Source organism: Microlunatus sp. YIM B11417, assembly GCF_059617205.1.
The window spans coordinates 1330672-1387519 of the sequence record NZ_JCAMPJ010000001.1; the positions used below are offsets into that span (position 1 = coordinate 1330672).

Below are 56848 nucleotides of genomic sequence, written 5' to 3' on the forward strand. Positions count from 1 at the left end.
TCATGGGCGGCCGCGGCGATCAGGTCCGGGCGCTGCGCACCGGCGCCGCCGACGTGGCGCTCCTGCCGACCCCGTTCGACGAGGACGGCCTGGACTGGGAGCCGCTGCTGACCGAGTCCCGGCTGCTCGCGGTGGCGGCCACGGACCCGCTGGCCGGCCGGGGCGACCTCCGGCTGACCGACCTCGCCGGACGCGTGCTGCCGGACGGCTGGCCCGCCGATCGGGGTGACCAGCCGGTGACCGGCACCCCACCGCCGAGTCCGTCGGTGCCGGGGCTCACCGGCCCACTGGACCTGGCCCAGATCTACAACCTGGTCGCGCTCGGCCGGGTCGTCTGGTTCGTGCCGCGGTCGATCATCCAGCGCAACCCGCGGCCGGACATCGCCTACCGGGAGTTGGTCGATCTGCCGTCGACGACGCTCACGGTGGCGTGGCCCCGGACCGCCCGGGACCGCGCCGTCGCCGCCTTCGTCCGTACCGCCGCCGATGTGGTCAGGAGCGTTGGCGTTCACGCCGGAACGTGACGCCGCCGTGCCGGATCTTGATCTTGGTCGAGGCTCAGTCGCCGATGGCCAGCTTGATCACTTCCGCGCCCGGCAGCCGGGCGGCGTCGGGACCGGACAGGGCGAGCTTGCTGCCGCGGATGCCGCTGCCGACGACGATCCACGGCTGCTCGGTGACCGCCGCGTCGACCAGCACCGGCCAGTCGGCCGGCAGTCCGATCGGGGTGATCCCCCCGTACTCCATGCCGGTCCGGCTGACCGCGTCGTCCATCGGGGCGAAGGAGATCTTGCGGACGTCGAGGTGCTTGCGGACCACCCGGTTGACGTCGGCGCGGTCCGTGGCGAGCACCAGGCAGGCCGCGGTCCGTTCGGTCTCGGCGCGGCGGCCGGACACCACGACACAGTTGGCGGAGGCTTCGAGCGGCACCTCGTACGCCTCGCAGAAGGCGGCCGTGTCGGCGAGGGCGGCGTCGATCGGGGCGACCCAGGCCGGCAGGCCGAGCCCGGCCAACGCGGCGACCACGGGCGGAGCGAGCAGGTCCGGGTGATCGGCGGCCGGCGCCCAGTCCAAGGTGCCGACAGCGGGCATGTTGGAGTTCTCGGTCATCGGGGTCAGGGTAGCCGTACGTAGCGGCCGGGCGTGACGCCGAGTACCCGCCGGAAGTGCCGGGTCAGATGGGATTGATCATGAAACCCGACCTCGGCCGCGACGTCGGCGGGCCGGTGACCGGCGAGCAGCAGGTGCCGGGCCAGGTCGATCCGCCGGCCGGTCAGGTACTGGTGCGGCGGCAGCCCGTACTCGGCGGCGAAGCTGCGGACCAGGTGTTCCGGACTGGCCTGCAGCAGCCCGGCCGCCTCGGTGAGTCCCAGCCCGGTGCGGACCCGGTCGTCGAGCAGAGTGCGCAACCTGGCCGCCAGCGGGCGGTCCCGGACGGGTCTCGGCGCCGCGTCCGCGCGGTCCAGATGAGCCTGCACGCGTTCCCGGATCAGCGCCCACCGGCTCTCCGACTCGAGCCGCTCCGGCGCGGCCAGCACACCGTGCAACCGATGGATCCGGTCCCGCAACGCCGGATCCCGCAGCGTCGGCCGGTCCACCCCGGCGCCGACCCCGCGCAGTTGGTCCGGCTCCAGGTAGAGCACCCGTTTGACGAAACCGGTCCGGGTCGCCGGGTGCCCGTCGTGCGGCACGCCGGGCGGCAGCAACGTCACCAGCTCGGTCGTGCTGCCGTGATCCTGCCCCTCCAGCCGGTACCCGATCGCGCCCTCGTCGACGATCAACAGGGTCCAGTCGGCATGCGTGTGCCGCGGGTACGCGTGGTCGGTGAACCGCGCGTGGAACACCTCGGCGATGCCCGTGGCCTGCGGGCGCCAGGCCGCGATCTCGGTATCGGGCGCCATATCAAGAACGTACAAGATCGGACCTGAGCGGCCGGGGCACGCTGGCCGGGTGCGCTTCGACACCAAGATTGCCGTCCTGCTCGCCGACGACCTCGCGGCCTGGCAGCGGCTGAACGTGACCGCCTTCCTGGCCAGCGGGATCGCCGCGGCCGACCCGGCCCTGATCGGCGAGCCGTACGCGGACGCCGACGGCACCGGCTATCTGCCCCTGTTCCGGCAACCGGTGATGATCTTCGCCGCCGACCGCGAGACCGTCCGGGCCGCGCACGGCCGCGCCCTGACCCGTGACGTCGCCCTGGCGATCTACACCCAGGAGATGTTCTCGACCGGCCACGACGCCGACAACCGCGCCGCCGTCGCTGCCGTACCCACGGAGAAGCTCGACCTGGTCGGCATCGCCGTCCACGGCGGCCGCTCCGCGGTCGACAAGATCATGAAGGGCGCCCGCATGCATCCGTGACGGAAGGCTCGACATCGGACTGCATACTCGGTATGGTCTGCTGAAACATACCGAGTATGTAGGGAGTCCCGAATGTCGATCAGGCACAGTCTGCTGGCCCTGCTCAGTGAGGGTCCGCAGTACGGCGCTCAACTGCGGAGCGAGTTCGAGACACGTACCGGCGGCACCTGGCCGTTGAACATCGGTCAGGTCTACACGACCCTGGCCCGCCTCGAGCGGGACGGACTCGTCGGCAGCAGCGGTGACGGAGACGACCGTACGATCCAGTACCGGCTCACCGACGCGGGCGAGCAGGAGATCCAAGCCTGGTGGCGGACGCCGGTGGGCCGGGATGCCGCGCCGCGCAACGAGTTGGTGATCAAGCTTGCGCTGGCCGTGACCGTCGACGGGGTCGACGTCGCGAAGGTCGTGAACACCCAGCGCGCTGCGTCGATGCGCGGGCTCCAGGAACTGACCCGACTGAAGCGCGCCTCCGCCGAAGATCGTCATTCGGGCATTCGTGATCTTGCCTGGGATCTCGTGATCGAGAACCTGATCTTCGCTGCCGAGGCGGAGTTGCGGTGGCTCGATCACGTCGAGTCGCGGCTCGCCGCGCAGCCGCGGGTCCGGCGGAAGAAACCATCGGAGGCGACGCGCGAGACCGAGCGGGCATCATGATCAGCCCCGAACTGCCGGCCGTGGCGCTGGACCGCGCCAGCAAGGTGTACGGCAGTGGTGAGCTGGCCGTGCCGGCGCTCCGCCAGGTCAGCCTGACGGTCCACCCGACCGAACTGGTCGCGGTCATGGGCCCGTCGGGCTCGGGCAAGTCGACGTTGTTGAACCTGGCCGGTGGACTGGATCAGGCGAGCTCCGGCAGCGTGGTGATCAACGGGACCGACACCGCACGACTGTCCCGGCGCGGGCTGGCCGAGTTGCGCCGGCGCAGCGTGGGCCTGGTGTTCCAGGACTTCAATCTCGTGCCGGCCCTGACCGCCGCCGAGAACGTCGCGTTACCGGTGGAGCTGGACGGGACATCGGCCCGGCAGGCCCGGAAGCAGGCCATCGAGGCGCTGCAGAGCGTCGGAGTGGCTGCCGACGACGCGGACCGGTTCCCGGACCAGTTGTCCGGCGGGCAGCGACAGCGAGTGGCGATCGCCCGGGCCCTGATCGGCGACCGGCAAGTGATCTTGGCCGACGAACCGGCCGGGGCGTTGGACACCAAGGGCGGCGACGCCGTGCTGGGCGTGATCCGGGACCGGTGTGACGCCGGGGCTGCCGGCATCCTGGTCACCCACGACGCGCGGCACGCGGCCTGGGCCGATCGGGTGATCTTCCTCAGGGACGGCTCGATCGTCGATCCGGTGGCCGAATCCGACAGTGTGGAAAGGCTGCTCAGTGATGTCCGCTGAATCCCCCAAGCGAAGCAGCCGGCTGGTGCGCTGGTGGCACGGCTGGCGGATGGCCCTGAAGATCGGGCTGCGGGACAGCCGGCGGCACCGCGGCCGCAGCATCCTGGTGATGATCTTGATCGGCGTTCCGGTTCTGATCATCACGGCAGGGCTGACCACTTACGGCACCTGGGAGAATCGGGAGGGCGACTGGGCACGGGCTGATTTCGGCTCGGCTCAGGCCATCGTCCGGACCAGTACGTACGCGCTGGAGCCCCAGGCGGTCAACCAGGATCCGTACGGCGGCTATCTGGGCAGCGACGGACCGGTCCGGCCACGGCCCGGCAAGGATCCGACAGACCCGTGGACCGCGGCCGAACTCGCCGGGCTGCTCGATGGGTCCGAGATCGCCACCCTCTCCGACGGCCGGCTCGTGTCGTTCAGCGGGCCTAGTCCGGTCCAGCTCCGGAGCCTGATGGTCGACTCGCTGGCGATCGCCGACTTCGGGATCGCCGAACTCGTCGAGGGACGCTGGCCCACCAAGCCGGGCGAGATGGTGGTGACGGACCGGGCCGTCCGACCTGGAGTGCCGCGGTCCGGTGCCATGGCGATCACGGTCGATGGCGTCGAGCAGCAGGTGTCGGTGGTCGGGGTGGTCCGGGCGCAGGTGAGTGCCGGCTGGGAGGTGCTGCTGTCCGCGCCGGTCTCCGACGAGGGCGACTCCCGGTTCCTGGTGCAGCGACCCGGGCCGGTGACCTGGGCCGACGTGCGCGAGTTGAACGGTTACGGCCTGACCGTGCAGAGCCGGGCGGTGATGGACGCTGCACCGCCTTACGCAGAACAGTCGTCGGGGGATCCGCTCGATCTGGAACAACGGACGGCGGCGACGATCCAGACGGCCGCGGCCTCGGTCGGCATCCTGATCGAGGTTGCACTGCTGGCCGGCCCGGCCTTCGCCCTGGGGGCGGCCCGGCAGCGCCGGATCTGGGCGTTGATCGCGGCCTGCGGAGCCGACCGGCGCCAGCTGCGGCGGATCGTCCTCGGTCAGGCCGCGGTCCTCGGCGGAGTGGCGGCGGTGATCGGCGCCGTACTCGGTCTCGCGGTGAGCCCGGCTGTGACGCACCTGCTGTGGTGGTCGGGAGCGATCCCGTACTACGGCTCCTGGCGGCCGCCGCTGCCCGTGATCGGCGCCGTGATCATCGCCGCGGTCGTGGCCGCCGTCATCGCGGCCCTCGGCCCGGCGCGGGCGGCCAGCCGCCGAGACGTGGCCAGCACGTTGACCGAACGCTGGGAACCACCGCGCGCTCGGAGCGCGACCGCGTGGGTCGGTGCCGGGCTGGTCGTGCTGGCGACGGTGGCCATGATCATCGCCGGGACCCTCGGGCACGGTCTTGTCTGGGCCTGGCCCACGGTGATCGCGGGCTGCGTCGTGCTGACCGTCGGCGGCCTGATGATCATCCCCGCGCTGGTCCGGGCCTGGGGGCGGGTCGGGCATCGGTCGCCGGTGTCACTCCGGCTCGCCGCCCGGGATCTGGGCCGGCACCACCAACGCTCGGTGCCGGCCATCGCGGCGATCGCTGCGGCGACGGCTGTCCTGGCCGGCCTAGGAATCCTGTTCGCGAGCCAGACCGCGCTGGCGGAACGGGTGCACACCCCGGTGACGACGCCGGGGCAGGCGGTGCTGCGGACGTACGGGGGCGCCGCGGAGCTGCAGCATTCGCTGAACCGGGTCAAGGCGGAGTTCCCGGACTGGAACTACCTGGAACGGAACCAGGTCTCCGGCTACATCGGCCTTGATCAGGAGTCCTTGACCACCTTGGTTCCGGTCCCCGCCGGCTGCCAGGAGGCCGAGGTCGTACGGGCCATGGATCGTGAGGACTGGTCGACTCAGGAACCCTGCCTGACCCACGACGCCCCGAACTCCGCGCCGCTCGTCCAGGACATCCCGCCGGGAGAACGTGCGCTGGCGCCGGCGTCGGCGGCGGCATTGCAGGCAGGAAAGGTCCTGATCACCGATCCGGACCTGGTGGTCGACGGGAAGGTCCGGTTGATCACGGTCAAGCGCAGCCTGGCGGACTCAGGATCGACAGTGGTGATCCGGCGCGTCGAGCTCCCGGCTGTGGCCGTCGACCCGGCGAGCCTGGTCGGCACGCTGCATCACACGGCGAACAAGCTCCAGGAACCGTACGGCTGGATGCTCCCCCGGACCGCCGACGCGTACCAACTGGCCCACGAGCTCGACCGGGCGCTGTTCGGTCCGGCGGGTCGTGACATCACCCCGGCCGAAGAGGACCGGATCAAACAGGTGATCGATCCCGAGTTGAGGCTGACCGTCGAACGCGGCCATGTGAACGAGTTCCAGCCGCCGTTCCTGCTCTTCCTGGTGCCGGCCGGACTGCTGGTGCTGCTCGCGGCGGTGGTGGCCACCGCGCTGGCTCAAGTGGACGGCCGGGCAGAGCAGACGACGCTGGCCGCGGTCGGTGCCGGACCGGCCGTACGACGGGGTCAGGCGGCGGCCCAGGCACTGCTCCTGTCGGCGACCGGGATGATCTTCGGCGCGCTGGCCGGTGTCGTGCCGGGGATCGCGATCGCGCTGCTGGACCAGCCGCCCGGGGCTGTCGCCCCGGGCCCGCAGCTCGCCGGGCCGTGGCTGGAACTCTCGCTGTTGATCATCGCTGCGTCGGCGGCCGCCGCCGGGATCGCCGCCCTGACTGTGACCGGCCAGCCCTTGACCCGGCGGCCCACCTGAACCGGACCTGGCAGGATCACGGCGCGAGGCGGGTGAGCAGGCGTCGTACGGCGTGCGAGTCGCTGCTCTGCCTGGTGATCATGAAGGCTCCGACCTGACGCTGCCTTCCATGGCGGGTGATCATGACCGTTGCGGCTCGGCCGCCGGCGGCCGGCGGAACGAGGTGAACAGGCGGCGGACGGCGGACCGGTCGCCGACGATCGCGATCTCCTCGAGCTCCAGGGTCAGGTCCAGCGCCCGCCCGGCGTAGACCAGGTCGCGCAGCACGTCGGGAGTCGTGGCGATCACCGCATCCGGGTCGGTCGCCGGGCCGCGGGCCACCTCGATGCCTGTACCGGTGATCACCCGGAACTGGTCCAGCTCGAACTGGATCTCGTACGTGCGGCGACGCTTCGAGCGGGCCGGCGGCAGGTAGGTCGCGCGCAGGGCGAACATCAGGGCGTCGGTGCTCAACTCGTTGACGGTCAAGATCGGCAGATCACTTCCCCAACGAGCAAGACTGAGCAGCACCGGCTCAAGTTCACGGCCGAGCCGGGTCAGCTGGTAGGCCATCACCTTCGCCGGCGGCCCGAGCCGCACCCGCTCCACCACCTCGTGCCGCTCCAGCTCCCGCAGCCGCTGCGCGATCACGTTCTGGCTCGCATCGGGCAGTCCATGGCGCAGGTCGGTGAACCGCTTCGGCCCGAAGATCAGCTCCCGGACCAGCAGCAACGCCCACCGTTCGCCGACGATGTCCAACGCCCGAGCGATCCCGCACGGATCGTCGTAAGTCCGCTCCCCGCGTCCCGGCAACCGTGGCCCCCTTCCATCTGCTGGTCTATAGTCAGCACTAATTAGTCCTAAGTTAGCACCAAGGATGGGAGCGGGCATGTTCACGGGGCAGGAGTTGGAGTATCTGGGGTCGCAGCCGTTGGCGCGGCTGGCGACGCTGGGGGAGGGTGAGCAGCCTGATGTCATGCCGGTGGCGTTCGAGGTCGACGGGGATCGGATCTGGGTCGGCGGGGGTGGGGCGAGTGTGTTGGCGACCCGGAAGATGCGCAACGTGACGGCCGGCCGGCTCCGGGTGGCGTTGGTGGTCGACGATCTGGTCTCGTTCGACCCGTTCGTGGCGCGTGGGATCCGGATCTACGGTCTTGCCGAGCCGCCGGTGGAACGGATCGGGATGGTCGGGCCCGGGCATTATCTCAAGATCACGCCGACCGTCTCGTGGAGCTGGAATCTCGAGGGGGAGCCGGTCGGCGAGACCTGGTACGAGGCGCGCCGCACCGTTCACGCGGAGGGGGATTCATGATCAAGGTCACAGGCACGGTCCGGTCGGCGGACGGGACATCGATCGCCTATCAGCAGCAGGGCGACGGGCCGGTGCTGATCATGGTCGGCGGCGGGTTGGACGACGGTTCGGAGAACGCGCCGTTGGCGGCCGAACTGGCGGACGCGTTCACGGTGATCAACTACAGCCGGCGAGGTCGCGGGGACAGTACGGACACGGCGCCCTACGCGCTCGAGCGGGAGCTGGAGGACCTGGCCGCGCTCGCCGCCGCAGCCGGCCCGAACCCGGTCCGGCTGTTCGGTGCGTCCTCCGGCGGAGCGCTCGCACTGGAGGCGGCGGCCGGCCTTGCCGTGGAGCGGGTCGCGGTGTACGAGGTGCCGTACCTGATCGGCGACGAAGCGGTCCGCAGCTGGCGCGACTACGTGGCCGACGTGACCGCGATCGTCGCGGACGGGCGCTCGGACGACGCCCTGGCCCGGTTCATGAAGCTGGCCGGGATGGACGAGGCGGACATCGAGGCCGCGCGGGGTTCGAGCGAGTGGGTCGCGTCGAGCGCGCTGGCGCACACTCTGCCGTATGACGCCGCCTGTCTCGGTGACGGTTCTCCGCCGGAGCGCTTCGCGGACCTGGCGGTGCCCGTGCTGGTGATCATCGGCGACCAGGGCCGGCCGCTCTTCGAGCCGGCAGCCGTCGCGCTGGCCGAGCTGCTGCCGAACGCGACCCGGCAGGACCTCGATGGCCAGGGGCATGTCGCGGATCCGGCGGTGCTGGCGAAGACGGTGCGCGGATTCCTCGCCGGCTGAGGGATCCGGTCAGCGACCGACCGACTCCCGGTGCCGGTTCGCCGGCGGCAACAGCCCCCGTCGGGTGGCGACATCGATGGCATGGCGGCGCGAGGTCGCGCGCAGTTTGCGGTAGATCCGCTGGGTCTGGTTGCGCACCGTGTGGACGGAGACGAACAGGCTCTCGGCGATCTCTGCGGCGGTGCCGCCGTCGGCGAGGAGCCCGAGAACGACCTTCTCCCGCGGTGTCAGGGTGACCCGGTCCGCGTCGCCGTCCACGGTCGGTTCGACGAAGAGCACGACCTGCAAAGCCGCGATCACCGCGTTGACCGCCGGTTCATGATCACTCGCCGAGATCAGGGTGCGTCGGTCCATGGTCACCAGGCTGTGCCGGATCGTGCCCGGATCGCCCGACTGGGTGAGGGCTCGACGGACCAGTTGGGCGGAGCGTCGTTGATCACCGATCCGGTCCAGGGCGGTGGCCAGCGCGAGGCTGAGCTCGATCGCTCCGCGGCGTGGCGCCTGCTCGAGCCACGGTCCGTCGGAGATCAACTCGGCGGCCTCGCTGGGACGCCCGGTCGCGAGCAGCCAGTGGGCGGCCTGCAGCGCTTGGTGGTGGCTGCGCGGCCCGTTCGGCACCAGCGGTTTGGCGCGGGCGAAGTCGCCGACGCTCAGAGCGAGTTGGAGTTCGATGCCGCCGAGCAGCGTCTGCGGCAGCGAATCGGTCGGCAACTGTCTCGGCCAGGTCCGGCGCAGGTGCGCGATCTGATCAAGGAGCAGCCGCTGCTGGCCGCGCACCAGGCCGGCCCGGGCCTGGGCGTACTGGGCGAGATAGAGATGTTCGTCGTGGACGAACCGTCCGGTGTGCAGCCGGCCCAGAACCTCTTCGTACGTCACCCAGTCCAGCCGGTCCGTGGCCAAGATCAACTGCGCGCACAGCTGGCCGACGTGCGGGCCGGGGTTCAGCCAGTCGGCCACCCAGCCGTCCGGTACGGAATCGGCCTGGTCCGCCCAGCGCTGTGCGGTGGCGTGTTCTCCGTACACGGCGTGCAGCAGGGCCAGCTCGCCGGCCGCACCGGCAAGATCGTCGGGATGGGCGTTCGGCAGGTAGGTGACCGCGTGAAGATCACCGCCGGCCTCCATCAGGTTGCCGGCCAGAAGGTTGAGAATCCCGTTGTGCAGGGAGAGCGTCGCCAGCTTGCGGTGGTCGGCGTCCCGGGCCAGGATCAGCCGCTCGCCGATCGCGCGGATCGTGGCCGCATGCCGTACGGCGTCGTCGTAGTGCCCATGATCACGAAGGACGCGCAGGACGGCGTGTTCGACGCCGGCTCGCAGTTCGTCGTCGGTGTACCGGCCCGCCTCGAGCATCCGTTGCACGGTGCGGACCCGCTCCGGAACCGGTTCCGGGCCGCGGGGGAGGGCGGCCCCGGTTCGGTCCGAGATCAGGTCCAGGGCCGGGTGTCGTACCAGCTGATCATGGTCGAGCCGGCCGAGCAGGTCGGCGAGCAGTCCGGGGACCCGGATCAGATGGATCCACTCGGCCTCGATCAGCACCGCCAGTGCTTCATGATCATCGTCGTGCGCCGAGCGCCGGGCTGCCCGTACCGCGGCGGTGAAGTCCATGGCTCAACCCGTCCACGGAGCAGCAGGGCGTGCCGAAGCCGAGCCCGAGACGCGCACAGCGCGCACCAGTGGTGCCATCTTGGTATACCAATCCCGCTAGGACCCGGCCGGAGACCCGGGAGGTCGTAGACCCACAGCTGAGGTGGGAATCGTACCGCCCAGTTCCCTTCGGTAACAGCCCGAAGCCGACCCGATGAATCGGTTTCCGGCGGATTGATCACGGACGCGACCGGAGTTGACTATTTCGTTGATCATGTCGCGGCGGCGCGGCCCGGCCGGCTGGCCAGTTTCGGTGGTTCCCCGATAGCAATGGCGTGCGTCCGGGCGGGGGACCGACGTTTCCTCATTCGTTCTTGCCGGCAGGTGGCCTTCTCCACATCGTGTCGGCCTGCGCACCGTTGTGGAGGATCGAGACTTGTCCAACAAGCCCCCTCGCTTCCGGCTCGTGGCCGCGATCGCCTCGCTGGCCATGCTGACCGGACTGATCGCGTTCGGCAGCCCGCCGACGCCGGCTGCGGCCGAACCGGGCAATCCCGGTACGCCCGGCGAACCAACCGTCCTCTACGAGGAGGACTTCGAAAACTCCGGTGACGGTACGAACACGCTGCTCAGCGACTACGAATCGACCACCGGGATCGCCTACTCCGGCGACGATTTCTGGGTGAACCGGAGCTTCTGCAACGGGTTCATCATCGATCCGACCAGCCCGCGGGTCGCCGGCGACTGCGCCGCGATCGCCGGCGAGCAGCAGGGCGCCGGGTTCTACAACGCGTTGACCGCCGTGGTCGACGCGCTCGGCCAGCACCAGGGCGCGACCGATCCCAACAGCGCGGTCGCCTCCTACACGGCGGGCACCGGCGCGAACAACGCGATCCAGTTCCGGACCGACGATCCGATCGAGTTGGACAGCGAAGGTCGCTTCATCACGTTCTCGGTCGACGCCGGCGCGATGAACTGCCAGGCGACGCACCCCAAGCTCCGGTTCTACCTGGCCGACGACGGCGGCGAGGAGCCGATGTCCGGCGCCGCGATCGATCCGTGCACCGACCCGCGGGCGGCGCAGGTCACCGGCACCACGCAGAACGGCGGCACGGCCGCGACTCGGGTCGGCACCTTCCCGGGCGATCGCGCGGTGCTGCTCACCGGCGGCGAGTTCGACATCGTGCTTCGCAACGAGAACGGCAACGGTGGCGGCAACGACGGCGCGTACGACAACATCCGCGTGCTCGACGTGACGCCGCAGCTGGACAAGTCCTTCGGCCCGCAGACCGCGCTGGTCAACGGCACGTCGACGCTGACCTTCACGGTCACCAACACCAGCGAACTGGGCGCCAAGAACGGCTGGTCCTTCACGGACAACCTGCCCGAGGGTCTGGTCGCGGTTCAGCCGGCCCAGGTCGGCGGCAGCTGCACGGCCCAGACGACCGTCGGCGACGACGGCACCTCGATCTCGGTGGCGAACGGCCAGTTGGCCGCCGGGGCCGCGTCCTGCACGATCACCGTGCAGGTCACCTCCGACACGGCGGGGACGTACGAGAACTGCGCCGAGAACGTGTCCGACCCGGTCGGCATCGACCTGCCGGGCTGCGCGTCGGTGACCTTCGAGCCGCAGGAGGACTTCGCCTGCTCACCGCAGGGCATCCTGTTCCAGTACCCGAACGGCGCCCCGACCCGTGCGATCGGGATCGACATCGTCACCGGTGCCGCGACGACGCTCGGCTCGCTGGAGAACCGTGAGGTCAACGCGATCGCGTACAACGGGCTGGACGATTACGTCTACGGTCTCGACCTCAAGAACCATGTCATCGTCCGGGTGGGCGGTGATCTCAGCGTCACGGAGGTCCCCTGGCCGGACGGGCTTCCCGAGACCGTCGTCGGAGACATCGACGAAGCGGGCCGCTACTGGATCGCGAGCGGCGACGATTGGTTCGTCGTCGACCTGGCCCCCGGATCGGACGACTACGGCACCATCGTCGATCAGGGCACCTCGGCTCCGGTGACCACCTACACAGGCGCGGACTGGGCCTACGTCCCCGGCACCAACGCGTTGTGGAGCATCGGCTACGAGGGTGCTGAAGCCCTTCTGATCAAGTTCGACCGGACGACCGGTCAGCGCACGTTGGCCGCCCGACTCGGCACGCTGGGCGGCAACATCTTCGGAGCCGTCTACGCGGACCCGAACGGCTTCCTGTACGGCTCCGACAACCAGACCGGCCAGATCTTCCGGGTCGATGTCGCTGCCGGAAAGGCGCAGAAGTTCTCCGAGGGGCCGTCCTCCGGGACCAACGACGGTGCTCGTTGCGCCGAGGCACCGATCCCGATCGACTTCGGTGACGCCCCGGAGAGCTACGGCACCACGCTTGCCGGCAACGGACCGCGGCACTCGATCCCCGGGATCGACGTCGAGGCCGGTACGGCTCGCCTGATGCTCGGCAGCAAGATCGACGTCGATGCCGACGGAGTCCCCGGCGACGAGGCGAACGGTGACGACACCGCGGACCTCGCCGACGAGGACGGCGTCACCCAGCCGCTGCAGCTGGCCCAGACCGGGCCGACCACGGTGTCGGTGACCGCCACCAACGGCACCGGCCAGCCGGCCACCCTGGCGGGCTGGATCGACCTGGACGGCAACGGCACCTTCGACGACGGAGAACGGGTCACGGTGGCCGTGCCGGCCAACAGCGGCACCGCCGCCTACGCGCTGCAGTTCCCGGAGGCGACCGGGTCGGGCACCACCTACGCCCGGTTCCGGATCTTCCCGGGGGCGAGCGTGGAGCGGTCTCCGCTCGGCGCGGCCGCGGCCGGCGAGGTCGAGGACTACGTCGTGTACGACCGCGAGCTGGGGATCGAGAAGACCTCGGACGCGACCGCAGCGACCCGGATCGGCGACACCGTGACGTACACGGTGACGGTGACCAACACGGGCACCTCGCCGTTCACCGACGACGCTCCGGCGATCGTCACCGACGATCTGTCCGGCGTGCTCGACGACGCCACCTACAACGGCGACGTGACCGCGTCGTCCGGCGAGGCGACCGTCGACGGGAACCTGCTCACCTGGCGCGGCGCGATCGAGTCGGGCGGCAAGATCACGATCAGCTACTCGGTGAAGCTCACCGGGGCCGGCGACGCCGAGTTGATCAACGTCGCGTTCCAGCCGGAGTGCGACCCGGCGGCGGACGACTGCGAGCCGGTTACCCCGCCGGTGGACGAATGCGCCGAGGGCGGCAAGGACCCGAAGACCGGGCTGCCCTGTGACAGCACCACGCTGGAGCTGCCGAAGCTGGCCGTCGAGAAGACCGCCGACACCACCGCGATCCCCGAGGTCGGTCAGACCGTGACCTACACGGTCAAGGCGACCAACAACGGGAAGGGCGCGTTCACCGCGGAGGACCCGGCGGTCGTCGTCGACGATCTGTCCGGTGTGCTGGACGACGCGACCGTCGATCCGGCGTCGATCAAGGCCGACCGCGATCCGGCGGCCGAGTACGCCGAGCCGCGGATCACCTGGACCGGTGCCCTGGCGCCGGGCGAGACGGTGACGATCACCTACCAGGTGACCTACACCGCTGCCGGTGATCACCAGTTGATCAACGTCGCGTTCCAGCCGAAGGATCCGGACGACCCGACGCCGACCTGTGATCCGGCGGACGAGAACGGGCTGGACCCGGAGACCGGTCAGCCCTGCGGCAGGAACCAGATTCCGGCTGCCGGCCTCAACGTCACCAAGTCGGTCGACCCGGCCGACGGTTCGGTGGTGAACGAGGGCCAAGAGGTCAGCTACACGATCACCTTCAGCAACGACGGCGAGTCCGACGCTGCGGTGAACGAGTGGATCGACGACCTGTCCGACGTGCTGGACGACGCCGAGTTGATCACCGGTCCGACCGCCTCCGGCGACGCGCTGAGCGTCTCGGAGATCAAGGACGGCCGGTTCACGGTGAACGGGTCGATCCCGGTCGGCGAGACCGTGACCGTGACGTACACGGTCAAGGTGCTGCCGGACGGCAAGCGGGGCAACAACGCCCTCGGCAACGTGGTCGGCAAGGACCCGAAGCCAGGCCCGTGCCAGGAGAACGATCCGCTCTGCACCAGCAACTCGATTCCGGAGGTGGTCGACAGCAAGAGCGTCGCTCCGGAGACGGGCAGCGCGGTCGATCCGGGTCAGCAGCTGACCTACACGCTGACCTTCGGCAACGACGGTACGGGAGCCGGGCAGGTCGACCGGGTCGACGACCTGAACCACCTGATCGACGACGCCGACGTGACCGGCCAGCCGACCTCGTCGGACCCGGCGCTGACCGTTTCCAAGATCGAGAACGGGCGGTTCACGATCACGGGTGAGCTGAAGCCGGGCCAGACGGTCACCGTGACCTACACGATCACGGTGCGCGGACTGGATGATCTTGGTGACGGCGTGCTCGCCAACTTCCTGCTCGATCCGGATCAGGACACCCCGGAGGAGCCGGTCTGCGAGGGCGAGGACTGCACGGCCAACCCGATCACCCGGCTCCGGGTGTCCAAGTCGGCTGATCCGGCCTCCGGCACCACGGTCGAGGAGGGTCAGCAGCTCACGTACACGCTGACCTTCGAGAACGAGGGCAGCGGCGACGCCGAGGTCGATCACACCGACCATCTGGCCGGTGTGCTCGACGACGCGGATGTGATCACGTCGGCGAAGGCGTCCGATCCGGCCCTGACCGTACTCGACGCCGATGATCAGTACACGGTCCAGGGCACCCTGGCGGCCGGGCAGACGGTCACCGTCTCCTATGTCGTCGAGGTTCGGGCCGCCGATGATCAAGGTGACGGCCAGCTGGCCAACTTCCTGACCAAGACCGGCCAGGAGCCGCCCGCCGAGTGCACCGACGGCGATCCGTCCTGCACGACGCACGAGGTCGACGAGCCGCCCGCCGGCCCGGAACTGCCGGACACCGGTGCCCCGAGCACCCTGTTCGCGCTGCTCTCCGGTCTGGTCCTGCTCGCCGTCGGCGGCGTGACCGTGGCCCGCTCGAGGAGGAACAAGCGCTGATCCTGATCAGCTGAGTTGATCAACCCGGCCCGGTGCTGTTTCCCCAGCACCGGGCCGGGTTCTTCGCTGCCTGGGTCAGGAGTCGAGCAGCCGACGGGCGTGATCATGGACGGCGGTCCGGAGCTCGGGCGGGTCGAGGATCTCGAACGGCCAGGGGATCCGGACGACGACGTCGACCAGCGGGGCGAGGTCGTTGGCGGCGAAGCGGACCTCGCAGGTCGTGCCGTCGAGGTCCTCGACCACGCCCTGGCTGGGCGGGATGATCTTGACCACGGTGGCGGCCGGGGCGTGCACCCGGACCCGGGCGACCAGGTCCCACGGCGCGATGCCGGTGCCCTCGGCGACCAGCGCGACCGGGTCCGGCGGGTCGACGAACCGGTAGCGGGTGCCGGTCAGCTCGGGCCGCGTGATCCGGTCCACCCGGTAGGTCCGCCAGGCCTGCCGGTCCCGGTCGCGGGCGACGAGGTACCAGCGGCGGCCGGTGTGCACGATCTGCAGCGGCTCGACGCTGCGCTCGGCCTCGGTGCCGTCGTGGGTGCGGTAACGGAACCGGAGCCCTTCGGTGTGCCGGCAGCCGGCGGCGAGGGTGACCAGGACGCCGCCGTCGACGACCGGCAGTTCGCCCTGGGGAAGCTGGGTCGTGTGGGCGCTGATCGCGTCGACCTGCCCGCGCAGCCGTACCGGAAGGACCTGGTGGAGCTTCGCCAGGGCGGAGATCGCTGCCTCCTCGACCCCGGACACGGTCGTCGTGGTGGCCACCCGGAGTCCGACCGCGATCGCCACCGCCTCGGCGTCCTCGAGCAGCAGCGGCGGCAGCCGCCCGCCCGGACCGAGCCGGTAGCCACCACCGATTCCGGCCTCGGCGTCGATCGGATAGCCGAGTGAGCGCAGCCGGGTGACATCCCGCCGGACGGTCCGTGGCGTGATCTCGAGCCGTGCCGCCAACTCGGCGCCGTCCCACTGCGGGCGCGCGTGGAGCAGGGACAGCAGGCGGAGCAGCCGGGTCGCGGTATCCATCTCTCGTCCAGTTTCCCAGAACTCGAGGACCGATCCTGTCCGCAGGTCGTCCTACGGTGAAGCCATGACGACGCTCTCGCAGAACCTGCTCGATCTGTCCGACTTCGCCTGGCAACGGCTGCGGCAACGGGTCGCGGACCTGACCGACGAGGAGTACTTCTGGGAACCGTTCGACGGCTGCTGGACCATCCACCGGACCGACCACGGCTACGTCGCCGACGCGAGCCGGATCCCACCGGCGCCGGCGCCGTTCACCACGCTGGCCTGGCGGATCACGCATCTCGTCGACATCCTGCAGGCCGAGCGCACCGCGACCTGGTTCGGCCACCCGGCGACCGACGATCCGCCGTCCGTGCCCGGGTCCGCGGCGGAGGCGCTCGAGGCCCTGGACCACGCGTACGCAGTCTGGCGGGGACGGCTCGCCGCCCTCAGCCAGGAGGACCTGGACCGGCCGATGGGCGAGATCGCCGGGCCGTACGCCGGGAGCGACGGCACGTCCTTCGCGCTGCACATCCTCGACGAACTGATCCACCACGGCGCCGAGGTCGGTACGGTCCGCGACTTCCATCGCGGGCTGCGCGCCGAGGACCCGTTCCCGGACGCGCTGGCGGGCCGGATCACCCCGGCCGAACGGCCGGCGCTGCTGGCCGAAGCCGCGGCTGCGCAACGGTGGGAGCTCGTTCCCCAGCTGGCCGACCGCGGCTTCGACGTGAACGGACGGACGGCGGGCGGCATGACGGCGGCCCATCTCGCGGCCGGTACGGGTTCGCTGGACACGTTGCGATTCCTGGTCGAGCGCGGCGCGGACCTGGCGATCACCGACACCCAGTTCGACGCCGACGTCCGCGGCTGGGCCGAGTGGTTCCGGCAGCCGGAGATCACCCGGTATCTCGATGCGCTCAGCTGAAGATCAACCAGCAGATGCCGGCGCAGCCGGCGGCCCAGCCGAAGCTGACCAGAGTGCCGATGATGAAGCGTTCGGCGGCGCCGGAGGTGGCGCCCGCCTTCAGTTCGGGGTAGCGGGCCAGGCCCTTGATCGCCAGGATCAACGCGACGCCCTCCGGCCAGGTGAGCAGCGAGGCCATGATCCCGATCCGTTCCAGGACACCGATCCAGGCGCCGCCGCGGAGCAGTTCCCGCTGGATCCGCGCACCCGAGGGGCCCGTCTGCAGGGCCGGCGTGGTGGCCTCGGCGAGGCTGAGCACGATCGTCGTGACGGTCCCGCCGGTGATCACGACCGAGACGGTGGCGGCGCCGACGCCGAGCCAGTTGATCACCGGGCCGGCCGGCGGGGCGGCCGAGGCGGCGATCGCGATCCCGAGCTGGGTCAGGCTGATCAGGATCAGGATGATCACGGCGCGCGGTGGTCCGGTGAGCAGGTGCGGCGGCCGGGGTTGCGCGCGCAGTCGCCAGACCAGGCCGGCGATGATCGACACGGCGGTCCAGCCGAGCAGGCCGAGCAGCAGCGGCGTCATGATCAACTCCCCTTCGCGGTGGACCGCTCGGCGCGGTCCAGCATCCTGGCCAGCACCGGCACCGTATCCCGTTCGACCGCCCAGCCGGCGGCGCGCAGCCGCTGCCCGACGGCCTGCCGGGTGATGGCCAGGCGTTCCGCGGCCTCCTGCATGGTCGCCTCGCCGGTCATCGCATCGATCGCCTCCCAGCCCTGGTCCGAGCGGCGGCCGCGGACGGCGGCGAGCAGGTGCAGCACGACCTCGGCGTCCGCGGCGTCCTGTTCACCCGGCGCGGTCGCCATGATCCGGACCCGGTCCGGGTCCTGTTTGGCCGCCTCCACCGCCGCGCGCGCGACCGGGAAGGCGGGGCCGCGGGCCTCGCGCGAGTTCTCCGGCAGCGGCGTCTCGACCGGCCCGATGCCGAGCCCGATGTACCAGTCGCCTTCCCGCATGAGATCAAGGATCACCTGGACCACCGACAGCGGCCGGCCGAGGACGCCCTGGAACTCGTCGCCGACCGTCCGGGTGAACGCGAGCACCGTGTCTACACTCAGACGCCTCAGGGTCGGCTCCACCCGGTCCGGGCCGGTCCTGGACGAGACCTGATCCACGGTGAGAACGTACGGCATAAGGAAAGGCTAGTTCCTTTCTTAGAACTTGAGCAAGCTTAGAGCCTTTCGAGGATGGTGGCGGTGGCGGTCCTGGCGGTGACCCGTCGGCAGGCGCTGGCGTACCGGTTCGCGGCCCAGCGGCTCACCGTACGGCTGCCGAAGCAGGAGTACGTGACCGCCGCGCGCTTCGGGCTGCAGGACTCGGCGCCGCGGGACGCCCTGGTCGCGCTGCATGCGCGGGTCGAGGCCTGCGAGCCGGAGGCCTGGCAGGCGCCCGGACTGGTCCAGACCTACAGCCCGCGGACCGCCGTGTTCGTCCTGCCCGAGCAGGATTTCGGGGTCTTCACGCTCGGCCGGCTGCCGTTCGATCAAGATCAGCGGGCGGCTCTCGAGGCCGACGCCGAACAGATCTGCCGCGAACTCGCCGGGGCCGAGCGGCGAGGTGGGCTGCACGGTCTTCGGGGAGCCTGCTGGACCGGGCGGATCGCGCTCCGCTGGACCACCAGCGCCCTGTACGCCCGGGAGGTCGACCGCCCGGAGATCGACGAGAACGAGGCCCGGGCCGAGTTGTGCCGCCGGCATCTCACCGGCTTCGGCCCGACCACGCCGGCCGCCTACGCCTGGTGGTCCGGGATGTCGCCGGCCGACGCCCGCCGGGTCTGGCGGGCCCTGGAACCGGAGCTGGTCGAAGTGGACCTGGATGGGCACCGGGCCTGGATCCTGGCCGCGGATGAGCCGGCCCTGCGGGAACCGCCCGACCCGCCGTCGGCTCGGTTCCTGGCCGCGCCCGACCTGCGGCTGCTCGGACTCGACCGGACGGGCCTGTTCTGCGGACCCGGGCAGCGGCGCTGGACCGCCCTGCACGACACGTTCCATCCGAACGGGCTGCTGGTCGGTGACGAACTGGTCGGCGCCTGGGGCCGGCGCGGCGGCCGGATCGTGGTCCGGGTCGCGGGCCCGCTGCCGGAGCCGGTCCGTGCCGAGGTCGAGGCCGAGGCGCTGGCGATGCCGATCCCCGGCACGGCCATGTCGATCAGCTACACCGAGGTGCCATGATCAACTCGATTCCGGTCACCGAGGCCGACGACCCGCGGCTGGCCGACTACGTCGCGCTGCGCGAGGTCAGCCTGCGCAAGTCCCTGGAGTCCGCGGAAGGGCTGTTCATCGCCGAAGGGGAGAAGGTGATCCGGCGCGCGGTCGAGGCCGGCTTCCGGCCGCGCTCCTTCCTGCTCGCCGAGCGCTGGCTCGTCTCGCTGCAAGACGTCCTGGACCGCTGTCCCGACACCCCGGTGTACCTGGTCACCGAGGAGCTCGCCGAACAGGTCACCGGCTTCCACGTCCACCGCGGTGCCCTGGCCTCGCTGCACCGGCGGCCGCCGCGGCCGGTCGAGGACCTGCTCGGCTTCCGCCGGTTGGTGATCATGGAGGACATCGTCGATCACACCAACGTCGGCGCGATCCTGCGCAACGCGGCCGGTCTGGGCTGGGACGGCGCACTGCTGGCGCCGCGGGCGGCCGATCCGCTCTACCGCCGTTCGATCAAGGTCAGCATGGGGGCGGTGTTCTCCTTGCCCTGGGCTCGGCTGGCCGACTGGGCCGGTGCTCCGGCGCTGCTGACTGAGGCAGGGTTCATCACGATCGCTCTGACGCTGGCCGACGACGCCGTACCGCTCGACGTCGTTCATGATCAACTCGCGCCGGACGCCCGGGTCGCGATCATGCTCGGCACCGAAGGGGGCGGGCTTTCCGATCACTGGACCAGGTCCGCGGCGATCCGCGCGATCATTCCGATGCAGGCCGGGATCGACTCCCTCAACGTCGCGGCCGCGGCGGCGATCACGTGTTACGCGCTGCGGGACTGAACAGGCCGGCCAGGTAGCCGTCCAGCATCGCCTGCGCGTCCTCGGGGGTGTGGACGTCGAGCAGGACGTAGTTGGTCAGACCCTCGGCCAGGCAGATCAACAGGCCCGCCTCGGTCTGCGGATCGCGGCCCTCGGCCAGGTCGCCCTCGGCGGCGGCTCGGCGCAGCTGGTCGGTGAACAGGGCCGCCAGCGGGGCGGTGGCGTCCTTGGTCACGGCCCGCAGTTGATCATCGTGGACGGCGCGGGACAGGTACGCGAGGTGGACCAGCAGGCCGGCCCGGCTCTCCCGGTCCAGCGGCAGCATCTCCTGCAGCGAGGTACGGATGATGCGGTAGGGCGTGGCCCGGCCGCCGAGGTCCTGCAGCCGCTGCCGCACCCGGGCGCCGGCCCGTTCGCCGTTCCGGGTCAGCGCCACCAGCAGCAGTTCCTCCTTGCTGCCGAAGTAGTGCTGCAGCTGGCCGAGCGAGACCCCCGCCTCCTTGGCGATCTCGCGCAGGCCGACGCCGTCCAGGCCGCGCGTCTCGGCGAGCCGCCACAGTGCGTCGACCAGCGTGCGCCGGCGCTGCTCATGGTCGACCCGGTGCTGCATCGTGACCTCCTGGTCTCAAGTCGAGTGTATTGCTAGAGTAGTCATCCAATACAGTTGACTTGACAGGGTGGTCGCGATGACCGGCAACCTGACCGCCGCCGAGGCACGCGGACCGCAGTCTCAGCTGCCGGGGGACCGGGCACCGGCTCCCGATCTGGCGCGCGGCCTGATGCTGTTGGTGATCGCGCTGGCCCACGCGCCGCTGTTCACCGTCGTCGCTCGCGATCCGCGCGGGATCGACGCGGTCACCGAGATCCTGCACCTGCTCATCGTCAACAACCACGCGCGGTCGATGTTCGCGTTCCTGTTCGGGTACGCGCTGGTCCAGCTCGCCGACCGGCAGCCCCAAACCGGGAGCGGGGCCGAGGTTCGCGGCCTGATCCGGCGCCGCGGCGGCTGGCTGATCATGATCGGTTTCCTGCACGTCGCGCTGCTCACCTCCGTCGACATCCTGGCCGCCTACGGACTCGTCGCGGTGCTGTTCGCCGGGCTGCTCCGGGCCAGGGACGTCACGTTGCTCCGGCTGGCGGTCGTGACCGCGGTCCCGGCGGTCGGGCTGGCCGGCGTGATCATGTGGTACCCCCTGTCCCAGGGCATTTCCTCCTACGCACTGAGCGCGGCGGTGGCCGGTGACCGAGACCCGTGGATCCTGGCCGTCGACCGCGTGCTGGGCTGGCCGGCCGGTCTGCTGATCGGGATCGTCCTGGTGCTCCCCGCGGTGATCTTGGGCCTTTGGGCCGCGCGCCGCCGGCTGTTGGAAGAACCGGAACGGCACCGCCGGGCGTTGCTCGGCGGTGCGATCGGCACCACCCTGGCGGCGGTGGCCGGAGCGGTGCCGGCGATCGTCGTCCAGACCGGAGTGTGGCCGGAACCGCCGGCGGCCTTCGTGGTGCTGGCGGCGTTCACGCAGCCTCTGACGGGCTTCCTCGGTGGGATCGGCGTGATCGGTTTCATCGCCGTGGCGGCGCCGGCGGTCCAGCGGCGTGCGGGGTTTCTGTCCACCGCGCTGCAGGCGCTGGGCCGGCGTTCGCTGACCTTCTACCTGGTCCAGTCCGTGATCTTCGTCGCGGTCTGCTACCCGTACGGCCTCGGGCTGGGGCCCCGGCTCGGCATCACCGGAGCGTCGGTCCTGGCCGTGATCACCTGGGTCGTCTCCTTGCTGGCGGCGGAACTGATGCGCCGCCGCGGGCACCGCGAACCGGCCGAGATCCTGCTGCGGCGGCTGATCCGGTCGGGCGGGCGCCCACAGCGTGGGCACCGATTCACAGGTCCGTGAACGTTGCCGCGGGCGTCGAGGTCCCGCTGTTACGATCGCCGGGAACGACGTACGGGCGCGGGAAGGTGACGTCATGAGCAACGGTGCAGGCGGAGGAAGATCGGACTCGGCGCTGGTTCAGGATCCAGGCCTGCCGCCGGTCGCCGTCGATGATCAGGTACGGGAGGCGGAGGAGCGCCGCTGGACCCCGCGACGGATCATCGTCTGGACCTTGATCGCCCTGCTGGGCGGTCTGGGCTGGACCATGATCGCGATCGTTCGCGGCGAGACGGTGAACGCGATCTGGTTCGTCTTCGCGGCCGTGTGCACGTACTTCATCGCGCACCGGTTCTATGCCAAGTTCATCGAACGCAAGCTGCTCAAGCCGGACGACCGGCGGGCCACACCGGCCGAGTACAACGCCAACGGCCGCGACTTCATGCCGATGGACCGCCGGGTGCTGTACGGCCACCACTTCGCCGCGATCGCCGGCGCCGGACCGTTGGTCGGACCGGTCCTGGCCGCGCAGATGGGCTATCTGCCGGGCACCCTGTGGATCGTCGTCGGCGTGATCCTGGCCGGTGCCGTCCAGGACTATCTGGTGCTGTTCTTCTCGATGCGGCGCGGCGGCCGCTCGCTCGGCCAGATGGCCCGGGACGAGCTGGGCGTGATCGGTGGGATCGCCGCCCTGATCGGCACGCTGGTGATCATGGTGATCATCCTGGCCGTGCTGGCCCTGGTCGTGGTGAACGCGCTGGGGGAGAGCTCGTGGGGCGTCTTCAGCATCCTGATGACCATCCCGATCGCCCTGTTCATGGGCGTCTACCTGCGCTGGATCCGGCCGGGCAAGATCACCGAGATCTCGATCATCGGGTTCGTGCTGCTGCTGTTCGCGATCATCGCCGGCGGCTGGGTGTCCAACTCCGACTGGGGCCAGGCGATCTTCCACCTGGACCGGCCGACGATCGCCTGGGGCATCATCGTCTACGGCTTCGTCGCCGCCGTGCTCCCGGTCTGGCTGTTGCTGGCGCCGCGGGACTACCTCTCCACGTTCATGAAGATCGGCACGATCGTCATGCTGGCGGTCGCGATCATCCTGGTCCGGCCCGAGATCAGCGTGCCGGCGTTCAGCGAGTTCGCCGGCCGGGACAACGGGCCGGTCTGGACCGGTGCCCTGTTCCCGTTCCTGTTCATCACCATCGCCTGCGGAGCCCTGTCCGGCTTCCACGCCCTGATCTCGTCGGGGACCACGCCGAAGTTGATCGAGAAGGAACGGCAGACCCGGTTCATCGGCTACGGCGGCATGCTGATGGAGTCGTTCGTCGCGATCATGGCCCTGGTCGCCGCGATCTCGATCGACCGCGGCATCTACTTTGCGATGAACTCCTCGGCCGCCGTCACCCAGGGCACGGTCGAGGGTGCCGCCGCCTTCGTCAACTCGCTCGGCCTGACCGGCGTCAACGTCACGCCGGAGGTGTTGGCCGAGACGGCGCGGAACGTGGGCGAGGAGTCGATCGTCTCCCGCACCGGCGGCGCGCCGACCCTGGCCCTCGGCCTGTCCCACATCATGCAGCAGTTCATCGGAGGCACCACGCTGATGGGCTTCTGGTACCACTTCGCGATCATGTTCGAGGCGCTGTTCATCCTGACCGCGGTCGACGCGGGCACCCGGGTGTCCCGGTTCATGCTGCAGGACGCGCTGGGCAACGTCTGGGGCAGGTTCAAGGACACCAACTGGCGGATCGGCGCCTGGGTCTGTACGGCGATCATGGTCGCCGGCTGGGGCTCCATCCTGCTGATGGGCGTGACCGATCCCCTGGGCGGCATCAACACCCTGTTCCCGCTGTTCGGCATCGCCAATCAGCTGCTGGCCGCGATCGCGCTGGCGGTCTGCCTGTCCATCGTGGCCCGGCAGGCCGGCGCCGGCCGGTTCCTCTGGATCGTCGCCGTACCGCTGGCATTCACTGCGGTGGTGACGATCACCGCCTCGCTGCAGAAGATCTTCTCCCCGGTGCCGGCCGTCGGCTACTGGGCCCAGCACAACGCGTTCCGAGCGGCGCTGGAGCGGGGCGAGACCAGCTTCAACACGGCCAAGACCCGCGAGGCGATGGAGGCCGTGGTCCGCAACACCTTCGTCCAGGGCACCCTGTCGATCATCTTCGTCACGCTCGCGATCATCGTGATCGCCATCGCGATCGCCCGGACGATCGTCCTGCTCCGCGCCGGTGGCGGCCCGAGCACCGAACTCCCGGCCCAACCGGCCGGCCGCTACGCCCCGTCCAGCCTGATCGCCAGCAAGCCGGAGCGCGACCTGATGAAGGAGTGGGCGGCCCTGCCGCCGGAGAAGCAGCCCAGCGGGGTCGGGCACTGATGGCACCGAAGGTCATGGTGGGACGTGCTTGGCGGGCGGTCCGCTGGTACGTCACCTCGGTGATGGGCGACAACGCCTACCAGGTCTACCTTGATCATCAACGGCGGCACCACCCGGACCAGCCCGCCCTCTCCGAACGGGCGTTCTGGCGAGCCCGTACCGATGATCAGGAACGGAACCCGCAGGGTCGCTGCTGCTGACGGCCGGCGGCGCGACTGTTCTGATTTTCCGCCGGTCAGTCGTGGCGAGAATTCACCGCAGGTCCGGTCGCGGAAATCCGTTTGGCCGATGGTGCCGAGGCTGCTGGTATGGCGTCATGCGCATCGGTTCCTTCGCCGAATGGCAGCTCGCGCGGGCGAGCACTCCACGCCCGGTCCTGGCCGACGTCGTGCGCCGGGCGGTAGGAGCTGAGATCGTCCGTGTCGACCGGATCCTGGAGGGCTACTCGAACGAGGTCTACCGGGTTCGGGCAACCGACGACCAGGATCTGGTGGTCCGGATCCTCAGGTACGACGACGACATCAGTCCCTCGGCCTCGGGCGGCGAGGCCCGGGCGATCGACCTGGCCAGGGCGGCCGGTGTTCCCGCGCCGGAGATTCTCCTGCTCGACACGATCGAGATCGACGGCCGCGAGTTCCCCGTCATGGTGCAGCGGACGGTGCCCGGGCTTCCGCTGAGTGAGGTGATCGATCGGCTCTCCGAGCTGCAGCTGCAGCAGGTGCTGACTCGCCTCGGCGAACTGATCGCCCGGCTGAACGGGATTCGCGTCCAGAGCGAGCTCGACTGGCCGACCACGATGGCTGCTGTGCTGGCCGACCGGTGCGCAGACCGGGCCCGGGTGCTCGCCGGCGGGTTCTCGACGACTGAGTTCGATCGGATCATGGAGTTGCTGGCGGGCTACGTCCGCGACTTCCCGGTCAGCGACTGGGTGTTGTGCCACGGCGATCTCAGTGGCAAGCACATCTTTGTGACCGGCGACGGTGAGGGCTCGATCATCCAGGTCAGCGGGATGATCGACTTCGGTGACTGGAAGCCGGGTGCTCCGGTGCACGACCTCGCCGTGCTGCGATCCCGCGAGCCACGGCTGGACCTGTCACCGCTTCTGATCGGGTACGGCGCTCCGACGGACCAGGCGTACCGACGTCGTTTGGACCTGCACACCCTGCTCATCACGCTGGGCTCCCTGACCTTCGGAGTGGATCAGAACGACCGCGTCGGCATCGCGCGGTCTGGCCGCCAGGTGCGCTCCCTCCTCCGTGATCTCGATCGCGCCGCGTAGCCACCAACGGATCGCGCCGATCATCACCGAGGTCTGGGGGAGCTGGGAAGCCGCGGCCGGTCGACTTCGCTCAGCAGTTCAGCCACCGGCCGGAGGACTTCGTGCGGGACGTCCATCCGGTAGGTCGGGGTGTGGGCGACGACGCTGGACACGCGAAGATCACCGATCGCGCCGAGCCAGGCGTTGGCCTCCTCGAACGAGACATCCTGGGCGTAGGCCACGTGCATCGCCGCGTCCGAAATGCACTGACGGTAGGACTCGCTCTCGACGAAGCGGCTGCACAGATGCGACAGGCCGGCAGCATGGCTCACCATCGGTCGGTGCGGGCGAGTGTTCTTGATGACGTGAACGCTGAGGGTGACATCGGCTGCGATCTCGACGCCTGATCCGCTGATCTCGCCGTCGCCCATGGCGGCGTGGACGTCACCGATCAGGAACCGACCAGATCCGGTCTGGTCGTGCAAGTAGAGGGTCGTACCGACCCCGAGGGTCCGGGTGTCGAGGTTGCCGCCGTGATCCCAGGGGTCGGCTTCGTACGAAGGCAGGATGAGCCCGATCCATCCGACCATCAGGCGCGAGGGCAGGGTCACGGAAGGCGACAAGTGGATCGACTGATTGTCGGCTTCGATCGGCCGCGCGACACTGACCTCAGCCCGGTCCCGGAGCACTCCGCCCCAGGGTTCCCAGTCCAGCCGCGTCCCGGCGAATCCGATCCAGCCCGGGCCCCTGACGTCGATGTCGTCGATCGTGATGGCGAGGCTGTCTCCCGCGCCTAGGTCTTCGACGTCGATGGGACCCGTGAGGAAGGGCGAAACGGTGGCTGCCATCGTCTCGGCGACGAGCTGGTCGCCCGACCGCACGGTGACGGCTGCCGGGAGCTCAGCGCTGTCCAGACCGATCAGCCGGTCCCGCGTGACGCGCAGCATCCAAGGATCGTAGATGATCATGAGACGAGGCGCGATCCAATAATGGCCGCTGCAGGTTCGTCTCCGCGGCCACCCGGCTCAGCCCGGGCGTGATCAGGTCGGTTGTGAGGGCGCGAGGCGGGCGCCGTCGACCGGGCCGGCCTCATTGCGGTAGGCGGGCGGGCGAGGGTCGAGCCAGTCGATCAAGGCAGGCTTGGCGACATTCATCGCGAAGAAGTGGTTGCCGGCCGGGGTGTAGTGGCCGTGGTAGTAGCGATCGACGTAGTCGGCCGGGGTGAGGGAGAACGCTTCGAAGTCACGGCGGTGCGCGGCGAGGCCGTCGACGTAGCCGATCCCGAGGTCGTCGAGTTGTCGGACGAAGGTCTCGTCGGCGCGCGGTCGACCGGCGCAGGCGTCGGCGACCGTACCGGCCGGATAGCTGAGCAGGACGAGCAGCTGTTGATCATGGTTCGCGAGCTCGGCGTGCAAGGCCTGGACGATCTCGAGCGAGGAACGGAAGGCGCAGGCGGTGTAGAGGCGGTGGGCGGACGCGGCGGCCGTCTTCTCGGTGCTGATGTCGAACTCGACGCCGAGGGCGTGCGCCAGGTCGGCCTGGTCCCGGAGGTAGCCGAAGTCGCCGGTCTGCTCCGCGACGAGCAGCTGGACGACCGGGTCGGTACCGAGATTCTCGATCAGGAAGTCGGTGTCGCAGAGGTTGTAGAGCGACTCCGGGGTCGGGCAGAGATTGGGTCGTTCGACGAGCCGGCCCGAAGGGTCGAACCGGACATGGCGCCACGGGTTGGCGTGGAACATGCCGACGGGCATCCGGCGCTGCTCGCGCCACCACGACGCTCCGACCCGGAGCAGCCGGTAGGCGTCCAGGTTCCGGTAATGATCATCGAGGAAGATGTTCAAGATCACGTACGCGGTGCTGCTGGAGGTCGCCTGGACCCGGCGCAGCCGGAGTGCGGCTTGGTGGACGCCGTAGCCGCCGACGCCGAAGTTGCGGATCGGCTCGCCCAGGTTCGCGGCGAGGTACTCCTGCCAGGTCTCGCCGTCGCTGACCTGGTGGCACTGGGTGAAGCTGTTGCCGAAGGTGTTGATCCGGCACGGGCGATCGCCGTAGTTGATCACGAGACGCTCGCCCGTCCCGCCGTAGCGGTACGTGCTGGTGGCCCCGCCATGCCCGTCGACGACCCTGGAGTCGTTGGGCACATAGCCGAGCTCGGCGTCGAACCGGGCCCAGTTGGCTTCGCCGGCGTCGAGGAACCGGTCGATGTCGCGCCGCTCCAGCGTCGCCGCGGTCAGGAAGGCCCGGACGTGCTCGCCAGGATCGGTCATCTCACGCCGCCAAGCCGCTCTGGGTCCGCCGGCTCAGGAGCCCCGGCGCGGATTCACCGGCCAGTCGGCCGGGTACTCGTCGGCCAGTTCCTCGTGCCGGCGGTAGAGCTTCTTGCGGAGCCGGCCGGAGAGGCGGTCGCCGAAGACGGTGCCGAAGAGGTGGTCGGTCTCGTGCTGCAGGCACCGCGACAGCAGCCCGGTGCCGACCAGCTCCTGATCATGACCGAAGGCGTCCTGGCCGTGGCAGGTGGCCTGGTCGGGGCGGGCCAGCTCGACGTAGGCGCCGGGCAGCGAGAGGCAGCCCTCCTCCTCGGTCTCCAGCACCCGGTCCTTGCCCTCGGGCAGGGTCACCTCCGGGTTGCAGAAGACGCCGACCTGCCGCTGATGATCGTCGTCCGGGCAGTCGTAGACGAAGACGCTGAGGTCGATGCCGACCTGGGTCGCGGCCAGACCGACGCCGTCGGCGGCCCGCATGGTGGCGAACATGTCCCGGATCAGCCGGTGCAGTTCGTCGCCGTACTCGGTCACCGGGCGGGTCTTGGCATGCATGACCGGAGTACCCCAACGGGTGATCGGCAGGATCGTGCCACCGCTGGTCAGGTCGGTCAGGGTCGTCACCGAACGAGGTCCTTCCTAGGAGAGTCGGTACGGGTCCTCGGTGAACCCGGTGCCGGCCTCCGCATCGTAGTGGTAGACCTCGCGGCCCTCGATGATCACCCGGCGGGCCCGGCTCATGATCTCCAGCGGGTCGCCGTCCCAGAGCACCAGGTCGGCGTCCTTGCCGGGCTCCAGGGAGCCGACCCGGTCGGCCAGCCCGAGGATCTCGGCCGGGTTGATCGTGATCGATTCCAAGGCGGTACGGGGATCCAGGCCCTCCTTCACCGAGAGGATCGCCTGGTAGACGAGGAAGTTGATCGGCACCACCGGGTGATCGGTCGTGATCGCGATCTTGACCCCGGCCGCGGCCAGCAGGCCCGGGTTGCGCAGGTGACGCTGGTTCACCTCGACCTTGCTGCGCGAGGTGAACAGCGGCCCGATGATCACCGGCACGCCGCGCTCGGCCAGGACGTCGGCCAGCAGGTGTCCCTCGGTGCCGTGGTTGATCACCAGCCGGTAGCCGAACTCGTCGGCCAGTCGCAGTGCGGTGGCGATGTCGTCGGCGCGATGGGTGTGCTGACACCAGGGCACCTCGCCGGTCAGCACCGAGACCAGGACCTCGGAATTGGCGTCCCGGTCGAACGGCTTGCCGTCCTGCTCGGCCTGATCACGCTTGGCCTGGTAGTCCTGCGCCTTGCGCAGCGCCTCCCTGATCACCGCGGCGACGCCGAGCCGGGTGGCCGGGGTCTGCTTCTTCTCGCCGTACACCCGCTTCGGGTTCTCACCCAGGGCGGACTTGATGCTGCACGGCTGCGCGAACACCATCTCGTCGACCATCCGGCCCCAGGACTTGATCGCCACGGTCTGGCCGCCGATCGGGTTGCCCGAACCCGGCTTGACGACGACCGAGGTGATGCCGCCGGCCAGCGCGTCCCGGAAGCCCTCGTCGGCCGGATTGATCGCGTCCAGAGCACGGAACCGGGCCCCGACCGGGTCGGTCATCTCGTTCGTGTCCTGGCCGGCCCAGCCGTTGCCCTCCTCGTGCACGCCGACATGGCCGTGCGCCTCGACGAAGCCGGGCAGCACCCACTGACCGGTCGCGTCGATCACCTCGGTCTTCTTGCCGATCCTGACCTTGCTGCCGACCTCGGCGATCACGCCGTCCTTGATCAACACGGCGCCGTTCTCGATCGTTTCCCCGACGACCGGCACCACCCGGCCGCCGACAACCGCGAGCTCGCCAGGGCGGCGCGGGAAGGTCGACGGTGACGTCTGCTTCGGCATCAGGCCTCGGCTCCTTCGGCGAGCGGGATCAGGCAGGACGGACTCGGTGTCTCGATCGTGCCGTCGATCCGCCCGGCGGCAAGATCATCGCGACCGATCGCGACCACGGTGCCGTCGTTCTGGTTGGCCACCCACAGGTGGGAGTCGGTGGCGACCAGGTCGCGCGGCCAGGCGCCGCCACAGGAGACCTCGACGGCCGGCCGGAGGGTGCCGTCGGCGAGCTGGAACGCGGCGATGGTGTCCGAACCGCGGTTCGCGACGAAGATCGAGGCGCCGTCGGCCACGATCGCGGACGGGTAGATCCGTTCCTGGGTTGAGCTTCCGGACGCCGGTACGCGCTGGCCGCCCTCACCGCCGTTGCCGGTACGGGGAGCCCACCACACCTCGGCCGACAGCTCGCAGGCGACCACGAGTTGATCATCGACCAGGGCCAGGTGCCGCGGCCCGGTGCCCGGCGGCAGCAGGACGGGGTCGCCGGCCCGGCCGAGCTTCCCGGCGCCGTCGATGCCGATCCGGTGCACCCGGTCGGTGCCGAGGTCGGGCACCAGGATCAGGTCGCCGTCGACCACCACCTGGTGCGGGTGCGGTTCCGACTGCCGGCCGGCGTCCGGACCGGTGCCGGTGAACTCGAGCAGGTCGGTCTGGCCGGTCAGGCTGCCGTCCTCCGCGAGGCCGAAGGCGGACACCGAGCTGGACCCGTAGTTCGCGGTGATCACGAACCGCCGGTCCGGGCTGAGGCACAGGTGGCAGGCGCCCGGTCCGGAGTTCGGCACGGTGTTGATCAACTCCGGGCCGCGTTCGGTCAGCCGGAACGCCGCCACCGACGAGTTCGTACCCTCCGACACCCCGTACAGCAACGGCAGGTCGGGGTGCTTGATCAGATAGCTCGGCGAGTCGATCTCGACCGTGCCGAGCGGGGCGGCGCCGTCCGGCTCGACGCGGAAGGTGACGATGCCGGATCCGTCCCCCAGGGTCGGGGTGTAGCCGCCGACGATGAGCTGGCTCAGGTGAGGTAGAGGCACGATGTCTTGCATATCACGGTTGCGGCGTGGCGACTTGTCCTCGGTGCCGAGCCGACGGATCGTGAGAACGTGCCTGCCGCCGCCGAACCCGCCGAACCCGAGCTCGCGGGCGGCTATCGGGAGCTGCTGGACCGCTATCTGCGGCAACTCGGCTCGGAGCGGCAGCTCTCCGATCACACGGTACGGGCCTACCGCGCCGACCTGACCTCGCTGCTGGAACAGCTGACCCGGCTCGGCCGGGACCGGCTGGCCGAGGCCACCCTGGGCGACCTGCGCAGCTGGCTGGCCCGGCAGCAGTCGACCGGCCAGGCCCGGTCCAGCATCCAGCGCCGCGCCACCGCGGCCCGGGTCTTCTTCGCCTGGGCCCGCCGGGTCGGCGAGATCGAGACCGACCCGGCGGTGTCGCTGCGCTCGCCGAAGCTGCAACGGCGGCTGCCGGACACCCTGGACGCGGCCGCCGCGCAGCAGATGCTCGAGCAGGCGATCACGTACGCGGCGGAGGAGGGCGGCCCGGTCGCGCTGCGCGACGTCGCCCTGCTCGAAGTCCTGTACGGCAGCGGCGTCCGGGTCGCCGAGCTGTGCGGACTCGATGTGACCGACGTCGACGCCGACCGGCGCACCCTGCGCGTCTTCGGCAAGGGCCGCAAGGAGCGCACGGTGCCGCTCGGTGCGCCCGCCTTCCGCGCCCTGGACCGCTGGATCGGCGAGGGCCGCGACGCGCTGATCACCCCGGCCTCACCGCCGGCGATCTTCCTGGGGGAGCGCGGCGGCCGGATCGATCAACGGGTCGTCCGTCGCATCGTGCACCGCGCGCTCCGGCTCACCGACGGCGCTCCTGATCTTGGTCCGCACGGCCTCCGGCACGCGATGGCGACCCACTTGCTGGAGGGCGGCGCCGACCTGCGCAGCGTGCAGGAGATGCTCGGTCACGCGTCCCTCGCAACGACGCAGATCTACACCCACGTGACCACGGACCGGCTCCGGCGAGCGTACGAACAGGCCCATCCGCGCGCCTGATTCTGTCGATCCCTGAGCCCGTCGAAGGGTGCCCGGTGTCATCCCCTTGGCCCTTCGCAAGCTCAGGGGACGTCAGCACGTTGTGTCACGGTCCAGTTAAGGTTTCATTTCATACTGAAACTTCTGAGATTTGGTATTGACTGGTTCCGGGGCGGGCTTCAAGATCACGTTGCATGAGTTCCCGCATCCCGGCGGTCCTGCTGGCCGCCCTCCTGATCCTCACCGGTTGCGCGGGCGGTGGCAGTGGATCGGGCACCGAGCAGCAGAGTCGTACCGTGTCCATGGCGGTCAGCGATCCGGTGACGTTGAACCCGGGTCGGCAGACGATCGCCTTCAACCAGACCAGGGTGATCTTCTCCGGCCTGATGTTCGCCGAGGCGGACGGGACGATCACCGGCCTCAACGCTGAGTCGGTGACCTCCGACGACGCGGTGAACTGGACGATCAAGCTTCGCGACGGTTGGACGTTCCACAACGGCGAGCCGGTCACCGCCGAGAGCTACGTCAAGGCGTGGAATGCGACCGCGTACGGGCCGAACGCCTGGGAGAACAGCGGCCAGCTGGCCAACATCGTCGGTTACGACGACCTCAACCCGGACCAGGGTGAGCCGAAGGTCAAGCAGATGTCCGGGCTCAAGATCGTCGACGAGCACACCTTCACGGTGAAGCTGAAGAGCCCGGACGGCCAGTTCCCGTTCCAGGTGTCGCAGTCGCAGACGGGCTTCTTCCCGTTGCCGGAGGCTGCCTACGATGATCTTGAGGGCTTCGCGAAGGCGCCGATCGGGAACGGTCCGTTCAAGATCGTCGGCAGCTACACCGAGAACGATCCGGTCACCGTGCAGGCCTATCCGGAGTACGCCGGGCCGAAGCCGACGGTCGACGAGATCGTGTTCAAGCCGTACACGGACATGACCACGGCCTACACCGACGTCCAGGCCGGGAACACCGACATCCTGTTCGTCCCGGCCAGCCGGATGAACCAGGTCAAGACCGACTTCGGTGAACGTGCCTACGTCTTCCAGGGCCTGGGGATGAACTACCTGGGCCTGCCGCTGTGGGAGGAGCAGTACTCCGACATCCGGGTCCGGCAGGCGATCTCGATGGCGATCGACCGGCAGGCGGTCAGCGACGCGATCTACGGCGGGATCTGGGAGCCGGCGACCGCGCTGACGCCGCCGGGCGAGCCGGGCACGCCGGTCGGGTTGTGCGGTGAACTGTGCACGTTCAACCCGGAGAAGGCCAAGCAGTTGCTGGCCGAGGCCGGTGGCTGGACCGGCCCGATGGAGATCAGGTACCCGGGCGGCTCCGGGCTGGACGAGCTCTACCAGGCCTACGCCAACCAGCTCCGGCAGAACCTCGGCATCGCCGACGTGACCGCGACGCCGACCACGGACTTCCCCGAGTTCCAGAAGTTGCGCAACGAACGCAAGCTGACCGGGCCGTACTTCTCCCGCTGGGGCGCCCTGTACGCCAGCCAGCAGAACACGCTGCGCGAGTTCTACCTGAAGACGGGCGGCTGTGTGAACTGCGTCCCGTACTACACCGAAGAGGTGAAGGACCTGTTGGCCAAGGCCGACGCCGAGCTCGATCAGGAGAAGGCGATCGCCGGCTATGTCGAGGTGCAGAAGACGATCATGAAGGACTTCCCGGCACCGCCGATGTTCTTCGAGAAGTACACCTACGCGACGTCGGAACGGGTGGCGAAGCTGGACGAGGGCGTCGGCTCGATCAACATCGAGTTCACCGAGCTCGCCGGACAGTGATCATGGTCGGGGCAACCACGTGATCAAGTTCCTGGTCCGCCGGTTCGCCGAGCTCGTGGTGGTGTTCTTCGGGGTCACGTTCGTGATCTACGCGGCGGTCTTCGCCCTGCCCGGTGACCCGGTCGCGGCGCTGGGCGGGGACCAGCCGCTGCCGCCGCGAACGGTCGAACTGATCAGGGCGAAGTACCACCTGGACGATCCGCTGTGGAGTCAGTATCTCCGTTACCTGGGCACGCTGCTGACCGGCGATCTCGGCGTCGACCTGAACGGCCGGTCGGTCGGCGAGCGACTGGCCGGCCGGTGGCCGGTGACCATCCAGCTGGCCCTGACCGCCTGGGTGATCCAGGTCGTGATCGGGACCGGGCTCGGGCTGCTGGCCGGCCTGCGGCAGAACTCCTGGCTGGACCGGGGTGTGTTGATCATGACGATCGTGGTCACGTCGATCCCGATCATCGTGATGGCCGTGGCCGCGCAGTTGATCTTCGGTGTTCGGCTGTCGCTGCTGCCGATCGCCGGCGTGTCGGACGGCTGGCCGGTCTCGTACCTGCTGCCGGCCTGCGTGCTGGCGATCTACGGACTGGCCGCCGTGTCACGCCTGATGCGGGGCAGCGTCGCGGACACGATGCGGACCGACTTCGTCCGGGCGCTCTGGGCGAAGGGCCTGCCGGGACACCAGGTGGTCGGCGTGCACGTGCTCCGGAACTCGGCGATCCCCGTGCTCACCTATCTCGCGGTGGACCTGGGCGCGTTGCTCGGCGGGGCCATCGTGACCGAGGGCATCTTCAACCTGCCCGGGGTCGGGCAGCTGATGTTCCAGGCCATCCGGACCCACGAGGGCCCGACGGTCGTCGGCATCGCCACGGCGCTGGTCCTGATCTTCCTGGCCACCAGCCTGATCGTCGATGTCCTGCACTCTCTGCTCGATCCGAGGGTTCGGCATGACTGATCAGGTACTGACCGCCGACATCGCGGTCGAGGGGGCCCAGGCTCGCGGCGTCTGGGCGACGGTGCGACGCCGGGTGCTGTTCTGGCTGCCGCTGGGCGTCTTGACGATCATGATGTTGATCGCCGTCGTGCCGGAGCCGTTCGCCGGGCTGTTCGGCCATCCGGACCCGCGGGTCTGCGACCTCTCCCGCAGTGTGAAGCCGCCGACCGCCGGGCACCCGTTCGGCTTCGACGTGCAGGGCTGCGACGTGTACGCGAACGTGATCCACGGCGCCCGGGCGTCCATGATCGTCGGCCTGGTCTGTACCGCGATCGCGCTCGGCATCGCCCTCGTCGTCGGCACCCTGGCCGGCTATCTCGGCGGGCTGCTCGACTCGATCCTGGCCCGGCTGACCGACATCTTCCTCGGCTTCCCGTTCCTGCTCGGCGCGATCGTCGTGCTGAACACGCTGGGCAGCCGGTCGGTGATCACGGTGGCGCTGGTGCTGGCGGTGTTCGCCTGGCCGACGCTGGCGCGGTTGGTCCGGACCAGCGTGCGGGGCATCCGCGGTGCCGAGTACGTCCAGGCGGCCACCGCGATGGGGCTGCCGACCCGGCGCATCCTCGGCCAGTACGTGCTGCCGAACGCGATCGGTCCGGTGCTCGCCGTCGCGACGCTGACCGTCGGCGGCGTGATCGTCGCCGAGTCGACGCTGACCTTTCTCGGTCTCGGCCTGCGGGCGCCGTCCATCTCCTGGGGGCTCCAGCTGGCCAGCGCGCAGGCGGTGTTCCAGCGGGCGCCGCACATGTTGATCTACCCGAGCATCTTCCTGGCTGCGACGGTGCTCAGCCTGATGACGATCGGCGACGTGCTCCGGGACGCGATCAACCCCAGGGCCCGCTCGTGAACCAGGACCGGTCATGATCAAGTCGGATGAAGAACCCAGGGAAAGGGAGACGATGACGGGATACAGCGTCGAGACGGCGCGCGAGGCGGCACCGGCGATCGAGGCCTGGCTGGCGTACCAGCGGCGCTATCTGCGCACCCCGGGCGTGCAGGCCGCGATCCGGGTCGGGGCTGAGTTGATCACCTCGCAGGCGTACGGCTTCGCCGACGAGCCGGCCGGGACGCCGCTGCGGACCGACCACCTGTTCCGGATCGCGTCGCACTCCAAGACCTTCACCGCGACCGCCGTGCTGCAACTGGCCGGCCAGGGCAGCCTGCGGCTGGACGACCGGATCGACGCCCATGTCCCCGAACTGGCCGGGACCGGGATCGGTCCGGTGACGCTGCGCGAGCTGCTGGGTCATCAGGGCGGCGTCATCAGGGATGGTGTCGACACCGACTTCTGGCAGCTGATGCGGCCGTTCCCGGACCGGGCCGAGCTGATCGAGCTGTGCCGCGACCACGGCGTGGTCTATCAGACCAACGAGCACTTCAAGTATTCCAACGTCGGCTACTCGCTGCTCGGGCTCGCGATCGAGAACGCGTCGGGCCTGTCGTACCACGAGTACGTCCGGACCAAGATCATCGAGCCGCTCGGGCTGGCCGACACGGGTCCGGAATGGCTGCCGGAGCTCGCCGATCGCTTCGCGGCCGGTCATACCGGCCTGATCGACGGAGCCGAGCCGCGGCAGGCGATCGGCCACGTCGACACCCGCGGCATGGCCGCGGCGACCGGCTTCTACTCCACCGCCGAGGACCTGGTCCGCTACGCCGCCGCCCACTTCACCGGCGCCGAGGACCTGATCGACGACGCCGCGAAGCGGCTGATCCAGCGGGACGAGAGCACGGTGATCACGAACGGCACCGAGCAGGGGACCTATGGTCTCGGCATGGACGTCACCACGATCGGCGAGCGGCGGCTGGTCGGGCACAGCGGCGGCTACCCGGGCCACATCACCCGGACCTACCTCGATCCGGCCGAGCAGGTCGCGGTGAGCGTCCTGACCAACTGCATCGGCGGCCCGGCCACCACCCTCGCCGACGGCGTGGTCAAGCTGCTCAACCTCGCGGCCGGCGACCACGACCCGGACCCGGCGGCAGCCGACCAGGACCTGTCCCGGTTCACCGGCCTGTTCGCGAACCTGATGGGCGTCGTGCAGATCGCGCTGCTGGGCGGCCGGCTGGTCGGCTTCTATGCCGCGGCGCCGGACCCGACCGCGTCCTACGACGAGCTCCGGTTCGTCGACGAGAACACCCTCGAGGGCACCGCCGAGGCCGGGTTCGGGCTGGCCGGCGAGCCGATCCGGTTCACCTGGGCGGCCGACGGCTCGGTCGAGTCGGTCCGCTACGGCGGCGGCACCCGGTGGCCGGTGGACGTGTTCCTGGCCCGCCGCGCCGACCAGATCCGCAACGGCACCGCCGGGACCGGAACGAGTTGATCATGGCCAAGTCCGCGAACCGCGCCGGCCGCAGCAAGCCGTCGGCCCCGACGCCCGACCCGACCGAGGACTGGGAGACCAGCGAACGGCGGCGGGAGTTCATCGAGTCCTTCGGGGTGCTCCGTGAACTGGCCGGCTCGCCGCGGATGGAGGGGCGCGTGCTCGCGTACCTGATGACGAGCAGCAAGCCGTACGTCTCGTCGGCCGAGCTGGCCGGTGCCCTGAAGGCGAGCGCCGGCTCGATCTCCGGCACCACCCGCCGGCTGATCGAGATGGGCTTCATCGCTCGGCACGCCATCCCGGGCGACCGGAGCCACTACTTCACGGTCGACGACGACATCTGGGGCACGTTCCTGGCCGGCGAGCGGCGCTACCTCGATCGGCAGCGTGCCATGTTCTCCGACCTGCTCGCCGACGTACCGGCGACGCTCACCGGCCCGCGGCGCCGGCTCCGCAACGCGCGCAACTACATGGAGTGGCTGGCCACCTACCACCGCAAGATGCTGGCCGACTGGAAGGCCTACAACGAGACCCACAACGTCGACGCCGACGAGGATCGGGCCGGCCACGGCGAGGACCGGTCATGACCTCGGCCAGGCGGGCCGTGCTCGCGTTCGAGGACCTGGTGGTCGACTTCCTGGTCGGCGGCCAGTGGCAGCGGGCGGTCGACGGGGTGTCGTTCGACCTGCGCCAGGGTGAGGTGCTGGCCGTGGTCGGGGAGTCCGGGTCCGGCAAGAGCGTGACCAGCCTGGCCTCGATCGGCCTGCTGCCCGGCAACGCCCGGGTCGGCGGTCGGGTGCTGCTCGATGACCAGGACCTGCTGACCGCCGGCCGGGCCCAGCTGAACGGGATCCGGGGCAAGCGGATCGCGATGATCTTCCAGGACCCGGTGAACGCGCTGGATCCGGTGTTCACGGTCGGGTTCCAACTGATCGAGATGATCCGGCGGCACCAGCCCGACCTGGACCGCCGGCAGGCACGGGAGCGGGCCGTCGAACTGCTCCGGATGGTGGAGATCGCGGAACCGGAGCAGCGGCTGCGGCACTACCCGCACCAGTTGTCCGGCGGACAGTGCCAGCGGGCGATGATCGCGATGGCGCTGTCCTGCGATCCGGAGGTGCTGATCGCCGACGAGCCGACGACGGCCCTCGACGTGACGGTCCAGCAGGAGGTGCTGGACGTCTTGATGGCGCTCCGGGAGCGGACCGGTGTCTCGATCATGATCATCACTCACGACATGGGCGTGGTCGCCGACGTCGCCGAGCGGGTCGTGGTGATGAGGCAGGGGAGCGTGGTGGAGGTCGCCGGCATCCGGGACCTGTTCGCGCGGCCGCAGCACGACTACACCAAGGCCCTGTTGGCCGCCGTGCCCGGCGCCGACCGGCCCGAACCGGAGCCCGGCGGTGTCCAGGATCGGGAACCCGTGACCGCTCCGGCGGAGGACGCCACGGTGCCGCCGCCACTGGAGATCGAGGGGCTGGTGGTCGAGTACCGGGGCCGGCGCGGCCGTCGGGTCCGGGCCGTGGCGGGTGTCGACCTCCGCCTCGGCCAGGGCGAGATCTGCGGCCTGGTCGGCGAGTCCGGGTCGGGTAAGTCGACGATCGGCCGCAGCGTGCTCGGGATGGCCCCGATCAGCGGCGGCGACGTCCGGGTCGGCGGCGTCTCGATGGCCACCGCCCACCGGTCCGAGCTGCGCGCGGTCCGATCGCGGATCGGCGCCGTGTTCCAGAACCCGGCCGGCTCGCTCAACCCGCGCTACACCATCGGCCAGTCGATCGGCGAGCCGCTGCTGGTGCACCGCGGCGTGCGTGGAGCCGAGCTGACCGGCCGGGTCCGCAGCCTGCTGGAGAGCGTGGAACTGCCGGCCGGCTGGGCCGGGCGCTACCCGCACGAGTTGTCCGGCGGCCAGCGGCAGCGAGTGTCGATCGCGCGGGCGATCGCGCTCGAGCCGGACCTGCTGATCGCCGACGAGCCCACCTCGGCACTGGACGTCTCGGTGCAGGCCACGGTGCTGGAACTGCTCGTCTCGCTGCAGCAGCAGTTCGCCTTCGCCTGCCTGTTCATCAGCCACGACCTGGCGGTGGTCGAGCAGGTCTGCGACCGGATCGCCGTCCTGCACGACGGACTGGTCGTCGAGCAGGGCAGCTGCGCGGCGATCCTGAGCTCGCCGGCGGATCCGTACACGCGACGGCTGCTGGCCGCCGCGCCGGTCCCCGATCCGGTCGAGCAGGCTCGCCGCCGAGAGTCCCGCCTGGCCGGTGTCGCCTAGCGTTCGTCCGCGGGATCGAACCAGCGCAGGTGCTTGCCGAACCTGGCGAAACCTCGGTCCCGGGTCGCGAGCCGGGCACCGTGGGCGCTCGCGAGCGACGCGAGGTAGACGTCCGGAACGGCGCGTCCGCGGAGCCGATGATCACTCTTGAGCAACTCGTCGAAGACGGCCCACGACCGAGGCGTCGAGGCGACCGAACGAGCCGGTGGTGTGTCCTGCAGCGCCCGGACGAAACCGAAGGCACTCGCGGTGGTCGACGCCGGCTTCGAGATGCGCGGGTCGGTCACGATCCGCACGAAGCCCGTGAGCACAGGATCGGCGAGCAACACGGGTTCGGCGTCGTTGACGGCTTCGCCCAGCCAGCGGGCGTAGTCGGCGTGCCGGTCCGTGCCCTCTCGGAACGCGTGCACGAGCACGTTCACGTCGAGGAGGATCACAGCCAGCCGTCTTCCTCGTCGAAGAGCTCCTGCACGGCGTCCTTGTCGTCGATGTCGATCAACATGCGGCCGTTCGGGTAGCCGTCCGTGGGGAGGCTGTACTTCGTGCTCAGCGTTCGGTCCTTCGCCAGCAGGTCATGCAGTGCCTCGATCATCAGGCTGGTCACCGTGCGGTGCTCGGCCTTCGCCCGTTCCCGGACCTCGTCCATGAGCGCGTCGGGGAGGTTCATGGTCGTGCGCATGCATACGAGCATACGTTCAGGATATGGCTATGCATACCGGCTACCACCAGCTCATCGGGTCCACCACCTCGCCGTCCAACCAGAGCATCAGGTGCAGGTGGCAGCCGGTGGAGTAGCCGGTGCTGCCGACCCGGCCGATCACCTGACCCCGGGCGACCTGCTGCCCGACGCCCGCCGCGTACGAGCTCGCGTGGTTGTAGCCGCTCACCACGTGCCGGCCGGCGATCGTCCCGTGGTCGATCATCAACCGGTTGCCGTAACCGGGATTGAAGAAGACCTGGCTCACCCGGCCCGGGTACGGAGCCCTGATCGGGGTCCCGCAGCCGGCGCCGAAGTCGGTGCCGTCGTGCAGCTTGGTCACCCGCAGGACCGGATGCAGCCGCATCCCGAACGGCGACGTGATCGGCCCCGCGACCGGCGGTACGAAGCCGTGATCACCCGGTGGGCCGGTCGAGCCCAGGCCCGCCGCCGCCTCGGCTGCCGCGGCCGCGCGTTCCGCGGCGCGCCGCTCAGCGACCTGTCGCTGCGCCTCGCCGACCAGCCGGACCCGGCCGTCCCCATCCGGGACCGCCGCTGCGCCGCCGAGCCGGAGCGGGTCGAGGTAGGTGTCGCCGCGCAGCCAGCCCCAGTGCAGGCAGTCCCGGGGCGGGCAGTGCCCGGGCTGCAGGGTGCCGATCCGTTGACCGGTCGACACCCGGGCCCCGACGGCGACCGTCGCGGTGACCGGCTCGTACGTCGTCCGAGTGCCGCCATGGTCGACCACCACCACGCCGCGGCCGGCCAGCGTCTGGGCATAGGTCACCGTGCCGGCCGCCGCAGCCAGCACCGACGACCCCGCCGGTGCGGCGAGGTCGACCCCGCGGTGGCCGGCGCCCCACCGTTCCTGCGGCGGAGTGAACGGCCGCGCCACCTCGATCGGCCCGGACAACGGCCAACCGGTGAGCGTGGGCAGAACCTCGGCCGATGCCGGCCCGGGACCGGCCAGGACCAGCAGCAGACCGGCCAGGATGATGGCGGGCAGGCTCGACCCGCGGTGTGTGCGTACCTTCATGTCCTCGGATCCTGAGCCGATCGGCCCGGATCCGCCGGGCCCGAGAAAATCTGTGGACAACGAACTTCGTCCCTCCGGGCCTGTGGACAACCGCGGCTTCCGGAACTCGACCGTCCGGAACCGCGATTACGTTGCGCGCATGACCGACCACTACTGGCACGAACCGCCCACCGCGGGCACGGAGATCGAGCACCTGACCGGGGCCCTGGACCGGCTCCGGGCGACCTTCCGCTGGAAGACCGACGGCCTCGACGCCGCGGGCCTGAACGCGACGATCGGCGTCTCGCCGCTCACCCTCGGCGGCCTGCTCAAGCACCTCGCGCGGGCCGAGGACGAGATGTTCACCCGGAAGCTGAGCGGGGCGCCGGTCAGTCCGCCCTGGGACACCGTCGACTGGGACGCCGATCCGGACGCCGACTTCACCTCGGCCGCGCAGGACAGCCCCGGACAGCTCTACGGGCTCTGGGACGGCACGGTCGAACGGTCCCGGCAGCGGCTCGCCGAGGCCCTGTCAGCCGGCGGACCGGAGCAGCTCGTGCACCTGGCCTGGCCGGACGGCCGCCGACTCAGCCTGCGCCGGCTGCTCTGCGATCTGATCGAGGAGTACGGACGGCACACCGGTCACGCCGACCTGATCCGGGAGGCGGTCGACGGCCGGGTCGGCGAGGACCCGCCGGGGGAGTGGCGGCCGGCACCGGTCGCGAGTTAGCCCGGAACGGGCGAACGGCGTAGACTCAGCGCCGCAGCCTGAGGAATCGGGCTGACTTCGCATGCTCGTCGACCGATCGCCACGATCGGGCGGCGCCCGCGGTCTCGATACTTCCCGGTTTCGAGTCGGTCGTCGCACGGGCATCAGGCGGTGTCGAAGAGTTCGGCACCGGACAACCGTACGTCGGGCGGAAGCCCGAGAAGAGAGGGATACGGCCATGGCCGTCGTCAGCACCCGCCAGCTCCTGGAGAGCGGCGTCCACTTCGGACACCAGACCCGTCGGTGGAACCCGAAGATGAAGCGGTTCATCCTCACCGACCGCAACGGCATCTACATCATCGACCTGCGCCAGTCGCTGACCTACATCGACCGCGCGTACGCCTTCGTCAAGGAGACCGTCGCCCGCGGCGGCAAGGTCCTCTTCGTCGGCACCAAGAAGCAGGCCCAGGAGGCCATCGCCGAGCAGGCGACCCGGGTGGGCATGCCGTTCGTCAACCAGCGTTGGCTCGGCGGCATGCTGACCAACTTCCACACCGTGATCAAGCGGATCCAGCGGCTCAAGGAGCTGGAGGGCGTCGACTACGACGACGTCGCGGGCTCCGGCCGGACCAAGAAGGAGCTCCTCGGCATGCGCCGGGAGAAGGAGAAGCTGGAGAAGACGCTCGGCGGCATCCGGGACATGGCCGACCTGCCCCAGGCGGTCTGGATCGTCGACACGAAGAAGGAGCACCTCGCCGTCGACGAGGCGCGCAAGCTGCGGATCCCGATCATCGGCATCCTCGACACCAACTGCGACCCGGACGAGGTCGACTACGCCATCCCGGGCAACGACGACGCGATCCGCTCCGTCTCGTTGCTCACCCGGGTGCTGGCCGACGCCGTCGCGGAGGGCCTGATGGCCCGCTCCGGTGGCGACCAGACCGGCGCAGAGACCGCCGCCGAGCCGATGCCGGACTGGGAGCGCGAGCTGCTGGCCAAGCAGGAGGCCGACGCCCGGGCCGAGGCCAGCAACGCGGCCGAGGAAGCCCACGGTGGCGAGGCCGCCGACGCCGCCGCGACCGCCCAGGACCCGATCCTGGAGTCCGAGACCGCCGGGCTCAAGGAGCCCAGCGAAGTCAGCAACTGACTCACGCGACACCGCAACGCAGGGGCTACCCTGCGGCTCCCCTGACAAGCTCTCTGAACGAAGGAAGTACGAGGACGCATGGCGACGATTGCCGCTACCGATGTGAAGCGGCTCCGGGACTCCACCGGGGCCGGCATGATGGACGCGAAGAAGGCGCTCACCGAGGCCGAAGGCGACTTCGACAAGGCCGTTGAGTTGCTCCGCGTGTCCGGGCAGGCCAAGGCCGCGAAGCGGGCCGACCGGGCGGCCAGCAACGGCCTGGTCGCCTACGCCGACGGTGCCCTGATCCAGCTCGGCGCCGAGACCGACTTCGTGGCCAAGAACGAGGAGTTCCAGGCCCTCGCGGAGACCGTGGTCAAGGCCGCGGCCGCCGCCAAGGCGAACTCGGTCGACGAGGTCAACGCGGCTCCGGTCGACGGCGGCAAGACCGTCGCCGACGCGATCCACGAGCTCGCCGTCAAGATCGGCGAGAAGCTCGAGGTCAGCGACGCGGCCTACTTCGACGGGACCACGACGGTCTACCTGCACCGGCGGGCCTCCGACCTGCCGCCGCAGGTGGGCGTGCTGGTGCAGTACTCCGGCGCGGACGAGGCGGCCGCCAAGACGGCCGCGATGCAGGTCGCCGCGATGCGCCCGCAGTACCTGAACCGCGACGAGGTGCCGGCCGACATCGTGGCCAACGAGCGGCGGATCGCCGAGGCGACGGCCCAGGCGGAGGGCAAGCCGGAGCAGGCGATCCCGAAGATCATCGAGGGCCGGGTGAACAGCTTCTTCAAGGACGTCGTCCTGCTGGACCAGCCGTCGGTGACCGACAACAAGACCCCGGTCAGCAAGCTGCTCGACGCGGCCGGCGTTACCATCGAGCGATTCGTTCGATTCGAAGCGGCTTCCTGAGCCTTCGAAACAGTGGCGTGCGCTACGAATCCGTACGGGTTCGTAGCGCACGTTCATGTCAGGACCGGAATTTCGACCCAGAGGAGAGCCGATGGCGAGCCCGTACAAGCGGGTGCTGTTGAAACTGTCCGGCGAGGTGTTCGGCGGCGGCAAGGTGGGCGTCGACCCTGACGTGGTGGCCGGGCTGGCCCGGCAGATCGCGGAGGTCGCGGCGACCGGGGTCCAGATCGCCATCGTCGTCGGCGGCGGCAACTTCTTCCGCGGCGCCGAGCTGCAGTTGCGGGGCATGGAGCGGGATCGCGCCGACTACATGGGGATGCTCGGCACGGTGATGAACTGCCTGGCCCTGCAGGACTTCCTGGAGAAGGCGGGCGCCGAGCCGCGGGTCCAGACCGCCATCACCATGGGTCAGGTCGCGGAGCCGTACATCCCGCAGCGGGCCGAGCGGCACCTGGTCAAGGGCCGCATCGTGATCTTCGGTGCCGGCTCCGGCATGCCGTACTTCTCCACCGACACCGTGGCCGCGCAGCGCGCGCTGGAGATCGGCGCCGAGGTGCTGCTGATGGGCAAGCAGGGCACCGATGGCGTGTACGACTCGGACCCGCGGACCAACCCGGCCGCCCGGAAGTTCGACGACCTCAGCTACGACGAGTACCTGGCCCGGGACCTCAAGGTCGCCGACGCGACGGCGATCAGCATGGCCCGCGACTACGCGCTGCCGATGGTCTTTTTCAGCCTCGACACCGACGGCACCATCGTCCGGGTGATCGCTGGTGAGAGGATCGGAACCACAGTCCACACCTGATAGCCCCAAGCCGAGCAAAAGGAGCTCTACCGTGATCGACGAGATCCTCATGGACGCGGAGTTGAAGATGGACTCCGCGATCGAGTACGCGAAGGAGGAGTTCGCGGCGATCCGTACCGGTCGAGCCCACCCGGCGATGTTCTCGAAGCTGGTCGTCGACTACTACGGCGCCGCGACGCCGCTGCAGCAGCTGGCCAGCTTCCAGGTCCCCGAAGCGCGGATGGTGCTGATCACTCCGTACGACAAGGGTTCGATGGCCGGCATCGAGAAGGCGATCCGCGACTCCGACCTCGGGGTGAACCCGACCGACGACGGCAACGTCATCCGGGTCACGCTGCCGGAACTGACCGAGGAACGGCGCAAGGAGTACATCAAGCTGGCCCGGACCAAGGCGGAGGAGGCCCGGATCTCGATCCGCAACCACCGCCGGGCGGCCAAGGAGGCCCTGGACAAGCTGGTCAAGGACAAGGAGGCCGGCGAGGACGAGGTGGCCCGGGCCGAGAAGCAGTTGGACGGCGTCACCAAGCAGCACACGGACGCGGTCGACGAGGTGCTCAAGCACAAGGAATCCGAACTCATCGAGGTCTGATCGGTGTCGGACTCCCCGCCTTCCCCGCCCTCCGGGCCCGCGCCGGACCACGATCCCGGTGATGCCGCGCCGGCGCCGGCCGATCACGGCCGGGCCGGCCGTAACCTGCCGGCGGCGATCGGCGTCGGCGTCGGGCTCGGGGCCTACCTGGTCGTGACCCTGATCTGGTTCAAGCCGGGCTTCGTCGCGCTGCTCGCCGTCGCCCTGGCGCTCGGTGCCAACGAGATGTACCAGGCGCTGAAGCGGCAGGGGATGACCGCGGCCATCGTGCCGATCGTCGTCGGTACGGTCGCGATCGCCACCGGCTCCTATCTGGCCGGCGTGCAGCGGCCGGTGGTCTTCTCGACCACCTCGGTGCTGCTGGCCTCCCTGGCGCTGACCGTCCTGGCCACCATGATCTGGCGGATGCCGAAGGGCGCCTCCGGCTACGTCAAGGACACCGCGGCCAGCCTGATGATCATTGCGTACGTGCCGTTCCTGGGCTCGTTCGCGGCGCTGATGCTGGCCGGCGAGAACGGCTCGGTCCGCCTGGTCACCTTCATCGTCATCGTCGTCATGAGCGATGTGGGCGGCTACGTGGCCGGTGTCCTGTTCGGCCGGCATCCGATGGCGCCGACGATCAGTCCGAAGAAGTCCTGGGAGGGCCTGGCCGGCTCGGTCGTGCTGGGCACCGGCTCCGGGGTGGCGTTGACGGTGTTCGGTCTCGGCGCGCCCTGGTGGATCGGTCTGATCCTCGGCGTCCTGCTGGTCGGGGTCGGGGTCTGCGGCGACCTGATCGAGTCCTTGATCAAGCGGGACCTCGGGATCAAGGACATGAGCTCCTTCCTGCCCGGTCACGGCGGCGTGATGGACCGGCTCGATTCGCTGCTCGTCGCGGCGCCGGTCGCCTGGCTGATCATGTATCTGCTGGTTCCCGGCGGCTGATCAGGAACTGCCGACGATCCCGTCCAGCAGCCAGTCCAGGCCGGTCAGGAAGTCGCGCCGGACCTTGGCCGGCGACACCGGTTGGTCGCCCTCCGCGGTCCAGCCCGTCGCGAAGGCCGCGTACCCGATCGTGTAGACGATCATGGTCCGGCGGCCGGCCTCGCCGACCCGCCCGCGGGCCCCGAGTCGCGCGAGGCAATCGTCCATGATCAGGCCGAGTCGTTGCGCCTCCGGCCCGCGCGATCCCTGCCGGGTCAGGTAGGCGCCGACCAGGCTGGCCCTGGCGATCAAGGCCTCGTAGGTGCCGACCATGATCGTTCTCAGGGCCTGCCGCGGGTCGCGGACGTGCGGGTCCGGGACGGCGCTCAGCACGTCGTCGAGGACGGCGTCGATCAGTGCGTTCTTGTCGTCCAGGTGGCTGTAGATCGCGTTCGGTGCGACGCCGAGTTCGGCCGCGACCGCGCGCAGGCTCAGACCGTCCAGCCCGCGTGCGTCCAGCGTCCGGTGCGCGGCCGCGACGATCTGCTCCCGGGTCAGCCCGGCGCGCTCCCCGCGGGACCTTCGGCTCCGTTCCATGCTGCCCATTGTACAGTGTCCAATTAAGTTGTACAGTGTCCATTATGACGACCTTCGCAGAACGTGAGCAGCGCATCGGCACCGCCGCCGGTGTGCCCTACCTGATCCTGCCGCCGGCCTCGGGCTGGCTGGAGGCGCCGATCGTGGTCGGCTGGCACCTGTTCGATCCGCCGCGGACCGAGTCGGCGTTCGCGGCCGCGATGCCACTGGACGGACTGGACGCCTGGCGGATCTACTTCGGGCTGCCCCTGTGCGGCGCCCGGAAGCCCGCCGGTGGCGACGAGGAAGTGATGCGGCTCGGGATGGAGGACGCGGTCCGCAACCTGTACGAGCCGGTCCAGGACCAGGCCGTGGCCGAGTTCGAGGCTGCACTCGCGGCGGTCAAGACCGAGCACGGGCTGACCGGTGAGCGGCTCGGACTGTTCGGCGGCTCGGCCGGTGCGGCCGCTGCGCTGGGTGTGCTGGCCGAGACCAGCCTCCCGGTCGCCGCCGCCGTGGTGGTCAGTCCGTTGACCCAGCTGCGCCCGCTCGTCGCCGCCAACGGCCGGCTGTACGGGATCGTCTATCCCTGGGACGCCGGCTCGGAGGCGGTTGCGGACAAGGTCGACTTCGTGGCGCGGGCGGCCGAGCTGGCCCGGGCGGGCGCACCGCTGCGTCTGCTGGTCGGCGAACTCGACGACGCCGAGGCGATCCACGCGCCCGCCGCAGCCGTGGCCGAAGCCCTGGTCGGCGCCGGAGTGGAAGCCGAGGTCACGGTGGTGCCGAACATGCCGCACATGCTGGTCGACCCACCGGGGGACGAGCCGGCGCCGCAGACCGAGTACGCGGCCGCGGCCGACCGGCTCGCCGTCGAGTGGTTCGCCGCCCGCCTCTGACCCGGGTGGCGATTAAGCGATGAATCACTGCGCCTGGCCGGTCGGGCAGCAGTCCGGCCGGTTAGGCTCGGGGCCATGGTCGAGCGACACGTGACGTTGAAGGACGTCGCCAGGAAGGCGGGCGTGTCCACGGCCGTCGTGTCGGCGGCGATCTCCGGCAGTGCGACGACGATCCGGATGAGCGAGGCGACCCGGCTCCGGGTGGAGCGGGCGATCGCCGAGACCGGCTACCGGGTCAACCACGCGGCGAAGTCGCTCAGCATGTCGCGGTCCGGGATCATCGCCGCCGTCGTGCCCAAGATCGCGAACCCGGTCTTCGAGTACGCCATCCGCGGCATCCAGGCGGCCGCGGAGGAGGCCGGCGACGTGCTGATGCTGGCCGACGCGCTCTGGGTCGAGCCCGGCAGTCACCTGATGCAGCGGATGGTCGGCACCAGGATGGTGGACGGCTTCCTGGTCCGATCGCCCCACCTCGGTTCCGCGACGATCGAGGAGTTGACCAGCCGCACCATTCCGTACGTGATCTTGCAGACGCCGGGCGACGACGATCAGCGGACCAGCGTCTGGGTCGATGATCATGCCGGGATCGCCGTGGCGACCGAACATCTGCTCCGGCTCGGGCATCGCCGGATCGCGCTGGTCGGCGGCCCCGACCAGGCGTTCGCGGGCCCGCGGGTCGAGGGCTATCTGGGCCCGCTGCGGGCGGCCGGGCTGCGGCCGGATCCGCGGCTGATCGATCGGTCGGGATTCGATCCGCAGGTCGTGGCACAGTCGACGATGACCGTCCTCACCGGGCCCGAACCGCCCACGGCGCTGATCATCGACAACGTGATGGCCGCGCCGGGCGCGCTGGCCGCGATCATCGACCTCGGGCTCCGGGTGCCGCAGGACGTCTCGGTCGTCGCCTATCAGGACCTGCCCATCGCCGATGTCTTGCGGCCGGCGCCCTCGACGGTCCGAATGCCCGTCTACGAGGCCGGGGTTCGCGGCTATCGGGCCTTGCGCCAATTGATCGACGGGAAGCGGGTCAGATCGGCGTTGGTGAAGAGCCCGCGGCCGAAGTTGATCGACCGCGGCTCCACGGCTCCGCCCGCCTCCTGAATTCGGCTCCACCCGATCACGATCCGAGCACGGGCTTGATTATCCGGTTAATCACGTGTCATTCTGATCCGGACGTTGTTGATCAAGGCCCCTCCGGGGGCGAACGGGGTTGTGCTGCCGATGGTTCATGTCGTGGTGGTCTCTGGATGGCAGACCGTGAATATCGGGGATGTCGCGCACAGCCCCGGCGTGCTGGAGGCGTTCCGGCGGTTCGCACCTGGCGTCCGGCTCACGCTCTGGGCGCGCAACATCGACGACGGGGTACGCCAGCTGCTGGCTCGCTACTACCCGGAGGTGGGGCTGGTCGAGGAGCAGGTCGGCGACGACGGGTCGATCACGCCGGTCCTGGACCAGCTGTTCGCGGACGCGGATCTGCTGGTGCACGGCTCCGGCCCCTCACTGGTCGGCAAGATCGAGACGGCCGCCTGGCGGGCGCACACCGCCAAGCCGTACGGGTTCTTCGGGGTCACCGTCGATCCGCTGCGGCCCTACGACGGGACCCTGGACCGGTCCGCGACCATGATCGACGCGATCGCCGGCGACCTGCTCACTCCGCTGGATCGCGAGCTGTTGACCGACGCCGCGTTCGTCTACTGCCGGGACTCCCTCACCCAGCGATTCCTGCAGGGACAGGGGATCGGGGTGGACGAACTCGAGTTCGGCGCGGACGGCACGGTGATCTTCGACGTCGTCGACGATGATCACGGTGCACCGGTGCTGGCCGAGTACGGACTGGTCGAGGGTCAGTTCCTCTGCGCCGTGCCGCGGCTTCGCTACACCCCGTACTACAGGATCCGCGGCTACCAGCCGAAGGCGGAGGACTGGCGCAAGGAGGCCTACAACGCGGGCTATGCGGAGTCCGACCTGGAGGTGTTGCGTCAGTCGATCATCACCTGGGTCCGGACGACCGGGTGGCCGGCGCTGATCGTGCCCGAGATGTCGTACGCGGTGGAACTGGCCGAGTCGCACCTGGCCGGCAGCTTCCCGGCCGACGTGGCCGATCGGGTGCACGTGCTGCCGAGGTTCTGGGACCTGACCGAGGCCGCGGCGGTCTACCGGCGGGCCGCGGCGGTCGTCAGCATGGAGTGCCATTCGCCGCTGATCGCCCTGGCGGAAGGGATTCCGGCGCTCTACCTGCGCCAGCCCACCGACACGATCAAGGGCAACATGTATCACGACCTCGGGCTGTCCGAGTCGATCATCGAGCTGACCGACGGCGCGGTCGGCGAAGCGGTCGAGCGGGTGGCCAAGCTCGCCTCCGACCTGCCCGCGGGCCGGGACGTCACGCTCCGCTCCCGTACGGCCGCGCACGAGGGGCTGCGCCGCCACGTCGAGTTCGCGATCGGCCGGGCCGGGGTCCTTCGACAGGCTCAGGGTGCGGAGGGTGCGGAGGGTGCGGAGGGTGCGGAGGGTGCGGAGGGTACGGGTCAGGGTGCGGGGGAGCGGGGCGCTGACGCACCGTGATCGATTCCCAGCCCCGACCCGCGCCGCCGCGGGCGGTTCCGCCACCGAAGGCCGCCGACGGCGGTCTCCGGCAGCGGCTGGCCGTGCGCTGGCGGCGGGACCGGGTGCTGTTGCTGCTGGCCGTGCCCGGTGTGGTGGTGCTACTGCTGTTCCACTATCTGCCGCTGCTCGGCAACGTGATCGCCTTCCAGGACTACCAACCGTTCCTCGGCATCGGCAACAGCCCGTTCGTCGGGTTCGAGAACTTCGCGGTGATCATCAACGGGGACCCGGAGTTCCTCAACGCCCTGGCCAACACGTTGATCATCACGCTGATCCAGGTCGTCTTCGTGTTCCCGCTGCCGATCGCGTTCGCCCTGATCCTGAACTCGCTGCTCAGCGAACGACTCAAACGGTTGACCCAGTCGGTGCTCTACCTGCCGCACTTCCTGTCCTGGGTGATCGTCGTGGCGCTGTTCCAGCAGATGCTCGGCAACGGCGGCATGCTGAACACCTGGCTGCGCAGTGCCGACTTCGAGACTCTGCAGATCATCGGGGTGCCGGAGCTGTTCAAGGTGATGATCACCTCGCAGGTGATCTGGAAGGACACCGGCTGGTCGACGATCATCTTCCTGGCGGCGCTGTCCCGGGTCGATCTCAACCTGTACGAGGCGGCCGCGATCGACCGGGCCGGGGCCTGGCGGCAGCTGTGGCACGTGACGCTGCCGGCGATCCGGCCGGTGATCGTCCTGCTACTGATCCTCCGCCTCGGCGACGCGCTGAGCGTCGGCTTCGAGCAGATCATCCTGCAACAGGGTCCGGTCGGCAGCCAGGCCAGCGAGGTGCTGGACACCTACGTCTACAACAACGGGATCATCGGCGGCGACTGGGGCGTCTCGGCGGCGGTCGGCCTGGTCAAGGGCGTCGTCGGCGTGATCCTGGTGCTCGGGGCCAACCGGGTGGCGCACGCGCTGGGCGAGCGAGGGGTGTATTCGACATGAGCCACTGGAGAGACACCCGGCCGGTCTGGATGGGCCGGCCCTCGATCCTGGCCCGGGCGGGCCGGGGGATCGTGCTCGGCATCGCCTGCCTGGCGGTGATCGTCCCGTTCGTCGCGGTGATCATGACCAGCATCGCCTCACAGCGAGAGGTCAGCGCCGCCGGCGGCTTCGTCCTGTTCACCACCGACCCGACCCTGGCCGCGTACCGGGCGGTGCTGTCGGGTGGCGTCGTCACCCGCGCGCTGTTCGTGTCGATCGGCGTGACGGTGATCGGGACGATCCTCTCGGTGCTTTGCACGATCATGCTCGCGTACGCGCTGTCCCGGCCGGGAACCCTGCTGCACAAGCCGATCCTGCTGCTGACCCTGTTCACGCTGCTGTTCAGCCCGGGCATGATCCCGATGTACCTGATCGTCCGGCAGCTCGGCCTGATCGACAACCTGGCGGCACTGATCCTGCCGGTGCTGATCAACGCGTTCAACGTGATCGTCATGCGGTCCTTCTTCCTCGAACTGCCCGGTGAGCTGATCGAGTCGGCCAAGATCGACGGGGCCGGGGAGTTGCGCATCCTCACCACGATCGTGGCGCCGTTGTCCAAGGCGGTGATCGCCGTGGTCGGGCTGTTCTACGCGGTGGCGTACTGGAACGCGTTCTTCTCGGCGCTGCTCTACCTGCCGTCGCCGGAGAAGTGGCCGCTGCAACTGGTGCTGCGGACCTTCGTCGTCAACCAGACCCCGCTCGGCACCGACGAGCTCGCCGTGGGCGCCGAGACGATGCCACCGCAGACCTCGATCCAGATGGCCATCCTGGTGATCTCCATCGTCCCGATCCTGGTCGTCTACCCGTTCATCCAGAAGCACTTCAGCAAGGGCCTGCTGATCGGCGCCGTCAAGGGTTAGCCGGGCCCGACTCTTCAATGACGAAAGGAAACACGATGGAGACACTGACTCGGCGGAGTCTGATCATGGGCGCCTCGGCGGCCGCGGTGATCGGCGGCGCCGCGACCGTCACCGGGTGCGGCAGTTCCGGCGGCGAGAAGACCGACGCGCGCCGGGTCGGCGACGGCGAACTGCCGACGTTCGCCGAGGCCGGCACCGTCAAACCCGACCTGCCCAGCGAGTACCCGGGCGGCATGCACGGGTTCTTCAGCTATCCGGCCGAGCCGCCGGCGCCCGCGGCACCACCGCTGTCGGGCGGCAGGATCTCGGCACTGACCTACACGTTCGACCCGGTCGCTCCCGGCCTCGCCGAGAATCCCCTGTGGCAGAAGGTGAATCAGGGCCTCGGTGCCGAGCTGGACATCACCTACGCACCGTCGGCCGACTACAAGCAGCGGTTCGCGACGACGATCGCGGGCGGCGACCTGCCCGACCTGGTGACGATCTACGGCTCGGTGCAGCAGTTGCCGGCACTGCTCAAGGCGCAGTTCCAGGACCTCAGCGAGCACCTGGCCGGCGACGCGGCCGCCGAGTATCCGAATCTGGCCGGACTGGCGACCGAGTCCTGGCGGGAGACCGTGGTGGACGGGTCGATCTGGGGCATCCCGATCGCGCGGCCGCCGATCGGCGGGTCGATGTTCGTCCGGAAGGACCTGCTGGACAAGCAGGGGCTCTCCGTACAGCCCAAGGACTTCGCGGAGTTCAGGGAACTGCTGATCGCATTGACCGACGAGCGCAACTCGCGCTGGGCGTGCGGCGATCCGGGCGGGGTACTCGGGCTGATCACGTCGATGCTCGGCGTCCCGTCGCTCTGGATCGAGGAGGGCGGCAGGTTCACCGCCAACATCGAGACCGAGCAGTACGCGAAGGCGCTGGCCGACACCCGCGCCCTCGTCGAGGCGGGCGTCTTCCATCCGGACGGCATGACCGCGACGAACAACCAGCGCAACGACTGGTTCACCGCCGGCCGCACGCCACTGGTGCTGGGCGGCTTCGTCGGCTACAGCAAGTACGAGATGTGGGGCGCCGACGTGCCCGGCTTCGAGCTGGCCACCATGCTCCCGGTCGGCTACGACGGCTCGACCAAGCCGGTGCACAACCGCGGTTCGGTGATGCAGGCCATGACCGTGATCAAGAAGTCGGAACCGGCGCGGGTCAAGGAACTCCTGAAGGCCCTGGACTGGCTGGCCACTCCGTTCGGCTCGACCGAGTATCTGGTCCGCAACTTCGGCGTCGACGGCGAGACCTACACGTTGGAGGGGACCGACCCGATCGTGAACTCGCGTGGCCAGAACCTGCGGCTGGTGCCGTTCAAGTACATCTCGGACGGACCTCAGGTGATCTACGACCCGGGTCAGCGGCGGATCGCCGAGGCGCGCTTCGCGTACCAGGAGAAGGCGCTGGCGATGACGGAGCCGGATCCGACGATCGGTCTGTACTCCGAGACCGAGGCGACCAAGACCGCCCAGATCGGCAAGGCGCTGGACGATCATCGCAACGAGATCCTGATCGGCCGGAAACCCTTGGACAGCTGGGCCGAGGCCGTCTCCACCTGGCGCAAGAGCGGCGGGGACGGGATCCGCGAGGACTACCAGACCGCGTTCGCGGCCAAGTGACCTGACCCGAACCTGATCTTCATCGACGAGGAGTTCCCATGCCCCTGCCTGCCCGGAGACCGTACCGAAGCGTGATCACCGGCCTGGTGCTCGCCGTCCTGGTGCCCATGATCATCGGCGGGGCGCCGAAGGCGGCCGCCGAACCGCCGCAGCTGCACCCGCCGGACGACATCGTCGCCGCGATCAAGCCCGGCCATCCGCGACTCATGGTCGACGCGGCCGGGCTGACCAGGATCGCGCAGCAGGTGGCGGGCTCCGAGCTGGCCGCCGGGCTGAGCGAGCAGCTGATCACCGAGGCCGACCGGATGCTCACCCTGCCGGTGTCGGTCTACGAGTTCCCGGACGGCCGGACCCTGTTGCAGGTGACCCGCGAGGTGCAGCGGCGGTCGGTGTTCCTGTCGCTGGCATACCGGCTGACCGGTGACGAGCGCTACGCGGCCCGGGCCTATCAGGAGCTCGAGGCCGGCGCCCGCTTCCCGGACTGGAATCCGCAGAGCTGGCTCTCGGTCGGCGAGCTGCTGTACGCCTACGCGGTCGGCTACGACTGGTTGCACGACTACCTCGGCGATGATCAACGTGCCGTGTTGCGCACCGCCATGATCGAGTACGGGCTGAACGAGGCCAAGATCGCCTACGACAGCTCCAACTCCTGGACCCGGTCGACGACCAACTGGAACATCGTCTGCAACAGCGGCGTGATCATGGCCGCGCTGGCGATCGGCGACGAGGTCCCCGAGCTCGCCAACGAGCTGCTGCACCGCGCCTACGCCTCGCTGCCGGTCGCGCTGGCCGAGTACGGGCCGGACGGCGGCTATCCGGAAGGCGTGACCTACTGGGGTTACGCGACCCGGTTCCTCGTCTCGGCACTGTCCTCCCTGGACACCGCGATCGGCGACGACTACGGCATCTCGGACGTGCCGGGTCTGGACCGGACCGTCGACTTCAGCCTGCAGCTGACCGGCTCGACCGGGCAGTTGTTCAACTACGCCGACGCACTGACCGGGGTCAGGACCCGGGGCGGGAACGCGGCGAGCTACTGGCTGGCCCAGCGCTACGACCAGCCCGGCTACGCCTGGTGGGCCGACGAGGGCGCCTCCCGGGCGCTGGCCACCGGGCTGCCGCCGCTGCACCTGATGTGGCTGGGCATGATCGAACCCGAGGACCCGGGTGCCTCCGGATTGCCGCTGGACAAGGTGTTCCAGCGGGCTCATGTGCAGACGATGCGCAGTGGCTGGGATCCGGACGCGACCTTCGTCGGGTTCCGGAACGGGGACAACGCGGCGAACCATGGTGATCTTGACATGGGCACGTTCGTGCTCGATGCGCTCGGGGTGCGCTGGGCCATGGAACTCGGCCGCGACGACTACGGCCTGCCCGGCTATTTCGACACCGCGCCGGACGGCGAACGCTGGACGTACTACCGCAAGCGGGCCGAGGGGCAGAACACGCTGGTGCTGAATCCGGGGGCAGGACCCGACCAGGCCCTCGGCTCCACCGGAAGGATCCTCCGCACGGACGGCGGTGCGGGGACGGCGTTCTCGGTTGCCGACCTGTCCGAGGCGTACGCCGATCGGGGCGTGATCAGGTGGCACCGTGGCATCGCCTTGGTCGACGGCCGGTCCCGCGTGGTGGTCCAGGACGAGGTGGCCGGCCGCGCTCGGGTCACGCCGTACTGGTTCATGCACACCAACGCGGCCATCACCGTCGCCGCCGACGGCAGGACGGCGAAGCTGACCCTGAAGGGCAAGCAGCTGCAGGCCCGATTGCTCGACGGACCCGCCGGAGCTCGCTTCTCGGTGATGGAGCCCGAGCCGTTGCCGACCTCGCCGAACCCGTCCGGCCAGAACCCGAACGACGGCATCCGCAAGCTCGTCGTGACCGCCGACCCGACGCGCCACTTCCGCCTGTCGGTGCTGTTGGAACCGCTGCCGACGGGGCAGCCGGCCGACCCGCCGAAGGTGACCCCGCTGGCCGGCTGGACCCTGCAGTCGCTCGGCTGACGCACCATGATCACCCTTCAGTACCGACTCGAACCTGATCTTCATCGACGAGGAGAGTTCGCATGTCCCAGCCTGCCCGGAGACCGACCCGAACCGCGATCATCGTTCTGGTGCTCGCCGTCCTGCTACCCATGATCATCACCGCACCGCGCGCGGCCGCCGAGGCACCGCAGCTGGACCCGCCCGACGACATCGTGGCGCTGATCAAGCCGGGCCATCCGCGGCTGATGGTCGACGACGCCGGCCTGGCCCGGATCGAGCAGCAGGCGGCGAGTTCGGAGCTGGCTGCCGGGCTGAAGCAGCAGTTGATCACCGAGGCGAACCGGATGCTGACGCTGCCGGTCTCGAAGTACGAGTTCCCGGACGGGCGGACGCTGCTGCTGGTCACCCGCGAGGTGCAGCGCCGGTCGGTGTTCCTGTCGCTGGCGTACCGGCTGACCGGTGACGAACGTTATGCCGCCCGGGCCTACCAGGAGTTCGCCACCGTCGCCGCGTTCCAGGACTGGAACCCGGTCAGCTGGCTCTCCGTGGCCGAGCTGCTCTACGCCTACGCCGTCGGCTACGACTGGCTGCACGACTACATCAGTGATGATCAACGTACGGTGATGCGCACCGCCATGATCGAACTCGGGCTGAACGAGGCCAAGATCGCGTACGACACGTCGGTCTCCTGGACCCGGACGACCAGCAACTGGAACATCGTCTGCAACGGCGGCGTGATCATGGCCGCGCTGGCGATCGGCGACGAGGTGCCCGACCTGGCCAACGAGCTGCTGCACCGCGCCTACGCGTCGCTGCCGGTCGCACTGGCCGAGTACGGGCCGGACGGCGGCTATCCGGAGGGCACCACCTACTGGGGTTACGCGACCCGGTTCCTCACCTCGACGCTGTCCTCGCTGGACACCGCGATCGGCGACGACTTCGGCATCTCGGACGTGCCCGGCCTGGACACGACCGTCGACTTCAGCCTGCAGCTGACCGGGTCGAGCGGCCAGTCGTTCAACTACGCCGACGCGTCCACCGGCACGCCCGGCGGCCCACCGGCGACCTACTGGCTGGCCCAGCGCTACAACGAACCCGGCTACGCCTGGTGGGCCGACCAGGGCGCGGGCCGCGCCTCGGCCAGCGCCCTGCCGCCGCTGCACCTGATGTGGATCGGCATGATCGATGCGGAGGACCCCGGGGCCACGGGTCTGCCGCTGGACAAGGCGTTCCAGCGGGCCCACGTGGAGACGATGCGCAGCGGCTGGGACCCGGCCGCGACCTACGTCGGGTTCCGGCCGGGCGACAACGCGGCGAACCACGGTGATCTTGACCTGGGCACGTTCGTCCTGGACGCGCTCGGGGTGCGCTGGGCCATGGAGCTCGGCACCGACAGCTACAGCCTGCCCG

Annotated in this window: 53 protein-coding genes (2 of these 53 running past the window's edge); 36 read left to right on the forward strand and 17 right to left on the reverse strand. The window is 69.8% G+C overall.

Annotated features, from left to right (window positions below; all coding sequences use genetic code 11):
- On the forward strand, positions 1-524 hold the 3' portion of the coding sequence (locus tag AC6CCG_RS06730) for a LysR family transcriptional regulator (protein WP_496653703.1). 379 nt of this gene lie to the left of the window's left edge; 524 of the gene's 903 nt are visible here — the last part of the coding sequence; its start codon lies beyond the left edge, outside the window; it ends in the stop codon at positions 522-524.
- Between the two features lie 34 nt (positions 525-558).
- On the opposite strand, the gene AC6CCG_RS06735 is transcribed toward AC6CCG_RS06730, so the two are convergent.
- On the reverse strand, positions 559-1110 hold the full coding sequence (locus AC6CCG_RS06735; RefSeq protein WP_496653704.1) for a YbaK/EbsC family protein: 552 nt from the start codon (positions 1108-1110) through the stop codon (positions 559-561).
- 5 nt (positions 1111-1115) lie between these two features.
- Complete coding sequence (locus AC6CCG_RS06740; protein ID WP_496653705.1) at positions 1116-1901, reverse strand: helix-turn-helix transcriptional regulator; 786 nt, start codon at positions 1899-1901, stop codon at positions 1116-1118.
- 49 nt (positions 1902-1950) lie between these two features.
- Between AC6CCG_RS06740 and AC6CCG_RS06745 the strand changes: the two genes are divergently transcribed.
- The 4 genes from AC6CCG_RS06745 (at position 1951) to AC6CCG_RS06760 (ending at position 6477) form a co-directional block, all read left to right on the forward strand.
- Complete coding sequence (locus AC6CCG_RS06745; RefSeq protein ID WP_496653706.1) at positions 1951-2361, forward strand: DUF2000 family protein; 411 nt, start codon at positions 1951-1953, stop codon at positions 2359-2361.
- 72 nt (positions 2362-2433) lie between these two features.
- Positions 2434-3018 (forward strand): PadR family transcriptional regulator, encoded by a 585-nt coding sequence (locus AC6CCG_RS06750; RefSeq protein ID WP_496653707.1) that lies wholly within the window; start codon positions 2434-2436, stop codon positions 3016-3018.
- The gene (locus AC6CCG_RS06755) at positions 3015-3749 is read left to right on the forward strand and encodes an ABC transporter ATP-binding protein (protein WP_496653708.1); all 735 of its coding nucleotides are present in this window, start codon (positions 3015-3017) and stop codon (positions 3747-3749) included. Before AC6CCG_RS06750 ends, AC6CCG_RS06755 begins: the two co-directional genes overlap by 4 nt.
- On the forward strand, positions 3739-6477 hold the full coding sequence (locus tag AC6CCG_RS06760) for an ABC transporter permease (RefSeq protein WP_496653709.1): 2739 nt from the start codon (positions 3739-3741) through the stop codon (positions 6475-6477). Before AC6CCG_RS06755 ends, AC6CCG_RS06760 begins: the two co-directional genes overlap by 11 nt.
- Positions 6478-6597: 120 nt before the next feature.
- Here AC6CCG_RS06760 and AC6CCG_RS06765 read toward each other — a convergent pair whose 3' ends face one another.
- Positions 6598-7215: a winged helix-turn-helix transcriptional regulator gene (locus AC6CCG_RS06765; protein WP_496653710.1), complete on the reverse strand. Its 618-nt coding sequence runs from the start codon at positions 7213-7215 to the stop codon at positions 6598-6600.
- A gap of 130 nt (positions 7216-7345) precedes the next feature.
- Between AC6CCG_RS06765 and AC6CCG_RS06770 the strand changes: the two genes are divergently transcribed.
- Both AC6CCG_RS06770 and AC6CCG_RS06775 read left to right on the forward strand, forming a co-directional pair.
- A complete protein-coding gene (locus AC6CCG_RS06770; RefSeq protein ID WP_496653712.1) occupies positions 7346-7768 on the forward strand; it encodes a PPOX class F420-dependent oxidoreductase in 423 nt (140 codons plus the stop codon).
- On the forward strand, positions 7765-8550 hold the full coding sequence (locus tag AC6CCG_RS06775; protein ID WP_496653713.1) for an alpha/beta fold hydrolase: 786 nt from the start codon (positions 7765-7767) through the stop codon (positions 8548-8550). Before AC6CCG_RS06770 ends, AC6CCG_RS06775 begins: the two co-directional genes overlap by 4 nt.
- Positions 8551-8559: 9 nt before the next feature.
- On the opposite strand, the gene AC6CCG_RS06780 is transcribed toward AC6CCG_RS06775, so the two are convergent.
- The gene (locus tag AC6CCG_RS06780; RefSeq protein ID WP_496653715.1) at positions 8560-10152 is read right to left on the reverse strand and encodes a response regulator transcription factor; all 1593 of its coding nucleotides are present in this window, start codon (positions 10150-10152) and stop codon (positions 8560-8562) included.
- A 415-nt stretch (positions 10153-10567) separates the two neighbouring features.
- Here AC6CCG_RS06780 and AC6CCG_RS06785 point away from each other — a divergent pair, with 415 nt between their 5' ends.
- Positions 10568-15184: a DUF7927 domain-containing protein gene (locus AC6CCG_RS06785; RefSeq protein WP_496653716.1), complete on the forward strand. Its 4617-nt coding sequence runs from the start codon at positions 10568-10570 to the stop codon at positions 15182-15184.
- 75 nt (positions 15185-15259) lie between these two features.
- On the opposite strand, the gene AC6CCG_RS06790 is transcribed toward AC6CCG_RS06785, so the two are convergent.
- Positions 15260-16201, reverse strand: a complete 942-nt coding sequence (locus AC6CCG_RS06790) for a helix-turn-helix transcriptional regulator (protein ID WP_496653717.1) — start codon at positions 16199-16201, stop codon at positions 15260-15262.
- A gap of 64 nt (positions 16202-16265) precedes the next feature.
- Between AC6CCG_RS06790 and AC6CCG_RS06795 the strand changes: the two genes are divergently transcribed.
- Complete coding sequence (locus AC6CCG_RS06795; RefSeq protein ID WP_496653718.1) at positions 16266-17108, forward strand: DinB family protein; 843 nt, start codon at positions 16266-16268, stop codon at positions 17106-17108.
- On the opposite strand, the gene AC6CCG_RS06800 is transcribed toward AC6CCG_RS06795, so the two are convergent.
- Positions 17101-17676, reverse strand: a complete 576-nt coding sequence (locus tag AC6CCG_RS06800; protein WP_496653719.1) for a hypothetical protein — start codon at positions 17674-17676, stop codon at positions 17101-17103. The two genes, AC6CCG_RS06795 and AC6CCG_RS06800, sit on opposite strands and share 8 nt — an antisense overlap.
- A gap of 2 nt (positions 17677-17678) precedes the next feature.
- Positions 17679-18284, reverse strand: coding sequence for a SatD family protein (locus AC6CCG_RS06805; RefSeq protein WP_496653720.1), 606 nt, complete (start codon positions 18282-18284; stop codon positions 17679-17681).
- 54 nt (positions 18285-18338) lie between these two features.
- On the opposite strand from AC6CCG_RS06805, the gene AC6CCG_RS06810 reads away from it, so the two are divergent.
- Both AC6CCG_RS06810 and AC6CCG_RS06815 read left to right on the forward strand, forming a co-directional pair.
- Positions 18339-19322 (forward strand): DNA glycosylase AlkZ-like family protein, encoded by a 984-nt coding sequence (locus AC6CCG_RS06810; RefSeq protein ID WP_496653721.1) that lies wholly within the window; start codon positions 18339-18341, stop codon positions 19320-19322.
- Positions 19319-20128 (forward strand): TrmH family RNA methyltransferase, encoded by an 810-nt coding sequence (locus AC6CCG_RS06815; RefSeq protein WP_496653722.1) that lies wholly within the window; start codon positions 19319-19321, stop codon positions 20126-20128. Before AC6CCG_RS06810 ends, AC6CCG_RS06815 begins: the two co-directional genes overlap by 4 nt.
- Here AC6CCG_RS06815 and AC6CCG_RS06820 read toward each other — a convergent pair.
- Entirely contained in the window at positions 20103-20717 is a 615-nt protein-coding gene (locus AC6CCG_RS06820) for a TetR/AcrR family transcriptional regulator (protein ID WP_496653723.1), read from the reverse strand. The two genes, AC6CCG_RS06815 and AC6CCG_RS06820, sit on opposite strands and share 26 nt — an antisense overlap.
- Positions 20718-20793: 76 nt before the next feature.
- Between AC6CCG_RS06820 and AC6CCG_RS06825 the strand changes: the two genes are divergently transcribed.
- The 4 genes from AC6CCG_RS06825 (at position 20794) to AC6CCG_RS06840 (ending at position 25622) form a co-directional block, all read left to right on the forward strand.
- Positions 20794-21993 carry a DUF418 domain-containing protein gene (locus AC6CCG_RS06825; protein WP_496653724.1) on the forward strand — a complete coding sequence of 400 codons (1200 nt, stop codon included), beginning with the start codon at positions 20794-20796 and terminating at the stop codon, positions 21991-21993.
- Positions 21994-22066: 73 nt separating this feature from the next.
- Positions 22067-24343, forward strand: coding sequence for a carbon starvation CstA family protein (locus AC6CCG_RS06830; RefSeq protein WP_496653725.1), 2277 nt, complete (start codon positions 22067-22069; stop codon positions 24341-24343).
- 14 nt (positions 24344-24357) lie between these two features.
- Entirely contained in the window at positions 24358-24543 is a 186-nt protein-coding gene (locus AC6CCG_RS06835) for a YbdD/YjiX family protein (RefSeq protein WP_496653727.1), read from the forward strand.
- Between the two features lie 116 nt (positions 24544-24659).
- Complete coding sequence (locus tag AC6CCG_RS06840) at positions 24660-25622, forward strand: phosphotransferase family protein (protein ID WP_496653728.1); 963 nt, start codon at positions 24660-24662, stop codon at positions 25620-25622.
- A gap of 23 nt (positions 25623-25645) precedes the next feature.
- Here the strand turns inward: AC6CCG_RS06840 and AC6CCG_RS06845 are convergent, their stop codons facing one another.
- The 5 genes from AC6CCG_RS06845 to AC6CCG_RS06865 all read right to left on the reverse strand — a co-directional run bounded on the left by AC6CCG_RS06845 (position 25646) and on the right by AC6CCG_RS06865 (position 30771).
- Positions 25646-26569: an acetamidase/formamidase family protein gene (locus tag AC6CCG_RS06845; protein WP_496653730.1), complete on the reverse strand. Its 924-nt coding sequence runs from the start codon at positions 26567-26569 to the stop codon at positions 25646-25648.
- A gap of 72 nt (positions 26570-26641) precedes the next feature.
- On the reverse strand, positions 26642-27868 hold the full coding sequence (locus AC6CCG_RS06850; protein ID WP_496653731.1) for an SGNH/GDSL hydrolase family protein: 1227 nt from the start codon (positions 27866-27868) through the stop codon (positions 26642-26644).
- Between the two features lie 33 nt (positions 27869-27901).
- Positions 27902-28486 (reverse strand): peptide deformylase, encoded by a 585-nt coding sequence (def, locus tag AC6CCG_RS06855; RefSeq protein WP_496653733.1) that lies wholly within the window; start codon positions 28484-28486, stop codon positions 27902-27904.
- A 15-nt stretch (positions 28487-28501) separates the two neighbouring features.
- Complete coding sequence (locus AC6CCG_RS06860) at positions 28502-29749, reverse strand: amidohydrolase (protein ID WP_496653734.1); 1248 nt, start codon at positions 29747-29749, stop codon at positions 28502-28504.
- Positions 29749-30771, reverse strand: coding sequence for a lactonase family protein (locus AC6CCG_RS06865; RefSeq protein ID WP_496653735.1), 1023 nt, complete (start codon positions 30769-30771; stop codon positions 29749-29751). Before AC6CCG_RS06865 ends, AC6CCG_RS06860 begins: the two co-directional genes overlap by 1 nt.
- 69 nt (positions 30772-30840) lie before the next feature.
- Here AC6CCG_RS06865 and AC6CCG_RS06870 point away from each other — a divergent pair, with 69 nt between their 5' ends.
- From AC6CCG_RS06870 to AC6CCG_RS06900, 7 genes are all read left to right on the forward strand, one after another.
- Positions 30841-31788 carry a tyrosine recombinase XerC gene (locus tag AC6CCG_RS06870; protein WP_496653736.1) on the forward strand — a complete coding sequence of 316 codons (948 nt, stop codon included), beginning with the start codon at positions 30841-30843 and terminating at the stop codon, positions 31786-31788.
- Positions 31789-31961: 173 nt separating this feature from the next.
- Positions 31962-33551 (forward strand): peptide ABC transporter substrate-binding protein, encoded by a 1590-nt coding sequence (locus AC6CCG_RS06875; RefSeq protein WP_496653737.1) that lies wholly within the window; start codon positions 31962-31964, stop codon positions 33549-33551.
- 19 nt (positions 33552-33570) lie between these two features.
- The gene (locus AC6CCG_RS06880; protein ID WP_496653738.1) at positions 33571-34497 is read left to right on the forward strand and encodes an ABC transporter permease; all 927 of its coding nucleotides are present in this window, start codon (positions 33571-33573) and stop codon (positions 34495-34497) included.
- Positions 34490-35383, forward strand: a complete 894-nt coding sequence (locus AC6CCG_RS06885) for an ABC transporter permease (RefSeq protein ID WP_496653739.1) — start codon at positions 34490-34492, stop codon at positions 35381-35383. The genes AC6CCG_RS06880 and AC6CCG_RS06885 overlap by 8 nt, the downstream gene beginning before the upstream one ends.
- A 52-nt stretch (positions 35384-35435) precedes the next feature.
- The gene (locus AC6CCG_RS06890) at positions 35436-36860 is read left to right on the forward strand and encodes a serine hydrolase domain-containing protein (protein ID WP_496653740.1); all 1425 of its coding nucleotides are present in this window, start codon (positions 35436-35438) and stop codon (positions 36858-36860) included.
- A 2-nt stretch (positions 36861-36862) separates the two neighbouring features.
- On the forward strand, positions 36863-37447 hold the full coding sequence (locus tag AC6CCG_RS06895) for a GbsR/MarR family transcriptional regulator (RefSeq protein ID WP_496653741.1): 585 nt from the start codon (positions 36863-36865) through the stop codon (positions 37445-37447).
- Positions 37444-39129 (forward strand): dipeptide ABC transporter ATP-binding protein, encoded by a 1686-nt coding sequence (locus tag AC6CCG_RS06900; protein ID WP_496653742.1) that lies wholly within the window; start codon positions 37444-37446, stop codon positions 39127-39129. Before AC6CCG_RS06895 ends, AC6CCG_RS06900 begins: the two co-directional genes overlap by 4 nt.
- On the opposite strand, the gene AC6CCG_RS06905 is transcribed toward AC6CCG_RS06900, so the two are convergent.
- The 3 genes from AC6CCG_RS06905 to AC6CCG_RS06915 are packed head-to-tail and all read right to left on the reverse strand — an operon-like array spanning position 39126 to position 40859.
- A complete protein-coding gene (locus AC6CCG_RS06905; protein ID WP_496653743.1) occupies positions 39126-39551 on the reverse strand; it encodes a TA system VapC family ribonuclease toxin in 426 nt (141 codons plus the stop codon). The two genes, AC6CCG_RS06900 and AC6CCG_RS06905, sit on opposite strands and share 4 nt — an antisense overlap.
- A gap of 11 nt (positions 39552-39562) precedes the next feature.
- A complete protein-coding gene (locus tag AC6CCG_RS06910; RefSeq protein ID WP_496653744.1) occupies positions 39563-39808 on the reverse strand; it encodes a hypothetical protein in 246 nt (81 codons plus the stop codon).
- A gap of 40 nt (positions 39809-39848) precedes the next feature.
- A complete protein-coding gene (locus tag AC6CCG_RS06915; protein WP_496653745.1) occupies positions 39849-40859 on the reverse strand; it encodes a M23 family metallopeptidase in 1011 nt (336 codons plus the stop codon).
- 139 nt (positions 40860-40998) lie between these two features.
- Here AC6CCG_RS06915 and AC6CCG_RS06920 point away from each other — a divergent pair, with 139 nt between their 5' ends.
- From AC6CCG_RS06920 to AC6CCG_RS06945, 6 genes are all read left to right on the forward strand, one after another.
- Positions 40999-41568 (forward strand): mycothiol transferase, encoded by a 570-nt coding sequence (locus AC6CCG_RS06920; protein WP_496653746.1) that lies wholly within the window; start codon positions 40999-41001, stop codon positions 41566-41568.
- Between the two features lie 217 nt (positions 41569-41785).
- On the forward strand, positions 41786-42694 hold the full coding sequence (gene rpsB, locus AC6CCG_RS06925; protein ID WP_496653747.1) for a 30S ribosomal protein S2: 909 nt from the start codon (positions 41786-41788) through the stop codon (positions 42692-42694).
- Positions 42695-42772: 78 nt separating this feature from the next.
- The gene (gene tsf, locus AC6CCG_RS06930) at positions 42773-43588 is read left to right on the forward strand and encodes a translation elongation factor Ts (protein WP_496653748.1); all 816 of its coding nucleotides are present in this window, start codon (positions 42773-42775) and stop codon (positions 43586-43588) included.
- Positions 43589-43679: 91 nt separating this feature from the next.
- Positions 43680-44393 carry a UMP kinase gene (pyrH, locus tag AC6CCG_RS06935; RefSeq protein WP_496653749.1) on the forward strand — a complete coding sequence of 238 codons (714 nt, stop codon included), beginning with the start codon at positions 43680-43682 and terminating at the stop codon, positions 44391-44393.
- 34 nt (positions 44394-44427) lie between these two features.
- Entirely contained in the window at positions 44428-44982 is a 555-nt protein-coding gene (frr, locus tag AC6CCG_RS06940; RefSeq protein ID WP_496654397.1) for a ribosome recycling factor, read from the forward strand.
- Between the two features lie 105 nt (positions 44983-45087).
- Positions 45088-45906 (forward strand): phosphatidate cytidylyltransferase, encoded by an 819-nt coding sequence (locus tag AC6CCG_RS06945; RefSeq protein ID WP_496654398.1) that lies wholly within the window; start codon positions 45088-45090, stop codon positions 45904-45906.
- On the opposite strand, the gene AC6CCG_RS06950 is transcribed toward AC6CCG_RS06945, so the two are convergent.
- A complete protein-coding gene (locus AC6CCG_RS06950; protein WP_496653750.1) occupies positions 45907-46482 on the reverse strand; it encodes a TetR/AcrR family transcriptional regulator in 576 nt (191 codons plus the stop codon).
- 44 nt (positions 46483-46526) lie between these two features.
- Here AC6CCG_RS06950 and AC6CCG_RS06955 point away from each other — a divergent pair, with 44 nt between their 5' ends.
- The 8 genes from AC6CCG_RS06955 to AC6CCG_RS06990 form a co-directional block, all read left to right on the forward strand.
- Positions 46527-47357 carry a prolyl oligopeptidase family serine peptidase gene (locus tag AC6CCG_RS06955; RefSeq protein ID WP_496653751.1) on the forward strand — a complete coding sequence of 277 codons (831 nt, stop codon included), beginning with the start codon at positions 46527-46529 and terminating at the stop codon, positions 47355-47357.
- Positions 47358-47432: 75 nt separating this feature from the next.
- On the forward strand, positions 47433-48458 hold the full coding sequence (locus tag AC6CCG_RS06960) for a LacI family DNA-binding transcriptional regulator (protein WP_496653752.1): 1026 nt from the start codon (positions 47433-47435) through the stop codon (positions 48456-48458).
- Between the two features lie 132 nt (positions 48459-48590).
- Positions 48591-49922: a polysaccharide pyruvyl transferase family protein gene (locus AC6CCG_RS06965; protein WP_496653753.1), complete on the forward strand. Its 1332-nt coding sequence runs from the start codon at positions 48591-48593 to the stop codon at positions 49920-49922.
- Positions 49919-50902, forward strand: coding sequence for an ABC transporter permease (locus AC6CCG_RS06970; RefSeq protein WP_496653754.1), 984 nt, complete (start codon positions 49919-49921; stop codon positions 50900-50902). Before AC6CCG_RS06965 ends, AC6CCG_RS06970 begins: the two co-directional genes overlap by 4 nt.
- Positions 50899-51801 carry a carbohydrate ABC transporter permease gene (locus tag AC6CCG_RS06975; RefSeq protein WP_496653755.1) on the forward strand — a complete coding sequence of 301 codons (903 nt, stop codon included), beginning with the start codon at positions 50899-50901 and terminating at the stop codon, positions 51799-51801. The genes AC6CCG_RS06970 and AC6CCG_RS06975 overlap by 4 nt, the downstream gene beginning before the upstream one ends.
- Before the next feature lie 35 nt (positions 51802-51836).
- Positions 51837-53456: an extracellular solute-binding protein gene (locus AC6CCG_RS06980; protein ID WP_496653756.1), complete on the forward strand. Its 1620-nt coding sequence runs from the start codon at positions 51837-51839 to the stop codon at positions 53454-53456.
- 38 nt (positions 53457-53494) lie between these two features.
- A complete protein-coding gene (locus AC6CCG_RS06985; RefSeq protein ID WP_496653757.1) occupies positions 53495-55456 on the forward strand; it encodes a heparinase II/III domain-containing protein in 1962 nt (653 codons plus the stop codon).
- 62 nt (positions 55457-55518) lie between these two features.
- Positions 55519-56848 carry the 5' portion of a discoidin domain-containing protein gene (locus AC6CCG_RS06990; protein WP_496653758.1) on the forward strand. It continues 1544 nt past the right edge of the window, so the window shows 1330 of its 2874 coding nt (coding positions 1-1330); the start codon lies at positions 55519-55521; the stop codon falls past the right edge of the window.

Coding starts and splice junctions, on each gene's coding strand:
- AC6CCG_RS06735 (WP_496653704.1), bottom strand. CDS start 1,110: ATGACCGAGAACTCCAACATGCCCGCTGTCGGCACCTTGGACTGGGCG.
- AC6CCG_RS06740 (WP_496653705.1), bottom strand. CDS start 1,901: ATGGCGCCCGATACCGAGATCGCGGCCTGGCGCCCGCAGGCCACGGGC.
- AC6CCG_RS06750 (WP_496653707.1), top strand. CDS start 2,434: ATGTCGATCAGGCACAGTCTGCTGGCCCTGCTCAGTGAGGGTCCGCAG.
- AC6CCG_RS06755 (WP_496653708.1), top strand. CDS start 3,015: ATGATCAGCCCCGAACTGCCGGCCGTGGCGCTGGACCGCGCCAGCAAG.
- AC6CCG_RS06760 (WP_496653709.1), top strand. CDS start 3,739: ATGTCCGCTGAATCCCCCAAGCGAAGCAGCCGGCTGGTGCGCTGGTGG.
- AC6CCG_RS06770 (WP_496653712.1), top strand. CDS start 7,346: ATGTTCACGGGGCAGGAGTTGGAGTATCTGGGGTCGCAGCCGTTGGCG.
- AC6CCG_RS06775 (WP_496653713.1), top strand. CDS start 7,765: ATGATCAAGGTCACAGGCACGGTCCGGTCGGCGGACGGGACATCGATC.
- AC6CCG_RS06780 (WP_496653715.1), bottom strand. CDS start 10,152: ATGGACTTCACCGCCGCGGTACGGGCAGCCCGGCGCTCGGCGCACGAC.
- AC6CCG_RS06790 (WP_496653717.1), bottom strand. CDS start 16,201: ATGGATACCGCGACCCGGCTGCTCCGCCTGCTGTCCCTGCTCCACGCG.
- AC6CCG_RS06795 (WP_496653718.1), top strand. CDS start 16,266: ATGACGACGCTCTCGCAGAACCTGCTCGATCTGTCCGACTTCGCCTGG.
- AC6CCG_RS06800 (WP_496653719.1), bottom strand. CDS start 17,676: ATGACGCCGCTGCTGCTCGGCCTGCTCGGCTGGACCGCCGTGTCGATC.
- AC6CCG_RS06805 (WP_496653720.1), bottom strand. CDS start 18,284: ATGCCGTACGTTCTCACCGTGGATCAGGTCTCGTCCAGGACCGGCCCG.
- AC6CCG_RS06810 (WP_496653721.1), top strand. CDS start 18,339: ATGGTGGCGGTGGCGGTCCTGGCGGTGACCCGTCGGCAGGCGCTGGCG.
- AC6CCG_RS06815 (WP_496653722.1), top strand. CDS start 19,319: ATGATCAACTCGATTCCGGTCACCGAGGCCGACGACCCGCGGCTGGCC.
- AC6CCG_RS06820 (WP_496653723.1), bottom strand. CDS start 20,717: ATGCAGCACCGGGTCGACCATGAGCAGCGCCGGCGCACGCTGGTCGAC.
- AC6CCG_RS06825 (WP_496653724.1), top strand. CDS start 20,794: ATGACCGGCAACCTGACCGCCGCCGAGGCACGCGGACCGCAGTCTCAG.
- AC6CCG_RS06830 (WP_496653725.1), top strand. CDS start 22,067: ATGAGCAACGGTGCAGGCGGAGGAAGATCGGACTCGGCGCTGGTTCAG.
- AC6CCG_RS06835 (WP_496653727.1), top strand. CDS start 24,358: ATGGTGGGACGTGCTTGGCGGGCGGTCCGCTGGTACGTCACCTCGGTG.
- AC6CCG_RS06840 (WP_496653728.1), top strand. CDS start 24,660: ATGCGCATCGGTTCCTTCGCCGAATGGCAGCTCGCGCGGGCGAGCACT.
- AC6CCG_RS06845 (WP_496653730.1), bottom strand. CDS start 26,569: ATGATCATCTACGATCCTTGGATGCTGCGCGTCACGCGGGACCGGCTG.
- AC6CCG_RS06850 (WP_496653731.1), bottom strand. CDS start 27,868: ATGACCGATCCTGGCGAGCACGTCCGGGCCTTCCTGACCGCGGCGACG.
- AC6CCG_RS06860 (WP_496653734.1), bottom strand. CDS start 29,749: ATGCCGAAGCAGACGTCACCGTCGACCTTCCCGCGCCGCCCTGGCGAG.
- AC6CCG_RS06875 (WP_496653737.1), top strand. CDS start 31,962: ATGAGTTCCCGCATCCCGGCGGTCCTGCTGGCCGCCCTCCTGATCCTC.
- AC6CCG_RS06885 (WP_496653739.1), top strand. CDS start 34,490: ATGACTGATCAGGTACTGACCGCCGACATCGCGGTCGAGGGGGCCCAG.
- AC6CCG_RS06890 (WP_496653740.1), top strand. CDS start 35,436: ATGACGGGATACAGCGTCGAGACGGCGCGCGAGGCGGCACCGGCGATC.
- AC6CCG_RS06895 (WP_496653741.1), top strand. CDS start 36,863: ATGGCCAAGTCCGCGAACCGCGCCGGCCGCAGCAAGCCGTCGGCCCCG.
- AC6CCG_RS06900 (WP_496653742.1), top strand. CDS start 37,444: ATGACCTCGGCCAGGCGGGCCGTGCTCGCGTTCGAGGACCTGGTGGTC.
- AC6CCG_RS06910 (WP_496653744.1), bottom strand. CDS start 39,808: ATGCGCACGACCATGAACCTCCCCGACGCGCTCATGGACGAGGTCCGG.
- AC6CCG_RS06915 (WP_496653745.1), bottom strand. CDS start 40,859: ATGAAGGTACGCACACACCGCGGGTCGAGCCTGCCCGCCATCATCCTG.
- AC6CCG_RS06920 (WP_496653746.1), top strand. CDS start 40,999: ATGACCGACCACTACTGGCACGAACCGCCCACCGCGGGCACGGAGATC.
- rpsB (WP_496653747.1), top strand. CDS start 41,786: ATGGCCGTCGTCAGCACCCGCCAGCTCCTGGAGAGCGGCGTCCACTTC.
- tsf (WP_496653748.1), top strand. CDS start 42,773: ATGGCGACGATTGCCGCTACCGATGTGAAGCGGCTCCGGGACTCCACC.
- pyrH (WP_496653749.1), top strand. CDS start 43,680: ATGGCGAGCCCGTACAAGCGGGTGCTGTTGAAACTGTCCGGCGAGGTG.
- AC6CCG_RS06950 (WP_496653750.1), bottom strand. CDS start 46,482: ATGGAACGGAGCCGAAGGTCCCGCGGGGAGCGCGCCGGGCTGACCCGG.
- AC6CCG_RS06955 (WP_496653751.1), top strand. CDS start 46,527: ATGACGACCTTCGCAGAACGTGAGCAGCGCATCGGCACCGCCGCCGGT.
- AC6CCG_RS06960 (WP_496653752.1), top strand. CDS start 47,433: ATGGTCGAGCGACACGTGACGTTGAAGGACGTCGCCAGGAAGGCGGGC.
- AC6CCG_RS06975 (WP_496653755.1), top strand. CDS start 50,899: ATGAGCCACTGGAGAGACACCCGGCCGGTCTGGATGGGCCGGCCCTCG.
- AC6CCG_RS06980 (WP_496653756.1), top strand. CDS start 51,837: ATGGAGACACTGACTCGGCGGAGTCTGATCATGGGCGCCTCGGCGGCC.
- AC6CCG_RS06985 (WP_496653757.1), top strand. CDS start 53,495: ATGCCCCTGCCTGCCCGGAGACCGTACCGAAGCGTGATCACCGGCCTG.